Raw genomic sequence first — 57,671 nt, forward strand, 5'->3', positions numbered from 1 at the left:
CCTTACCTTTTCTGGGAGTGCGGAATCCTGGGACAACTCCTTTACCTTGAAGCAGAAGCTCGCGGTTTCAGGGGCTGTGGGATAGGTTGTTTTTTTGATGATCCCCTTCATGAAACTCTGGGACTTAAAGGGTTTGAGTACCAGGATCTCTACCACTTTGCAGTGGGCTCACCACTTCAGGAAATTGGTGTTGTGACCTTCCCTGCATACGGGAAATAACTCTTATGTTTCTTTTTCTGTTTTCTTTTTCTTTTTTCCTTTCTTAAAGCTGTCCTTCCGAAATTCCGGATCATGATGGTCGATTAAGCCATCTTCCCTTCTTGGTATAAAAGTCCATGATTTCTCTGTTTCTCACGTGCTCTCGCAAAGGCGATTATTACTCTAGCAAAGAAAATTGCAACAATAATATGACATCTAATAACAAAGGATGAGATGTACAAAGATGAGATAGGATATGAAAAGGGAGAAGTTCAAAAGAGGAAGATTGTTAAGATTGAAATTTTCTCAGTTGATGAGCGTATAACAACAATTAGTGGAATAACTGCAATTATGAGGAAAAAAAGGAAGGAATTTCCAATTGACTTCTTTTTCCTATTAAAAAACTCTTTAAACCTGCTATTTTTCTTTCTTGCCGCTGCCTGAGAAACTTTCATATCTCGAGCATTTCCAACTATAACAAGCAAATGATCTATCAATGATTCATAAATCGGAACCCGAAGTCACTTGTTGATTCACAGGCAGCTGCATCACATTTTTCTGAGGTTACCAATTTGGTTAGACATTTGTTTCAAGTCTCCGATACTTTTTACATAATTCACTTCACTCTGATTTGTATTTAGAAAAATATTTCCTAAATAAATGGGACTTTATAAGAAAAATACTCAAATAGAAATATTCATAAACAAAAATAGTATCATAAATCTTAATAAATATTTGTTTAACTCTGTTTTTAAAAACAGAGTTAGATATTATGACATGTGTTTGTGAACATATTTTGAAATCTTAGGAATATGATTTAAAACTTGTTTTATTTTGTATACAGCTCGACTCAAGAAGTAGATTCAGTTAAATAAGGAAGGATTAAAAGTGAAAGATGAAAAGGAGTAATTAAATAATGAAGTATCAAAACGTTAATATGTTCAGAATAACTTCAATCTGCTTGACTATCCTTTTTTTTGGATTAATGAGTGCTTCTATTACGCATGCTGGAACATACTTGTTTATTACTGAATTTGGTTCTCAGGGCAGTGGTGATGGACAATTTAGTAATCCAACTGCTGTTACTTTAGATTCTTTTGATAATATTTATGTTGCTGATAGTGGCAATGATCGTATTCTGAAATTTGACAGTAATGGTGTAGTCATTACCCAATTTGGTTCTAAGGGCAGCGATGATGGGCAATTTAATAATCCAACTGGTATTGCTGTAGATTCTTCGGGTAATATTTATGTTGCTGATCAAGGTAATAATCGCATTCAGAAGTTAAGTAGCACAGGTGAATACATTACCCAATGGGGTTCTTATGTTATAGGCGACGGAACGAGTTTAAATCCGTTTAGTGTTGCTGTAGATTCTTCGGGCAATGTTTATGTATCGGATACATACTACGCTAATAATCGTATTTTGAAATTTAACAGCACCGGATATTGTCTGACACAGTGGGGTTCTAACGGAAAAAGCAACGAACAATTTAGAAATCCAACTGGTGTTGCTGTAGATTCTTTTGATAATATTTATGTTGCCGATAAAGATAATAATCGCATTCTGAAATTTGACAGCAACGGTAATTACCTTAAACAAGTAGGTTCTCAGGGCAGCGGCGATGGGGAACTATTTTATCCAGCAAATGTTGCTTTAGATTCTTCGGGCAATATTTATGTTGCCGATACTTATAATGGTCGCATTCAGAAATTTGATAGCAACGGCACTTATCTTAAACAATGGGGTTCTTATGGTAGCAATGCTGGACAATTTAAAAATCCTTTAGGTATAGCTGTGAGTTCTTCGGGTAATGTTTATGTTGCAGATACGGGAAATAATCGCATTCAAGTGTTTGCCTTACCGCCATCCCTAGAAGAGACACCTACCAAGAATTCTAAAAAAGGAGTAACTGAAGAAGGAGTAACTGAAGAAGGAGTAACTGAAGAAGGAGTAACTGAAGAAGGAGCAACTGAAGAAGGAAAAAATATATATGAAAGGTGGATTGTAGAGAGAATAACTGTAAATAAAGAAACACTCGGTATAGTTGGATTAATAGGTTTGGTTGGAAGTATCATTACAATTTACGATTATTTAAAGAAGAAAGGAAAAATGTAAGGAAATTATTTAACTCAAAAAAATATATTTGACCATTTAATTCGAGTTTCAACATAATTCGAGTTTCAACAGGCAACTTTTATGAGATCATTTTTTTCATTAATTGTTGGCTATTGATCTTGTTTTTTATTATTTGGCATGAAAGTACGTAATTATTTATTTCTCATTTACTTCCTTCCTTTTTTCCATAATTGCAATTATTCCATTAATTATTGAGCCTATCCCAAAAGTAATATTATGCTGAAATTATAAATATAGTTATATGTCATTCCATGAAATCGATGACGTTCTATGGGAATCAATAGAGCCTTATCTTCCTCCTCAGAAACCACATACAGGAAGACCACGTGCAAATATGAGGAAGTTAATGAATGGTATTTTGTACGTTGTTATGACAGGTTGTACATGGAAAGATGTTCCTCGCCGCTATGGTTCTAAATCAACCGTTCATAGATTCCACCTCTACCTCTGTGAACATGGAATTTATCAGGAAATCTTTAATGAACTTTTAAACAAAGGTTATGATTTGAAGAAAATAGATCTCTCTCATTGTTTTACTGATACAAAGGATATTCCGACTAAAAAAGGGGGAATATCGGCTACGACGGTCATAAAAAAGTAAAAGGAATAAAATTAAGCGTTTTAGTAGACTTACAGGGTCTACCTCTCTCTATAATTGTTGTTCCCGCAAATGAGAATGATTCAACACTTTATATACCTACACTTAAAAATTTCAAGATAAAAAGACCTGTAGGAAGGCCTGTTAACAGGCCTTCAAAAGTAACAGCTGATGGAATGTATGATACAGCTAAAATTAGAAAATATAACAGAAAAAGAGGAATAAAGTCCAATATACCAGTAAATAAAAGAAATAGGAAGAAAAAGAAGATAGGAAGACCAATAAAGGTAGATCAGAAAGAATACAAAATGAAAAGTATAGTAGAAAGGTTCTTTAGCTGGATAGAGTCATGTAAGAAAGTATTTCCAAGATATGAAATAAAAGAGGAATCATATCTAGGAGTCGTAATGGTAGCAGCAGTAATTAGATTAAATGAAGTTTTGGGATAGGCTCATTGTTATCTTTTTATCAACCGAGAATATCTCTGTCTCCACAATCTTCCTCTTTTTAATTACTCCTTTTTCATATCCTGTTCATCTTCGTACATCTCATCATTTTTGATAAGATTCCATATTATCGTTGCAATTTTCCTTGATACAAAACTGACAGCAAAGTTTTCATTTTTCCTTTATTCTTTTGATAAGCATAATTGAAAATTTCTCTTTTCAGAAGCTCAATTTCATCATCTAACTGTTTTATAAGGTTCAAGCATATCTGAAACCTGATTGCAGTACTCTGGGATATTTCTCCTCCTAGAATTTCTCTTATCTGAACACTTTTTTCCGAAAATTTGGAGAAAGCGACTCTATAATCTAATCAACATTTTTACCTGAAGAGATTTCTGCTATAATTGCTCTCCCATTTTTTTCCAAAAATGTCAGTAAGTACATCACCTAGATATAACTGAATGTCTAAACCACAAGATTTGTTTATTTCTCCTTCCAATTTAGATTACTCCATCATTTCAAGGACAGTAGAATTACCTCAAAGGCAATTTGGCATCCATGATAAAAGTCACACTCAGGTATTCGACGGCAATTTAAAGGTTAGTTTTTTCACGGTTTCGGAGAACCAAAGAAAAGACAACCTTCCTGTCCAATGTAATGATGGAGTGAATTATCAAAAAAGGTAAAGAAAAAAGACTTTCATTTTTTGGGCTTGTTATTTGAAGAATATCATGTACGTTTTTGTACAGATAAGGTGTTTATTTTATAGGAGCCTCAGTAATCTGTTTGACCATCACTTTGTCTATTCGATTGCCGTCCATATCAACCACCTCATAGCGCAGTCCTCTAAGTTCGATATGATCTCCTGTTTTAGGAATCCGCTGCAGGATAAACATGATCAGTCCGGCAATAGTTCTGTAATATCCCTGCTCTTCCCCTGGGAATGAATCCACGGATAAAGCATCCTTCAATTTATCTATAGGCGTATCCCCGTCAATAAGCCAGGAGCCATCCTCCAGACTGACAACCTGCGCTTCTACCGGCTCTCCAAGGGAATGGACATCTCCCACTATGGCCTCAAGTATGTCGTGAAGGGTAATAATGCCCTGAATACTCCCATATTCATCTGTAATCAGGGCAATATGCACGCCGGTTTCCTTGAATGACTCCAGGAGTTTAAGAATCGTCATAGCTTCAGGTGCAAAGAGAGGTTTTGTAATTGAGGCTCTTATATCAACTGTACCGCTTTCCACAAGCTTTGCGAGGATATCTTTTACGGACACCATACCGACAACGTCATTCATATCCCGTTCGTATACCGGAAAATTGGATCTGCCGCTTTCAATCATCTTCCGAAGGTTCTCATCGACCGGTTCGTCCAGGTCGAGCGCTATAATATCAGTGCGATGAGTCATCAAAGATTCAACCCTGCGGTCACCAATATCAAAAACACCTTCTATCATACTCAACTCTGCTCTCTCAAACACTCCGGCCTTGGTTCCTTCCTCAAGCATAATTTTGATTTCCTCTTCTGTTACCGGTGGCCCGGTCATCTTTCTGACCCTCATTAGCCGTAGCACTGTCTCGGTAGAGTGACTTAGAATAAGTACCAGCGGTTTTGCTATGAGAGAAAGAAAGAACATAGGTTTTGCAATATGGGAAGCAATTGCTTCCGCATTATTTAGAGCAAGCCGCTTTGGAACAAGTTCCCCAAAGACTAAGGTGAGATAAGTGATTGCGAGTACTACAAGGGTAATGCTGATCGTATCACTGTATGGAGCAAGAGCAGGAAATTCACGTAGATAAGTGGCGAGTCCTCCTGCCATCGTGGCTCCCCCGAATGCACCGGCAAAAATGCCAACCATGGTGATTCCGATCTGAATCGTAGAGAGGAACGGAGTGGGTTCATTAGCGAGTTTAAGCGCGGTGGCCGCCCGTTTATCTCCTTCTTCCGCTCGCTGCCTGAGACGGGTTTTCTTGGCTGAAACAAGGGCAAATTCCGACAAGGAAAAGATGCCGTTGAGTACTATAAGAATGAGGATAACCATTACTTCAAAGAAAGAAGGCATTTTTCAGGTATTGGACGGACTATAATTTAAACCTATAGTCTTCAGTGACAAACCTGTTTGTATCCAAAGACAATACACTAAGAGCCTATCCGAAAAGTCAGTAATGCATGTTGAAAAGTCACAATCGGCATATAATATCAGAGTGTTTTTTCCGGTTTTGCATATTGCAGATGATAAAAGTTATAGCAGGTAACCACTTTTCGGATAGGCTCTAAATGTTGCCTTTTACCTGGATTTGTTGCCTTTTACCTGGATTTATGTTATCTCTTTTTATTTCTTTCTTTTATTTCTTTCCCTGTTCTATGTTTTCCTTTCTTCTTTCTCTCCTGAAAGTTGGCCTCCTGACAAACCCTGGCTGCCTTGGAGGAGGTACTTCGCACCCTGAGCCCACGTCGCATTCGATAACGATTCCGCGGAGCAGACGTCCCAGAATATCCGATCCTGTTACTATACGCTTTTCTTCGCCCCAGTAAAGAATAAGGTCCTGGTCAATCACATCATCTTCCGGATACTGCGGATATACCTTGAACTGCCGGATTACTTTCTCAAGCCTGGTTTTAGAAGATTTTACCACTACAGGAAAATGGCAGTAAGAGAGCGGAATGAAAGGCCCTTTTTTATAGACCGCATCCCTCAGGAAACCATCGGCATCAAGTACCATTACAGGCTCATCCGCAGGGTTGGTAATAATTACCCATTTTTTTCCGGATGCTTCAATCTTCTGCAGAAAAGGATCGGAAGGTTCCCTTTTAAACAGAGGAAAAACGGGACGGTTATTTTCTACGGGAAGAGAAATGATACTTCTCTGGTCTATTATGGAGCCTTCATCGGAAATGCTGACATCGTCTATGGAAAGAAAGTTCAGTGCTCCTATCCCTTCAAAAGTGCCTATATCGGTCTTCCCGGACTCGATATGTTTTTCGAGCATAATTCTCATTGCCTGTTCTCTGAAGAGCTCAAGTTTTTCCCTGCCCAGCCACCAGTCAAGAATAAGGGCTGTCGGCTTTGCCACCGGATAAAGCAGCATCTGGTAAAAGCGAACGAGAGGAGTCAGCTTTGCCCCAAGAGCAAGTGCGTTCCTCGAAAAATAAGCCTGAGGTGCAATCTCTCCGAAACAGGTAATACCAAAGGTAGAGAAGAGAAAAGCCGAGGTTCCTGCCATTACGGAATCCGTAAGCAGAGCAATAAGGACATTTATTCCTACGTTTCCCCAGAGCATGGTCGTAAGCAGGAAATTTGAGTCACGCCGGATCTGAAGGATTTTAATTGCATTTTTGTTGTTTGCTTCGGCTTCAATCTCAAGCCTCAGCCTACCAAGGCCAAAGATACCGATTGTCAGCCCTGAAAAAATAGCAGATTGCGTCAGGCAAAGTGCAATCAGTATCCAGGTAATGATTTCATTCATTGTGAGTCTATAACCTCTATAATATCTGTATAAACCTAGTCGAATCCCTTTATCAGTTGATCTCTTATAAACTTAATCTCATTACCTCAGACTTATATCTGATTACCCTGCTTTTGTAGGTTAACTTTATCTTTTATTCGTTTTTGTTTTCTTATAAACTATTGATTTCAGAATTATATATTGACTTCAGGATTCTGTTATCTTTCTAGCTTTTTAAAATTCACTCTCCTTTTACAAGAAAAGTTTTAATCTGCCCTTAAAGTAAGTTATTTATTACAATTTATAACTTAACTTGTTTTTCTCACTTTGATCAATTTGTCTGATTTTGCCTTAGGAAGTTTTTGGCCCCTGAAGAAAGGAGAAGATAACTTAGAAAACTACTAATAATTTAAAGAAGCTTAAAAAAAAGGTGCTTTAAATATGCCTTTTCATGTGATGCTGATCCCCACTCTTGGCTGTCCCGCTAATTGTAATTATTGTTGGAGTTCTGAAGAAAAATCTCCGATAATGAGTATTGACACTATCAAAGAAGTGGTCGAATGGCTTAAAATTTTCAGGCAGGACTCGGTTACTTTTACTTTCCATGGTGGAGAGCCACTCCTTGCGGGGGAAGAGTTTTACAGGGAAGCCTTGCCTTTACTGGCTGAAGGATTAAGTTCGAGGCATATTGCTTTTGCCATACAGACAAATCTATGGAAACTTACCCCGGAAATAGCCGAGATTTTTGCCAGGTACAATGTTCCTATTGGCTCGAGTCTTGACGGTCCGCAGGAGCTTAACGACCTGCAAAGGGGAAAAGGCTACTATGAAAAGACCATGAGAGGCTACGAAATTGCGAAAGCTCATGGGCTTACTGTAAGATTTATCACTACTTTTACTTCTCACTCCGTAAAGTTCAGGGAAGATATCTTTAATTTTTACCTGGATAAAGGTCTAACCCTGAAACTGCACCCCTGCCTGCCATCCTTGAAAGGCGACAACCCTGAAAAATGGGCGCTTGATCCTGAAGAGTACGGAGAACTTTTAATTTATCTTCTGGACAAGTATCTGGAAAATATGGGTAAGATTGAGGTCATGAATATCGATCACCTGTGCAAATGCGTGTTTACAGGCAGAGGCACTGTCTGCACCTTTGTGGACTGCATGGGAGATACATTTGCGGTTGGCCCTGACGGAGGCATATACCCCTGCTACCGCTTCGTAGGCATGCCTGAGTATGTCATGGGAAATGTCTATGACCGCCCGACCATGGCAGACCTTGCCCAATCAGATGCCTGGAAACTCATGCACAAATTCAAGGAATTTGTGAATACTGCATGCGGAAACTGCGCCCATATCAAGTACTGCAGAGGCGGGTGCCCCTATAATGCCATAGTGCCCACGAACGGGGAGGTAAGAAGTGTCGACCCGCACTGTGTTGCCTATAAAATGATATTCGATGAAATAACCAGCCGGGTAAACCAGGAAATGTTCGGGTCAGGCGGCATGGATATGTTTATGCCCCAGACAATGAGACCTTCAAAGCCCGGCATAATGTCAATAATGCTTAAGAAAATTTGAAAATAGGATTAAACGCATAGTTTAATCTTTCTTTTCCTTCTTTTCTACCTTTTCCCCTGGGCTTGTCCCTGGCTTTGCCATCAGATTCCAGAGCCGTTCCGCTTCGAGCCTGTCATCTTCAGTCAGGGGTGAGCTTTCGTAAAACCTGACACCATACGCGCCTTCGCACTTTTAGGGAGGGATACAGGTAAATCAAAAAGGACCGAGTTTCGATCATGAAATATAATTTTGAATAGTTGCAATAATTATAGAGGAATGCCAGTTTTGGGATGAGTTTTATAATAGGATGAGTTTTATAATAAAATGTGAATAAGAAGGAAGTAAATACTTAAGGTCTTTTATTATCTTCCGGGATTTTGATTGATTTCAATCACCAAATCCTGAAAATCAAATATAAGTTTTGAAAATCCCGGGAGATATTAAAAAACCTCAGTGTTCTTCATGCAGACTTCTCATGCGAAAATCATTATTGAATCGAGTCTTGCGGTACCTGCTTTTGTCCAGTAACTGCAAATGTCGCAGTATTGGGTCTCGCCATCAGAGCGCAGTTTCAGTTCAGCGTTGCATTTTGGACATGTTTTTAGATGTTTCATGAATAAACCCCTTGATTTTTACTTTTAAACTTACTAAACGAATCTTTAGAATATGTAACTTTTTAAGATATATAGTTTTTTAGGATGTTTAATATATGTTTAATATAAGAAGAAGCTCAGAGGTGCTGTATCTACTGTATCCCCCAATACAGTCTCTTCGAATATCATGCTCCCCCAAGCAAATGATTCGAAGAAAGGATCAGCAACCTCCTGGAGATTCTTTCATGGCACTGGTTTGCAGTTCTCAGTTTACTCCTCTGTCTTATCTCCCAACTCCAGCACATAGTAATAGCATAAATTATATTAAATAAATTATATCAAAAATTGTTTTCAAGCAAAAAATAGCTTGATGTAAAAAGTTTCAAGCCTATTACAGATCTTCTAATGAGCAGGACTTATGCACTTATAGTACAAAATAAAGTGCACTCGGCTTTGTGACTAGTTTAATTTTTTAATGTCCGTGAAATGATATCGATTTTAATTTCTAGAAGATCTTTCTGGAAAATAAAAATTAATAAATAAAACAGTAGATAAGGATAATAAATAGAAGCATAAATAGAAGCATAAATAGAAGCAGCAAATAAAGCAATAAACAAGACCGGATACGATGACAGATAAAGGAAGGGATAGAAGAAAAATAAGTTTACTTTTTCCCGCTGTTTTTGCTATTTTTGTTTTAATCTATGCTGCCGGAAATTATTATGTGGGTTTACGCTTTTTTCAATCAATACAAAGTCTTATTGAGCCTTACTCTCTGTTCTACTGGAGCAGTTATGCGTTTCTTGCAACATCGCTTTTTGCAGCCAGACTGGGAAAGCGGTTTTATCCGGGATACATTAACGATCTTGTTGCTGCAACAGGAAATTACTGGCTGGGTGCTATTTATTATTCGCTCTTGATATGGGCAGGTACGGATACTCTTCATATCTTAACTAGTTTCATCTTTCCCGAAGCCCAGATAATTAAATACCCGTCATTTTACTGGGGTTTTGTAATTTTATCCTTTGTTTCCCTTCTTTTGTTATACGGAACCTGGAATGCGCGTCATCCACTGATTGTGCACTATGATATCACTATCAAAAAAGCAGTACATAATTTGCCAGAACTCCATGTTGTTATGGTGTCCGATATACACCTTGGCTTCGTGGTTGATAGTGACTGCCTCAAAGCAATGGTTAACAGAATTAATGAACTTGATCCGGATATTGTGTTTCTTGCCGGTGATACTATAGATGAGGATGTGAAGCTATTTGTCGATAATAAAATGCCGGAAATATTGAATAAGTTGCGTTCTAAATATGGCGTGTACGCAGTGCTTGGAAACCACGAATACATTGGTGGCAATAGTAAGCTGGCAGTGGAACATCTACAACAGGCTGGTATTAATGTACTGGTTGATAAATGCATAAAAGTAAATAACCAGTTTTATGTAGCTGGTCGGGATGACCGGATGGCAGGTCGAGTGAATGGAAAACAGCGACTGGAGCTGTCCGGGATTTTAGACGGTATAGATCATAGTCTTCCGATTATTTTGCTAGATCACCAGCCCATTAATCTGGAGGAAGGACAGCTGAACGGAATTGATTTACAGTTATCCGGGCATACGCATAACGGACAGTTTTTTCCCAATACCTTAATTTCTAAATGTGTGTTTGAAAACAGCTGGGGCTATTTGAGAAAAGGAGGATGTCAGATAATTGTTTCAGCCGGTTTCGGCACATGGGGCCCACCTATACGAATCGGTAGCAATTCTGAGATTACAGACATAACCATTTCTTTTGTGGAATCAAACGTATAAATGAACCTTACAGAACACTTTTAAGTTTGTCATTTAGTGAAAACTTACTTTTTCTGTTTTTGAGATAGTTTATATAGATCCACTTTCTAAACTAAGCATATGAACGAGGGTAAGATCAAGAACACTATTACCAGAAGCTTTGAACTTCAGGACTACAGGATAGAAGGGGCGGAACTTTCTGGTTTCTGGGCGGACCTGCTCAGCAAAGAAGAACTGACAGTTGAAGTAAATTACAGGCCTGAAAACAAAAAAACCTTCAGTCCCGAAGAAATAGAAACTCTTACTCGCAAATTATGCAAAAAATGTAGTAATTTTGAATCTCAGCTTCCCAAAAACATAAAATGTGAGGTCACCTTTAAAGATTTCGGGGGGAAAGTTTACAAAACCGACCAGTCGAACTTTGAACTGCAGTCAGGGGAGATAGATGAGGTTAAGGTTGCTTACCGCTTCTATGTGGCTTATTACGTTTAATTCATTATTTTTAGTTCTTTATGTTTAATTCATTACGTCTAATTTATATATTTAATTTTTCTATGTTTAATTTAAAATCATAAAGGTATCTCCAGGTAGAATAATTAATCAAAAAACCAGAAGCGTTTATAAGAGCGTGGAACATGTCTCAACCAAGAAAAAACCCGGGTGTTGCTGCTGTACTATCATTCTTCATTCCAGGTCTCGGGCAGATCTATAACGGGCAGATCATGAAAGGAATTATTTTTATCATTCTTGCCTCGATTTTCGGCTTCCTGACAGTAGTTTTAATCGGCTACATTCTCTATCCGCTGTTCTGGATCTATAACCTTTATGACGCTTACAATACTGCTAGAGAGATAAACGAAAGGTATGGTGGATATTACTAAAAATAAGGACATTAGTAAAATAAAACTTCAGGAAGAAATTTTCTTCCGTTTTTCAGAAACTGACAAATAGAACTCCCACCAACTTATTAATGGTGATTGGGAATGAATATCGAAATCACATTTAATATGATAATCACTTTTTTGCTGATTTCACTTGTTGCTCTGGCATTAATGTTCATTTATACGAAGAAAGTCACAAAAAAAATGCGGGAAGAAAAAGAGAGAGCTGAGGCTGAAAGAATTGCCCGGCAAATTGCTGAAAAGAAAAGGCTTAAAGAACTGATGGAGGAAAAATAATAAAAACTGATCGGTTTCCGGAAAAATGGAGAAAAAGAGAGAAACCCTTTAAACCCTTTATTCTGTGAAAAGTATCCTGCTTAAACGGTTAAAACTAATTTCTATTTTCCTTATTCTTTCTGTTTTCCTTATTCTTTCTGTTTTCCTTATTCCTTTCTTCTGCTACTCAAATCACAGTTAAGATAATTATGAAGCTATCTTTTATAGCGACGAATAAATTAAAAAGAGATAAACTTATTTATTTAAATTACTTTTAACAGTATAACTATAAACTAATGGATTCTCAAAAGCTACAGCCATCAAATATTAAACTAATCTTTAAAGATCTTGATATATAAATAACATAAGAGCCGATACGTAATATCAGAAATAACAGGGGAGGAACTATTTTTGGCTTTTGATCCTGAAACTTCACTTGGTACTTATGATCCAATACTCAATATGGTGCTCGTCTTTTTGCTTGCTTCAACTATAGTGCTGATATCCATGTTTGCCTATGCGAAGTACAGTGCGAAAAAATCGCGAGAAACGGAAAGAGTAGATGAAGCCGAAAAAGAGAGAATGAAAATAGAAAAGGAAAGAGAACAGGCAAGGAGGATAGAAGAAACAGGATACTCGGAAAGAGATGAAAAAGAATATGAAGATGACGACTCTGATGATTCTGATGACGGTGAATAACAATAGCGAGCAAGTGAAGTGAGCAAGTGAATTCCCGGAAAGTTGGAAAAGAAGATTAAACTGTAGCAAAAATTTACGTCCTGAGAGTTAGTATCTTAAACTTTTTTCATACTGTTGAAAATGAATAATTCACAAAATTATATTCTTCCGTGCTTCCTGCTATTATTATTTCCACAAAATCTGAGGAAGAATTAAATGCTATCTCATCGACCTCTACTTCATCGATCTCTACTGAGTTTCTGGTAGTCTTATCTCAGCCCGGATATTTACTGTTCTGCTATCTTAATTCGAGTGGATAGCTATAACGATAGCCCATTGAGTCCTAGAACAACTTAAATTGAAGTTTTAATAATCACTGGTCACACCTGTTGATAGAATCAGTAGCACATTAATTTTATAACTCATCGGGTCAGAGCGTGAAGAATTTGCTTCCAATTTATATTCTCTCCGATAACAAATTATGAATTTCAGATAACATAAAGTATTAAATAAACACAGACTAGTAATAATTACAGTTCAAATACAGTTCAAAATTCCAAGGTGAATGCATGAAACTAAAACCAAATAAAAGAGAACAAATCTTCCCCCTGCCTGTTGCCCTAATTTCAACAATTTCAAATCAGGGAGTCCGAAATGCGGCTCCATGGTCCAATATAACTCCAATTCTTCGCCCGCTTGATGAAGTGCTGCTTGCTTCCTGGCTCAAACGCGACACGCTCACAAACATCCGGGAAACAGGAGAGTTTGTTATTAATATCCCTCCTGTAGGGATGGAAGAAGTTGTCATGGTCTGTTCTCGGAATTATCCGCCGGAAGTGGACGAATTTGAAATGGCAGGGCTGAAACCCCGTCTATCTGAGAAGGTAAAGGCTCCTGGCATTGAAGGATGCCTTGCATGGGCTGAATGCACCCTCATAGAGGAGATCCTGAGAGAAAAGTTCTCACTGATCATAGGAAAGGTCGTGAATCTGGAAGTTGATGAGAACTTTTTTGATGAAAAAGGCAGGATGGATTTCAAAAAAGCAAAACCTCTGTCCTGCATTCTTGGTCCAGAGGGCCTTACATTTACCTGCCCCAGAGACACCGGAAGATCGGCAGACTATTCTGAAATGTTTCTTGGAGGAAAAGGGGTTTTAAGCCCGATGCCCTGAGCTTAGGCATTACTGTCGAAAACTCACTGGCTAAAAAGTTCTGGTAAAATATTTTAACTAATAATGTTTTGGGACTAACATTGAGACAAATAAGAAAAATTAATTTCCTTTGCGGGCAGGTGAGATAGCTGACTTCATCCAAGGCTCAGCCATCTCAATCCACTTCATACCGCTTTTACTTCTTTTTCCAGCCTCTTTATTAGCTCTCTGAGCTGGATCGCACGCTCGAAGTCCAGCCTGTCAGCAGCTTCTCTCATCTCTGCATCCAGCTCGACAATCACGTTGGGAATATCGGTCTTCGGGATATGTTTGGTATCTGTGATATCTACGACTTTTTCCCGTATGGGTTTTCGAATGGTTGTCGGAACAATGCCGTGTTCTCTGTTATAGGCGATCTGCATTGCACGGCGACGTTCGGTTTCCTGTACGGCTTTTTTGATTGAATCGGTCATGTTGTCGGCGTAGAGGACAACTCTTGAACTGGAGTTCCGGGCTGCGCGGCCTATGATCTGGATGAGGCTCTTTGAGTCCCTGAGGAAACCTTCCTTGTCTGCGTCGAGGATTCCGATAAAGCCCACTTCGGGAATGTCAAGCCCTTCTCTGAGCAGGTTGATCCCGACAAGAACATCAAATTTGCCAAGGCGCAGTTCACGGATGATTTCTGTCCTTTCTATGGTCTTGATGTCCGAGTGCAGATAGCGAGCTTTGATTTCATTTCTCGCTAAGAATTCAGTCAGCTCTTCTGCGAGCTTTTTGGTAAGGGTGGTCACAAGGGCGCGATCTCCTCTATCCACGATTTTCCGGATCTCCTGCATAACGTCCCTGACCTGACCCTCGAGTGGGCGTACTTCAATCTCTGGATCAACAAGACCTGTCGGGCGGATGATCTGTTCTACAACCTGGGCGGAGTGTTCCCGCTCATAGTCTGAAGGAGTTGCAGAGACAAAGATCACGTTTTTCATGTACTTTTCAAACTCGTCAAACTTAAGCGGCCTGTTGTCAAAAGCGCTGGGTAGTCTGAAACCGTAATCGACCAGGCTCTTTTTCCTGGACCGGTCTCCATTATACATTCCGTGAAGCTGGGGAATAGTCTGATGGCTCTCATCAATAACCAGGAGAAAGTCATCAGGGAAATAGTCAAGCAAGCAGAAAGGCTGCTCTCCGGGCTGCCTGTGGTCAAAGTGTCTCGAATAGTTTTCTATGCCCTTGCAGCTGCCGGTCTCCTGAATCATCTCCATATCATAAAGCGTGCGCTGCTTTAACCTATGGGACTCGAGCAGCCCAAGTTCGGGCAGGCGCTCTTCAAGCTCTTCAAGGATGGACTGGATTGCGCTTTTCTGCTCCTCTTCAGGAATAACATAGTGCCTTGCAGGGTAGACGAAGAAATAGTCCATGTCTTCTTTCCGCTGCCCTGTTTGCTTATCCACTTCGGAAATCCGGTCTACTTCATCCCCGAAAAGTTCTACCCGAATGATATCATCGAAGTAACCGGGGATGATGTCAATCGTATCCCCTTTTACTCGAAAGCGCCCTGGCATGAGTTCAAGGTCATTTCTTTCAAACTGGATATCGATGAGTTTTTCAAGGATTTCCTTTCTCTGAACCTTATCTCCAACCTTAAGTTCAAACCCCATCTTCTGGAAGTTCTCAGGGTTGCCCAGACCATAGATGCAGGATACCGACGCCACCACAATCACGTCCTGCCTGGACATCAGGGAGGCTGTAGCTGCAAGACGCATCTGCTCAATCTTCGGGTTTATCTGGGCATCTTTTTCAATATACTGGTCCTTGGCAGGAAGATAGGACTCAGGCTGGTAATAGTCATAGTATGAGACAAAGTACTCAACGCGGTTTTCAGGGAAGAACTCCCTGAACTCATTGTACAGCTGGGCAGCCAGGGTTTTGTTATGGGCGATAACAAGGGTCGGCTTTCTGACCTGGTTTATAACATTTGCAACTGTATAGGTCTTACCGGATCCTGTAACCCCTAACAGGGTCTGGAACTGCTCCCCTTTCTTCAGCCCCTCCACAAGTTTTTCTATTGCCTGCGGCTGGGACCCTTTAGGCTCAAAATCGGAAACCAGTTTAAACTGAGGGCTGTCCCAGTAATGTGCATCGTGTATTGTTTCGAACTTTTTATCGGATAACGCCTCGGGTGTCCGGCTGGTAACTTTCATGAAATCAAGACCTTCTTAAGCATCTGGAATCGATTACTGCATTATTACTGCATTTATTACTGTATCAGTGATTTTACTGTATTAGTGATTTCTGCCTTAGCAGGCGGTTATAGGTGATTGCAAACCTGTGAGCTTCATCCCTAATTTCCTGGACAAAGAGAGAGGCTTTCTCGTCTTTTTTGATAGGGAGAGGGGACTTAAGCCCTGGCACATAAATTTCTTCTTCACGTTTGGCTATGGAGATAATAGGAATCCTGAGCCTGAGCTTTCGGAGTTCCTGGAAAGCTGAAGAGAGCTGCCCTTTTCCCCCGTCAATAATTATCAGATCAGGCATTTCATGTTTGTCTTCAAGCAGGCGGGAGTAACGCCTCCGCACAACCTCGGCAATGGAAGCGAAGTCGTCAATCCCTTCCACACCTTCTATTTTGAAGCGGCGGTAGTTGTGTTTATCAGGCCTGCCTCCCCTGAACTGGACCATTGAACCGACTGTGGCCGTGCCTGATAGATGGGAAATATCAAAGCACTCGATAACATTCGGAAGCCTGGGAAGGGAGAGTTTGTTCTGCAGGGCTTCAAGCTTTTTTCTGTCCCCGAAAAATCCGATCTCAACATTTTTCAGGACAAGTTCGAGAAGTTCTTTTTTCTCTCCCTGCTTCGGAACCGTTACTCTCACTTTCTTTCCCTTCACATGCGCCAGAAACTCTACAAGAGATTCTTCAAGTGATTCGGGGACAATCAGTTCTTCAGGAGGGTCATTTTTGGAATAATACTGTACAAGAAACTCTTCCAGAAAATCCTCGCCGAAGGCAAAAACATAATCCTGCTTGTCTTCCAGAGTGCCCTTGTAAACCTTGAAAAGCATAAGATAGACGGTATTATCTCTGACAATATAGTTCAGTATATCCTCATCGTGCTTTTTCTGCCTCTCCATATTTTGTTTTTCCTGGAGGTATTCGAGGGCTGCAATCTCGTCTCTGAGAGCCATTGCCTGCTCAAACATTTGCCTGGAAGCCATCTCTTTCATCTCTGCTTCCATGGACTCGATCAGTTCCCTTATATTGCCTTTAAGGACAGAAGTAGCCTTCTTTACCTTTTCTCCGTATTCCTCAGTGGATACACTGCCTATACATGGCCCGCTGCATGCTCCTATGTGGTAGCGGAGGCAGGCACGTGAAGGCATTTTCTTGCAGGTCCTGAGCTGGAAGGTTTTTCTTACGACCTCATAGATATAGTCCCTTTCTTTAGCAGAAACGAAAGGTCCGAAGAATTCCCCTTCTCCGGTATTTTTCCGTGCAATCCTGATCCTGGGGAATTTTTCCCCTGTGAGATGGATGCAGGCATACCGCTTTGAGTCTTTAAGGAGGATATTATACCTGGGCCAATGTTTCTTGATCAGGGTATTTTCAAGGAGAAAGGCTTCTACCTCGGTATTTGTTACAATGAAGTCAAGGCCCCTGGCAGCCTGCATAAGGCTCGCTGTTTTAGGATCGTGGTCCCTTTTCTGGAAATAACTGCTCACCCTTTTTTTAAGGTCCTTTGCCTTCCCCACATAAAGTACAGTCCCTTCCTCATCCTTAAAGAGGTAACAGCCGGGAAGGTGCGGAAGGGCTTCCAGATCAATCATTTTTGAACCACGTCCCGTTCAAATCTGTTTTGTTCAAATATGGTTTCAGGTTTCATTGGATTTTATTTTTTTAGGGGAATCTTTTAAAGTACCTGTCCTTCAAATACTTCGTCTGCTCCGTCCTCAAATTCCTCTTGCTCTTCTTCAAGGTCTTCATCCGGGTCTTCTTCGAGATCTTCAAAATCGATCTCAAATTCTTCCTCTTCTTCAAAAACTGCCTCTACAGGCTGTGCTCCCGACTCCAGGTATGAGTTTACCTTTGCCAGGAGCCTGGGAGCAAGGAAGCGCCCGGTATAGCTTTCCAGAACCATGGCAATCTCTTCAGGCGTACCTGTTGCAATAATCTCCCCACCTGCGTGCCCGCCTTCGGGGCCCAGATCGATTATATGGTCTGCGGATTTGATAACGTCCAGGTTGTGTTCGATTACAACAACAGTGTTTCCTTTTGCAACAAGCCCGTTAAGGACTGAGATCAATTTTTTAACGTCATGGAAATGCAGGCCTGTTGTGGGCTCGTCAAGGAGATATATTGTCTTTCCAGTACCTTTTTTAGATAATTCTCTGGTAAGTTTGATCCTCTGGGCCTCCCCTCCTGAGAGAGTAGTCGAGCTTTGCCCAAGCTTGATATATCCTAGCCCTACGCGTGTAAGAGTATCAAGTTTGTTTTTAATTGCAGGGATATTTTCGAAATGCTCTGCAGCCTCTTCCACAGTCATGTCCAGAACTTCGGCAATTGATTTGCCTCTATACTTTACATCCAGAGTTTCCCGGTTATAGCGCGTACCCTTGCACTCTTCACATTCAATATAAACATCAGGCAGGAAGTTCATCTCGATTTTGATCAGTCCTTCACCCTGACAGGCTTCACAGCGCCCTCCTTTTACATTAAAAGAGAAACGCCCGTTTTTATACCCGCGGATTTTGGCTTCCTTGGTTTCGGCAAAAGCCTGTCTGATCGCATCAAAGACCTTGGTATAGGTCGCAGGATTTGAGCGGGGAGTCCTGCCTATGGGACTCTGGTCGATAACAATTACCTTATCAAGTTCGGAATCGAATATAAGATCATCATAATCTCCGGGTGTTACATTTGATTTATTGATCTTTTTCATCAGGGCTTTGTAAAGGGTATCATAGATGAGGGTGGACTTTCCGGAACCCGAAACTCCTGTAACTACCGTGAGTAGCCCCAAGGGAATATTTACATCCACATCCTTCAGGTTGTTTTCCCTGCAGCCTTTCAACCGGATAAAGGAATCGCTTTGTCGGCGGATAGCAGGAGCCTTTATCTGTTTTTCTCCCGAGAGGTACTTGCCTGTCAGAGACTCCGGATTTCTCTCGATTTCCGCAGGCGTCCCTTCGGCTACCACATACCCTCCGTGTATTCCTGCGCCAGGACCTATATCGAGTACATAATCCGCAGCCCGGATAGTGTCCTCATCATGCTCCACTACAATGAGAGTGTTTCCAAGATCTCGAAGGGTCTGCAGGGTCTGGATAAGCCGCTCGTTGTCCCTCTGGTGTAGCCCTATCGAAGGTTCATCAAGCACGTAAAGTACGCCCATGAGGTTTGAGCCGATCTGAGTTGCCAGCCTGATCCTCTGAGCTTCTCCTCCGGAGAGAGTGCCCGCACTGCGGGAAAGGGTGAGGTAACCAAGCCCCACATGCTCAAGGAAACCCAGGCGGGAACGAATTTCCTTCAGTACCTGCTTTGCAATTTCCTGCTCTTTTTCGGTGAGTTTCAGGTTTTCGAAAAACTGGATGCACTGGATAATGGAAAGGTCTGTAGTATCCACTATTGACTTCCCGGCAAGTTTGACTGCAAGGACCTTTTCTTTCAGGCGTTTTCCCTCACACTTCGGACAGGGGCGGACCTGCATGAATTTTTCAAGTTCTTTTCTCCTGTACTCGGACTTTGTCTGGTTGTAGAGCCTTTCTGACTGCGGAAGAAGCCCCTCCCATGTGCCTTTGTGGGACCACTGGGCGTCCCCGTTTTTCATGCTCATGTTAAAGTGGATGCGTTCATCCGAGCCGTACATAAGTGCATTGTACTGCCTTTCCGAGAGGGCTTCTATAGGGGTAAAGATATCAAAACCAAAGTGTTTTGCAACAGCTGCAAGGTGCTGGCTCCGATAGCCGTCAAGGTAGTTCCTGTAAAGAGCAACAGCTCCGTCGGCAATACACAGGCTTTTGTCCGGAATTATGAGGTCAGGATCGAACTCCATTTTAATCCCAAGCCCGTTACAGGCTTCACATGCGCCGAAGGGGCTGTTGAAGGAGAACATCCTGGGCTGGAGTTCCTCGAAAGCCATGCCACAGACAGGGCATGCCATATTCGAAGAGTACAGGTGATCCTTTCCTTCCGAATCCACAGCAATAAGGAGCCCTTCGGCTTTTTGAAGAGCGTTTTCGCAGGCTTCAACAAGCCTTGATCGGTCTTCGGCAGGGTCCAGACGGTCTATTACCGCTTCAATGTCATGTTTTTTGTAACGGTCAAGGGAGATTTCGTCATCTGTCCTGTGGATCTCCCCGTTTACCCTTACTCTGGTAAACCCTTCGCTGTTCAGGTCCCTGAAGAGCTGCTGGTAGGTCCCTTTTTTCTGGCGGACTATGGGTGCAAGGATTGTGACCGTTCCCTCACACTCCCTGCTGAGGCTGTCCGCAATCCTTTCCGGAGACTGAGACTCGATTTTTATGTCATGGATAGGGCAGTAAGGTGTCCCTACCCTTGCAAAGAGCAGCCTGAGGTAGTCATAGATTTCAGTGACAGTCCCCACCGTACTGCGGGGGTTTTTGGAGGTGGTCTTCTGCTCTATGGAAATTGCCGGAGACAGCCCTTCAATGCTGTCCACGTCCGGCTTATTCATAAGCCCGAGGAACTGCCGCGCATAAGCAGAGAGTGACTCCACGTAACGCCTTTGTCCTTCGGCATAGATAGTGTCAAAAGCAAGAGTGGATTTCCCAGAGCCTGAGACGCCTGTGATAACAATGAGCTTGTCCCGTGGAAGTTCTACGGTAATATCCTTCAGGTTGTGTTCCCGTGCCCCTTTAATGATGATATTTTTCATTTTCTTTCTCTCAGGTTTTTCTTGTATCAGTGAATCGATTAATGAGAATCTTAAGATGAGAATTCAGTGCAGGAGAATTTTAAGGTGAGGATTTAATTTATGGATATTAAAAGTAAGAACTTAATGATGGATATTTGAGGTTAGTGATGGGTATTTGAGGTAAGAATTTAGTGTATGGGAATTATGATCAGGGTCTAAATGTGTGAAAATTAAGCATATATGACAAAAAGTGAGCCTTTCTATTAATAAAGTGATATAGCGGACTGAAAGTATTAGTCAGTAAAATAGATGATTTTCGAATTAAGATGTATCAAACCAGGTCTACCGTAAACGAATCTTTCATTGCTCTCATTTTTAATTTTTATCCTGTTCTTGTTCAATACTTTCAGTTTAGAGAAACTTTTCCTCCTGCAAAGTAGCATTAATGATCCTGTGAAACCGGGGTAGCGCCCCAAAAAATGAGGAGGAAATTAATCGGGAAAATGCAAGAAGAGCAAAATTTTTGGTTTCAGCCATATAATGAGTGGGTAAATTATGTTTATTGTATAAATATGTATCTACTTTGAAATATTTTAATAATAAAATATTAAATTGGTATGAAAGTACAGAGTTGCCAGTATTTCTGCATTTTTACAAAAAATGGGCTGTCTTCAGCCAAACGGCTGATATTCCGGGGTCAGACTTCCCGGTGCGGCTAATGATTTTATTTTTATCTACCGTACGCAGGCGGGTTCAAGCGGAGCGCGGCGGGTGGAAAGAAAAATGCGAGATGCTATTTATGGTCATTCGGAAATAATAACTACTTAACAGAGGACACCCTCAATAACTACTTAACAGAGGACACCCTCTTTTAAACGAATACTACTTTCGAATCGGTGTTTTTAGCATGCAGGTTTCGGAAATTTTTTCCCCCCGGTGTTTCTGAGGTACTCTCGGTTATTTTGAAATATGGCAGCCCCCTTATGGCCAGACGTGCCATAGACTCTTCGATGTTCAGAGTGGGTTCTCTGATCTTTTCCTGACCTGCTATGGCGTTGAGCAGCTCTGCAAGGGCTGGGCTGTTCGACTTCCATGTGCCATTACTCCGGGCTTCTGCTGTAAAGATTTGCCATTCGATTTTTACTGACATAACATTCCCCCTTTAAAAGTGCCCTGTCCATTCGGACTGCACACTCAAAAACAATAGATTGACTACTACCAGGACGTACTTTGAGTACAGGATCAGGTACAAAAGCCCGAAAGAGTTATGTTCCTTCTACCGTGTCCTTCGATACGTTGCTCTGGAAATACGCTTCCCCAGGCATACCGGTTCGAAACATGATCAATTTCTTTAAGGCAATTTTTACTTACATATTCTGCAGTTCCTTTCTCATTCCTGTTGATCTGTTCGCTCAAAGTTACAATAATAAACAATTACCCCATATTTATTTTAAGTTAATGATATCAAAAATAGTTTTCGGAACAAAAATACCTTCACATGAAATGTTTCAAAGTCATACAATAATTTTATATTAATGATGTTTTTTAGTATTTTCTGAGAGGTTGTCTAAAATTCAAATCATTTCCACAACTGGATGATAAGTAATGTTAACTTTAAGTTTAGATAGTGGACTTTTACGAAATTCAGGTACAAATTGACCTTAAAAATAGTACTTTATCTCATAAGACTTACGCGTTCGATGTACAATCAAGTACATTAAACATTATGGCTTAAATTTACATTTTAGACATTAAGTGGTTTGGTTTTACAGTTCTTCAGTTTAAATGCATAATTTCTATCTAGTAGTATCTGGCCGTTCTTTTATTTTTAGAAGTTAAAGAATTCTGCCATTGACTGACAGAAAAAAACCAAATAACTTGATTTTGTTAGCCCTGAATTTGAGGGTTAGAGTGTCGATTCCCATTAAACTCAGGCAAAAGATCCTGAATATTTCTTATTCTGATTGGAAAAAGTTGTGAGTTTTCTAAGGGAAGTTTGTATTACACGAAGAAAAATGCAAAGGCAGATAAGCCATTTACCCTGAATACCAATAAAGTGACAGCTATAATATGCTAATACTAAGAGCTGATCCCAAAACTCAAAAATGCATCTCTGAATCCCTTATTCCTAATAATCATTCGAATTTTAGATTATGGAAAATAGTTCTGGAAATTTACTTATTTTTGAGAACAAAATTGGTTTTGGGATGAGCTCTACTACAACTCACAAAGAGCCTCTTCAATGGATTGAAATTAGCTTCCTTGTTACTTTTTACCCAAGGCATGAACAAGATCTCCACATTTTAGTCCTGAAAGAAAGTATTTCCACGCACCCGAATCAAAACTATCAACCTCACAGACCTTCGGTATTGAAAAGTAAAGTGAAGTTAAAAATAAAGTAAAAAAAGTTAAAGTGAAAAGGAAAAGATTCCAGGAAACTACGTTGCAGACCCTGGAATTTTTTCCTCGATTTTCCAACCCTTGTTCGTTTCTACTTCAAAACCCGTTGAGGTTTTACCCCAATTTCTTAATTTATATGCCCGCTGATTCGGGGCATTTCACTTTTATCGGTATCGTGTACTGGTTCTTTTGCCCAGTGACCTGCAAGGAAAGCTCCGGACAGGTTGTGCCAGATGCTGAAGATTGCACCCGGAAGAGCTGCCGCAGCAGTGAAATGTTTTATCGCAAGAGCAACACTGAGGCCCGAGTTCTGCATTCCTACCTCGATTGCCAGAGTTCTTGCTTCTTTTTCGCTGAGCTTCAGGGCTTTTGCAATCCCGTAACCGCTTGCAAGCCCGAGGCTGTTGTGCAGGATCACTGCAAGCAGGACTAACAGACCACTTTGTTCAAGATTCTCGCTGTTTGTCCCTATAATTATGGCAATTATTATTACTATAGCAGCGGCTGAAATTGCCGGAAAGAGATCCCTGACAGCCCTTATCCGTGCTTCAAAGAAATAATTGATCGCAAGCCCGAGCACTACAGGCACAATTACAATATTTACGACACTTATAAGCATGCCTGTAACGTCAACTTCTACTATCTGCCCTATAAAGAGCCAGGTAAGGAATGGTGTTGCGATAAAGGCAATCATTGTGGAGACAGATGTGAGCACTATTGAGAGTGCAACGTCCCCTTTTGCAAGATAGCAGATAACATTTGAAGCCGTGCCTCCGGGACAGCAGCCAAGCAGGATCACACCCGCCATAAGGTCGGCAGGCAGTTTTAATGCCATGCAGACTATCCACGCAGCCAGAGGCATAAGGGTGTACTGCATCAGTGTGCCCAGAAAGACCACAGAAGGTTTTTTTAGAACTGCAAGGAAACTGTCCACCGACAGTGTGACTCCCATCCCAAGCATAATCAGGCTCAGGAAAGGCACAATAAGATTATTATGAGGGGCAAAATACTCAGGATACGCATATGCTACTACAGATAGGAGTATTGCCCATAGAGGGAATAATGAAGTAAATTTTTTAAGCATTTTTTTGTACACCATCTCTTAAAACGGACGTTTTCTTCAAATGAACGTTCGAGTTATTAAATAAACTGAGATTGTCATTTAAATAAATACCTATTTATTCCCAATAAATAATAAAGCTGCAATTAATTTCGAAATTGTATAAACGTCAGATAAACTTCATTTACTGGCCGAATTAAAAAAGGAAAAATATATGCTTTTGATTATTCTTCCATGAAAAGGCTTCTGAACCTGTAATTTATTAAAGTTTTTCTACATTTCTTGTATTCTGCCTGTTTGTTACTTGCTACTTATATATACAGGCTCTGCCGATACAATGCCCCATGAGACTGGATGCATACCTTGTAGATATGGGACACTTCAAGTCCAGGGGACGAGCCAAGACTGCAATTCTTGACGGAAACGTTAAGGTTAACGGTACTGTAGTAACAAAAGTCTCCAGAGATGTCTCAATAGACGATACAATAGAAGTTGCCGAGGGTCTTGACCAGCCACAGGGCTATTTCAAACTCCGGTTTGTTCAGGAAGAGAGCGGGATCCTTAAACCCGGAGACAGGGTTCTTGACCTCGGGTCAAGCGCAGGTGGTTTTCTCCTTTTTGCTTCAGAGATTGCGGATCATGTAAAAGGCATAGAATTTAGCAGGGATTTCAGGAGCGAGCTCGGAAAAATAGCATATGAGCGGGATAATGTTGAAGTAATTTTCGGGGATGTATTCACCATACCTCTTAAAGAGCTCTCTGAGGAGCCCGTAGATGTTATTCTCTCGGATATGACTCTTGAGCCTGAGGACTCAATCAAAGCTCTTTCCAGAATGCTCCCTCTCCTGAAAGAAGGAGGAAGGCTGCTTCAGGTAATAAAAATTCCAAAAAAGAAAAACCCAAAACCGATCCTGAGCAGGATCGAGAACCTGGGACTTGAAATCCAGCAGGTCATCAGTTCTGAAAAGCAGGAAATTTACGTAGTTGCAAGGAAACCTCTGCCTGAAGAAAAAGAATCACCTGAAGAAAAAGAATAAAAAGGGATTCAAACTGATGACAGCTAATGAAAAATCTTGTTTCTCTTCGGATAGGTATAACTTTACGGATATGTACGCTGATGAAATCGGACTGAAGGTTTACGGACACGGAGAACCTGTTCGTCTATTTGTTGCAGGGCTTCACGGAGATGAGTGGAAAGACACAACGGAAATTTTGATGAAAATAAAGCCTCCTGAAAGAGGTACTCTTGCATTGATCCCTCTAGTCCGAAGAGGAGAATATATCTCCACTCTGGATCCGGCCTACTACCCAGTAATGGGAAAAGGTATACTTGAAGCCATTGAAACCCTCAACCCTGAAATTTACATTGAGCTGCACTCGTACTCCAGAGAAAATCTTGAGAAACTTGCAGGAAGAGACAGGATGGAAAGGATAGGAATCCCCGCCTACAGCATCCTGAAAGCAGGAGTGCTGCTGGGTTCGGTTTCTCCCTGGGTCCGGAAAAAATATTTTCCAAAAGAAGCTCTTTGTCTCTCTTTTGAGATCCAGAAAAAAAATCCGGAGTCAAGGGAGTTTACTGCCAGCATTATCGAAGTTCTCAAAGAGACTGAGTCAAGGGACGAATTCATCGAATATCTGAAAAAAGAATTTCCAGAACAGGCAAGAAAAGCTATAGAGGATTACCGCCGCTTTTACGGGGAAATCTGAGAGCTTGTCTGCTGATTATCGATAAGAAAAAGTAACTTCCCTCCTGAGAAGGAAGTCTTTAAACATGGACAAAAGCATTGAAAGCCATTGTTTAAAAGCAATACTTATCCGTACCTGAGTAAAGCATTCAGTTCCGAATCTGTTTTAAGGAAAGCCTTCTCTTTTTCATGAAGTGTGCGCTGAGCAACTTCAATCCCGCTTTCCATGGAGGTCTTTTCGGACTGGCTTGCGTTGTTGTATGAACTTATAAGCTCGTTATAGTACGACCTCTCGTTCTCATAGTCAAGAGACTTTGCTTTCCAGTCCCTGTAGAGAGCAAGAAAACTTCTGTAGTTCTTCGGGTTACTGAAGGTAAGTCCCTGGTAGTACTTTTCATTTTCATTGCTGTAAACGGTATATCCACCGGTACATTCTATAGCTAACCATGAACCAGGTGAAACCTCAGCCAGAACCCACGCATGATTGAGACTATCAATTGTGCTTGAGTTTGAGAGATTCACAGTTCCATTGATATGATTAGGAACTTTGATTTCTCCGAGATTACCTGAACCAGAGCCTTTATGGACAGTATTTCCGTTTGCGATTCTATTATTGCCTGCAGAATCAAAACTGCCCACTGCTATTCTTGCATTGATGCCTTTTGCCTTTAACATGTTCCAGATATCCTGAGCCATATTGTCGCAGTCATAAATATCATCTTTTGAATAGGTATGGCTGTTGCAGTAATCAGCTGCTATCTGTTCACATAACCGGATATTCTTGTCAGCCTGTACTTTCTCCTGTGAATTCGGGATGCCTGCCTCCGGAGATTTACCAGACTCAAGAGCAAAAGTTGAATACGCAGTCAGTAAAACTCCTAAAACGCAAATTAAGGCTACAGTCCATATACCCTTTAGAACAAAGTTCTGAACATGCATTCTACGGAAATCAAAAAAGGAGGTTAAAGCTTTTGCATAATCGAGTTCTCTGGAAGTAGAGTTTTCGGACTTGAAGTTTCTGATTTCATACTTAGAATTATCTGTGTCCGGTTTATTTTTTATCCTGTTTCCACAGCCTGAACAAAAAAGGTCTTCCGAATCTATTTTTAATCCGCACTTATTGCAGTACACTTTCCACTACCTCTTCAGGGGGTTTTCTTCTACTAAGAGAACTTAAGAGCTTCGAACCTGCAAAATCAAAAATAAAGTTTAACAGGCAGTTAAAACTCTTTTTCAATTGAGTCCTTTCAGGAGCCTATTTATTCTGTGATCCGGTTGATTAAGATTCAATTGACCGGGGTTCACTCATCAGGGCCTTGTTGATTGGTCTAATTAATTTGTCCCCAATTTTCTGGGGATCGGATACTGTATCTTGAAAAATTCCTGTGAATTGAGTTTATGGTCAGCCAAAAGCTGGACACTAAATCATCTCAAGCGGCTTTAATCTGGATATAAAAATATTTACATATATAATTGAGTTAGTTTAATGGTAGTTTAATGATAAAAATAACTGAATAAGTAGTAGAGAAGAAAAGTAAATTTGAAAAGAGACAAAAATAAGAAATATTGAGAAAAATCGAAAATATGAAAGGGTCACGCTTTTGTTCCCTTAAAAGTTTTTCCAGAATAGAGACCGCAAAAAAATTTGCAGCTTTTTTGCAATAAAAAGACCGTTTCCTTTTCAGTTTAACAACTGAAAAGGATCTACTTAATCAGAATATCAGTTTTATCTGCGCATGTTAAGTGCAGGTGCAGACATACCTTCGTAGGTGCTTGCCATATGCTCGGGTTTGACTTCCTGCATATCGGCACGCTGGGCGCGGAGCATACTGTCAACACGAAGCACCATTGCCGCAGCTTCGGAACCTGCCTTGATGGAGTTGACCTTTACCCTGAGAGGATCAACAACGCCTTTCTCAAGCATATCTTCAGCACCGCCTGTAAGGATGTTTAAGCCGGCATTTTTGTCTTCCGCATGCTTTGCACGGAGGGTCAGGATTGAGTTGATAGCGTCAAGACCTGCGTTTCTTGCAATCGTCCTCGGAATCTCTTCAAGAGCCTCGGCAAAAGCTATGATTGCCATCTGTTCACGCCCACCTACACTGGTAGCATAAGAACGGAGTGAGAGTGCAACTTCCATTTCCGAAGCTCCACCGCCAGCGACAATTTTGCCGTCTTCGACGACGCATTTTGCAACCCTGAGAGCGTCATCGATTGCCCTTTCCAGATTGTCCACCACATGCTCGGTTCCGCCGCGAAGAACGATTGAAACCGATTTTGCTCCTTTACAGTCCCTGAGGTAGGTTTTACCCTGGTCGTCGTCCCTGTCCTGCTCAAGAAGCCCGGCATGCCCGAGTTCTTTTTCCGTAAGTTCCTTTATGTTCCGGACAGGTCTGCCTCCAGTAGCATCTGCAAGGTGCTGCATGTCGTCATTTTTCACCCTGCGGGTTGCGTATATGCCTCTGCTCTGGAGGTAAGCTGCGACCTTGTCATCCATACCTTTGGAACAGAAAACAGCGTTTGCACCTGCTCTGATTATGTAATCCGCCATTTCAAAGAGAGCTGCATCTTCCTGCTTTACGAACTTTTCTATATCACTTACAGTGCTTATCTGAAGCTTTGCTTTGTTTGCAGTTTTTGCAGTCTCCATAGGAGTATCAACAAGTGCAATATTGGGGTTTACAATCCTGAGCGGGAAATTTTTATCGAGGGCAACCTTGTCGATCACAATGCCCTCTACGAACTCAGTATCGTCAACAAGCCCACCGATATCTTTTGTGAGGATAATGTTTTTAAGGTCAGCTTTTCCTTCCTCGTGAATAGCAAGCACAGCATCCACACAAATTTCTGCGATCAAATTGCTGTACTTCTCGGAAGCTTTGCCTGTAATGGATGTTCTGGCAGTTTTAATAAGCAGTTCTCTGTCTTTTGCAGGAACTGCCAGGTTCTCAAAGACTTCAACAGCTTTCTCTGCTGCAAGTCTGTAACCTTTAACGAGCACTGTCGGATGCACTCCCTTTTCAATAAGACCTTCTGCTTTTTCCAGCAGGGCGCCCGTGAACACAACAGCACTTGTAGTTCCATCTCCTGCAGAACTTTCCAGAGACTGGGCAACCTCCACAATCATCTTGGCTGTTGGGTGCTCGATAGACATGTCGTGTAAGATAGTGGCACCGTCGTTTGTGATGGTGATATCTCCCAGAGGGTTTACAAGCATCTTGTCCATGCCTCTGGGTCCAAGAGTACTCTTAACTATGTTTGCTACTGCCTTTGCAGCTGCAATATTCATGCTGAGCGCGTCTTTTCCCTTTGTTTGTTCTTTTCTCGGGTCTATTATAAAGATTGGCTGGCCACCTTTATCCATCTGAACAAAACCTCCTGAAAATACATAGTACGAATTGAAGGACAAATAATTGATAATTTGAAGTTGTTTTCTTGCTTGCGGCTGATTTATCCAGTGCCTCGAAACCAGGCACCCTGTTTTGCACAGTCTGTTTGACTTGCAGGTAGTAATTGATCAGGAAATTACTGATAATACTTCTATAAAAATATGCCGGTAAGACCTGTTATTTTACAAAAAGAATACTGTTTCCGCTTCCTGTTATCCTCTAAAGAAGAAAAAGGCAGTTTTCTATCCTGCCTGCTTTTTTGAATTCTTGCTCTTTTGAATTCTCATTCTTTTATATGAGATTTTATTCTTTTACGCGAGATACTTTTATGTGAAATATCCGGTTCTGTGCGATTTTTGAGCGAATTTGTTATGAACCTGTCACGAGCCTGTTTACTTCTGCCTCGGGACAGTTTTTACAGATCCATCTTTCTTTCCTATATAAAGCTCGTCAACATTACAAAAAATTCCGTGCTCAACTACTCCGGGAATTGCAGATAGTTGAAGAGCAAGGGCTTCAGGATCTTTTATAGTACCAAACTCCACATCAAGGATAAAGTTCCCATTATCCGTTATTACGGGCCCGTCTTTTTTTACAGCAGACCTGAGTTTCGGTTCCCCTCCGAGATTTCGGATTTTATTTATTGCAAGTTCTTTTGCAAAGGGCAGAATTTCCACAGGTACGGGTTTAACAAGCTGCGTGCTCGTTTTCGATTCGTCGGCAACAACCACAAACCGTCTTGCAGACATAGAAACTATTTTTTCCCTTGTATGAGCCGCCCCTCCTCCTTTAATGGCACGGAGTTCGGAGTCGATCTGGTCAGCTCCGTCAATGGCGATATCCAGCTCAGGGTTCTGGGAAAGGGTGGTCAGCCTGATTCCGGCATCTATCGCCAGCATTTCGGACTGATAGGATGTAACAACCCCCAGGATATCAAGCCCTTCCTCCTTCACCCTGCGCCCCAGTTCTTTTATTGTATACGCAACTGTTGAGCCTGTACCGAGCCCGACAACCATTCCTGAGCTGACAAGCCCTGCTGCAGCAATTCCTGCCGCCCGTTTTTCAGGAGAATCAGTAGAAGTATTTCTTTCAGTCATTTTATGTTCCACCTTTCAGCTCTAAAGAGATTAACTAAAGAGACTAACTAAAAAGATTAACAAATGCAACAACTTTCAGAACAGGAAGTCCTTTCAAGCTTAAAAGAGAAAAATTTGGGATCAGGGAGAAAGTCTTCTCCTGTCCCTTGGGAAGAGCACGGTATCCCTGATATTGTCAGTTCCGAGCATGGTCATAACAAAACGTTCACAACCCATTCCCCATCCTGCATGTGGAGGCATTCCGTATTCGAAGGCTTTAAGGTAGAACTCAAAGCCGTCAGGGTTCAGGCCCTGTGACTCAATCCTGCTTTTGAGCAGAGCAGGAATGTGAATACGCTGGGCTCCTGAAGAAAGTTCCATTGTGCGGTGCATCATATCAAAAGACTTGCTGAACTCAGGCCTGTCCTCGTAAGGCATGGCATAGAAAGGTTTGATTTCCGTGGGCCAGTCAATAATGAAGTAGTGGGACTCGCCTGTGGTCTCGTAGACATAATCTCCTACTGTGTGCTCTCCAAGAGTGCCCAGGTCATCTCCCCAGTGCATTTTCTCTTCCGAGCGGCTGTTTATGATCTCGATTACTTCATCATAGGTAAGTTTCAGGAAAGGAGTCTTCGGTACCTTCAGTTCAACCCCGAGAGCTTCAAGGGAGGATTTGCAGTTCTCGATTACCTGTGTATAAACATAAGCCACTAGGTTTTCCAGGATCTCCATTACATCGAAGTGGTCTGCAAAGCTGACCTCAACGTCAATGGAAGTGGCTTCGTTTAAGTGTCTGCGGGTATCGTGCTCTTCTGCCCTGAAGATTGGCCCGATTTCAAAGGCTCTGTCAAAGCCGCCTCCCATGAGGATCTGCTTGAAAAGCTGGGGACTCTGGTTGAGGAAAGCTTCCCTGTCAAAATAAGTAATCGGGAAAAGGGCGGTTCCTCCTTCTGTTGCCGTAGCGACGACTTTTGGGGTTGCGGTTTCAATAAAGTTGTTCTTTACAAAGAATTCCCTGATAGCCTGAAGGGATTCGTGCCTGATCTTGAAAACTGCAGTTGTCTCAGCTCTTCTCAGATCAATAAAGCGAGAATCAAGCCTTGTATCGAGTTCGGCTTCCACCTTTCCGGTAGTGTCCATGGGAAGGGGGGAACCTGCCACGTTCAGGATATTGATCTCGTCAGGGAGAAGTTCATAGCCGTTCGGGGCTTTTTCTTCAAACTTGACAGTGCCGGTTACTGAGATTACGGACTCGCGAACAAGCCTTTTTGCGGTCTCAAAGAGCTCTTTGTCTATTTTTTTCTTTACAAGTGTAACCTGAGCCTTTCCTTCCCTGTCCCTGAGCACGACAAAACAGATTCCTCCGAGGTCTCTTACCTCGTGGACCCAGCCTGCAAGGGTAACTTTCTGACCGTTATCAACCTTATCCGGTTTGATATCGGCTGTATAATGCGTTCTGAGATTTGCTAAAGACATAAATTCACCTAATTAGAGGGTAAATTAAACGTAAATATAAGAATGAAGCTGAAACGTAGGTGAATAGTCATAACTCATTATTAATGTATTTGTTCCCCGAATTGCGCCTCGGGAGTACGCCGTCCTTTTCGCTCACTTCGCTCGCTCAAGAGGACTAATTTAGATGTTTATTATTACTTTTGCTTCATCAAGGATCATTTCCGGCATTTTTTGGCAAAGAAAAATAACAACCGGAGAACCTGAAAAAGTTATATATAAATTCTGTACTATTTTCGTACTATCTACTAGTCTAGAAGGGAAGAGAAAAACTAGTGTCGTGTCAACGATTAAATGTCGTATAAAATTGGCTACAACTATTCGAATCATTCGACCCTTTAGGATTGACGCAGCATAGCATTTTTTTACGGATAAACTCATAGAAACTTTACTTCACATTAGCTCAAGATGATTACATGAAAAAAAATTTTGTTAACTTAAAATAGTTGAAAATTGTAGCTTAATAAACATTTAATTGATTTAAAGAATAAAATTTTCCTGAATTTACGATATTAATTTTTTCCTCATATTCTTTCAATAGTTTGTGATCATTTTCACGTGATGCATAAATAAAAATATTATTTAAAACAATCATCAAATTACTTATATTTTTTAATTGAACAAATATTTTTTCAGCCTCTTTAAGACAACTTAACTCGATTTCAACTTGATTCAAAAAGCCGTATGGTGCACTTAAATTTGAATAGCAGATACCAACTTCATTATACATGCCTAATTCTTTGAAACATTCCATTGCTTTTTTGAAATATTCAATAGATTCTAAAGGTTGTTTTTCTTTATGTAAATTTCCTAAACTTACATAACACCGTGCAATTCCAATTAATTCTCCATTTTTTGTCCTGATATCTAATGATATTTTTAAGTTTCTTAAAGCATTATCAAAATCTCCTAGTTCCTTGTAGTAGTTTCCAATTGCCATGAGAATGTTAGCTTCCACTCCAAGGTTAGAATCCTCCTGTGAATTATACATTTTTATAGCTAAATTGAAATTTTCAAAAGCTTTTACGTAATCCTTAAGCTCGGTGTATATGGTTCCAATGCCTACGTAACAGTTAATCCTCTGAGCTTTAAGTTGATAACCATTATCATAGATATTAAGTTCTTCTAAGGCTTTATTGTAGTGAAAAAGTGCCTCATTTAGTTTATGTAACATATGAAAAATAAATCCTAAAGATAAATGACAGTCATGCGGACCAAATGAGTTCTTACGCCTTTTACTAATCTTTATAGATTTCTTGAAATATTTTTCAGCTTTTTGATAATTAGAAATCGAAGTAAACATTTTTCCGGCGAAAATTTCCCTTACTCCGTTATTATTAATTTGTCTTGTCCAAGCTTTCAGATGAGTTTCCCAATTCACAGTCCTTTTCAAATAAATAAAGTTTCCAATATCTTTCTCATACATCTTCCACAAATTCTTTATAAAAACATCAGTATTGCATTTTATACATATTCCATCAAAGTTATAGAAAGGATTGTTAACATCTATTTTTGTTAACTCTTTTGGGGATATAATTTCATCAAGACTTTTATGCTTAACAAAAATAACTTCCTTATTTTTACTTAATAAATTGTTTAGATATGGATTTATATCAAATTTATCTGAACAGCTATAACCTAAAACTAGAATTTTGCTGTGAGATCCACCCAAAAAAACGTAATCCATAATCTTTTTTTGGTTTTTAGTTAATCCTTGACCAACCTTATTCACAGTGTTTAACAAGGAATCATATCTCTCTACACTTCCGTGAATTTTAAACAAATTAAGTTTGCCTTTTTTGTTTTTGAAGTCGATTTTTGAAAAATCATCGTCATCATAGTGAATTACAAACTCAAGTCCTTCTTTTATTAATGCTTTTTCAAAGAGAAGATCAAAATTTGTAGTTAATATTGTTTTAACGATGCCTAATTTTGCTAATTTTGCAATTAGTACATGATTTGTGTTTGGCTCTCCATATCTAAAAATTTGAAAAATTTTCTCATCCGCATCTGAAGCTAAATTATGTACAAAATATTCAAAAGGCATTTTAGAGCTAATTATCTCTTCGACGTCTTCTTTCTCCAACATTATTTTATTTAAAATAGATATTTCCAAATCATGTGCTAAAGGCAATCCAGAGTTTTTTGAAATCCCAGCACCTGCGAAAATCGCTAATTCATTATCTTTAAGTGTATTTAAATTAAACACGTTCTCGCTGTCTCTCTAGAATTATAATTCTATTTATTGTCTATCTATGTAAGCGTAATAGAAAACCTTATTAGAAAATTAAAAAACTTTAACAGACCATTAATTCATTTTAGAATTTAAACATATTATATTTTACTAATTACAGATTTTATGTTAACCACAGGCCCTTAGCCAAGTTTAAGCATTTAGTCTCTACAATTAAAAAAATCTCAGTCAAAAGCCCTGATCGTTATGTGAAAGCCAGTCTTTACGCATAGCAGGCAGATAGGCTTCGCCACGCCAGAATGACATCATTCCAGAGTGTTCGGGTTCGATTGTTTGCAGTTCCAAGCTTGTGTCCGGGATACCTCTATAAAAATAGCATAGAAGGGAGAAAAAATAAAGAAAAAAAGGAGATCAAATTATTATTTTTCAACAAGCCATAGCAATTTGACCAGCTTGCAAGTTCATATTGTTAATTCCACGCGAAACGCTTACTTTTTCAACATTAGCATTTCTAAATTTAGCGAACACAGTTATTGTCACTTCTATATCTGTTTTCGAAATCGTAACAAGGGATTTAAAACTGGTAGTGCCACTCAATAAAAGTTTTGACACACCAAAGTTTTTAGAGGCATTAAGTAATTCTACACCAATAGGAGATCCATCTATCCCAAGGTCTAATACCAAATCTCCCATTTCTACAGAAGAATGATATTTTTGACTTTTATCACGGAAAAAGAAAATATCCGTTTCAAAATCATAATTCCAAAAATCAATATATCGATGATCCTTATCCATTCTCACCCGATCTCCTTTTTGATTCCTGTTGGTGAACAGTTATTAACCTAACTTTACTGGGACTGGCAATTATACAAACTATTACTATGATCAAATCATATTTGTCATCTATGCTGTAGAAGAGCTTAAATTTACCGTCTGTTTGTTCTTCTATTTTTACAGGACCTTGAGTTGCCATTAAAACACAAATTCCATCAAAATCTGGGACTATACCGTTCTGGCGTAGTTCCAGCATTTCGAGAAAATGATTAGTCGTAATAAGATCACGGTTTTTTGCATGATGCATTACGGTTTCAATAATGTTCAAAAAGTGCCCTCAAAAGTTCCAGTTTATCTAAGGAAACATAGATTATACATCTTAAAAATATTTCGTTTCATGGTGTTTTCCTGAACATAAATATCCAAAAAATATTCACAGGTATGGAGAAAAACACAGTGGAGATACCCCGCACTCCGTAAAAGTCTTCATTTCCAGGCTTCGTCCCCAAACCTTTATACGCGGAAAACCTGTACGTGTGACAGGCAGATAGCCGCGAACTGCGCGGCATGCCAGAGCGTCCGGGTTCGGCTTTCCGCAGGTTGGGACCCCCTTTCCGGGATGTCCGCTCTCAGAATGGAACAAAGAAAGAGCTGTAAAGTTTTTTATGATAATTTTCTCTGGATAATCACGCCGCTTTGCGAGCATATCTAAACCGAGTTAATGTCTTTGGCCCCCATAAGAACACCACGATCACAGCCGTGATAGCAATGAGCCCATAGCCGATAGCCCCGTCGTACAGCTGGAAGGCTGAACGACTACCGGGAAATATGCTCCTTCCAGTATTGGTCACGGCATGAAAGAGTATGGCTGCAAAGACGCTTTTTCCAGTGTTGTTATAAAGCCAGATAGTCAGAATCCGGAAACTAACGGCCAGTACAAATCCTCCCCATATAAACAATCCCGGAGTCATGCCCATTGAAAGCATCGACGGGAAATGCCATACCGCATGGATCAAACCAATGATGAGACTGGCTGTCAGTGCGGTGTACCGGACTTGCATAGGATCGGTGACGTATCCCGAGTAGCCAAGCTCTTCACCTGCAGCGGCTAAAAAGAACGCAATAAAGAGGAGCGGTGTCAGAAGGGGCGGGTTCCAAACAGCTGGGACCGGTAGCCCGACGAGACGCATTATCACGTAGGTCAGCACGTAGATAAACGGCATCAAGAAAATGATGGGAACATACCAGACTTTTTTCGTGATCCTCTTATAATCGAAGGCTCTTTTCAACAGATTCTTTACCCCTAAAAGTTTCTCTTCCCGGTACACAAGGATGGATGCCGCTACCATTGGGGAAAAGGTGGCCACAATGTCTGTCATGGGAAGATTATCCACTGGAAGCTTCATCGGATAAATTGCATTAAGCACCCAAAGTGGAATAGAAAGAGCGTAAACCAATACAAAGAATAGAAGTGGTGACCTTTTTGATGTGCTGTTATTCACGACTTGCAGTCTCCTTGAAGGATTAAATTATAGTTATTCGCTCAACTAATTACACTTTTTATAAATCCATTAATTTTAGCGTTATGTGTGGACTGCAACATAGTCATCCTATCTTTATAGGACATTTTTTATTTAATAATGTCAGTTAAAGGATTTCTTATTTCCCATCAAAGAACAAAATCAGAGTGATGACATAGCAGGGACACCCCGCACTTCATAGCAGTCTTCATCTCTGAGCTTCGCCCCCCAAACTTAAAACTGTACGTGTTGCAGGCAGATAACTGCGAACTACACGGCATGTCAGAGCGTCCGGGTTCGGCTTTCCGCAGGTTGGGATCCCCCTTCTAAGACACCGTCTCCTCAGGGTGGAAATCAATATGTACATGAATTTCGAAAAAGTTACGGTCTGAATTTAAAGTTAACACTACCAGTTATCCAAGTGCAGAAATGATTTGAATTTTAGGACAGCCTCCAAGTTTCTATATTAGTACTAAGAGAGATAAAAGTCAAATAAAAAGATAAACAAAGTGTAAAAATGGAATATAGGCGTAAAAACTGAGGTTTAGAGGAGGAAAAATAGCGTGAGAAGAGAAATAATAATTTTTCTGATAGTTCTTGGTGTGTTTTTTGCTGCTGGTTGTGCTGAGAATGGGAATTCGGATGAGCCTGCACCTTCCACACCTGCTGAGGAAGTAGATAACGGAGAAGTTGCAGGAACCGAAGAGGCTGCTACTGGAGCAGAATCTGAGATTTTTGATGTCGAGATACGGGACTACAAATATATACCTCAGAATGTTACTGTTAAAGTCGGACAGACCGTCAGGTGGACCAATAATGATACCGTTCTCCATGATGTAGTGGGATCGGGTATTGAATCCGAGTACCTTCAAAAGGGAGAGAGATTTACCTATACTTTTGAAGAGGAAGGAACTTACCAGTATATCTGTACGATACACCCGTGGATGGAAGGGGAGGTAGTTGTAGAGGCCTGAATAACGAAGGAGCTCCTTAAATAGGCTCAGTAAAATCAAGTTGAGGCACATCCAGAAACATCCTGCGTGGAGTTCCATTTTTCTACTTTTCAAAAACAAAATTAGGGAACTTTTGTTCCCATTCATACTCTTTTGTTTATCCTTTTCCGCAGCCGCTAAAATATCCTCTGAATCTGGCAGTAAATAAAAACACATAAGCTCACAGCTTCCTTCTTCTTTCTCTCCTCTTGTCTGGTTTCTTAACTCCTGATCTAACAATACGCTCTAAACTTGTTTGATGGCTCTAAGATGCTTATATATGGATAGAATGTAAAGCTTTTATAGGGCTGTAGATAACCCTAAAATAAAGGAGTGGGACTGACAATGGGTGAAACAGATATTAGTGAAATCGATCCAGCGTGTAGAAGTGCACCAACTAAGACGATGAAAGAGGGTGGAGTAACAAAAATACTTCATAATATTGATTCCTTTGTAGCAACCGGGATAGTACCAAAGGACTGGAAGCCAAATCTCATTTTTGAAGATGAAATAGTCTGGAAAGGATGGCTCTATACCCTCCAGTACGAGGAAAACAAAAAGGGTGAGATAACTAAACACTATGTTTGTCTGTATCCTAATGACTGAGGCTCTTAGAGCCTCTGAAAAACATGGTGTAAGGGAAATAAACACGCCAAAAATACAGTCAAATATGGAAACGTCCAGAGTTGAGATCCATTTTATTACTTTTCGGAAAACAGTTTGATGTTTCTTTATTTATCTAATTCATCCTCTTGCTATCGAATCATGTGTTATGAAAAACTCTCTCTATGTGGAGACAACTCTCGCCATGTGAGAACAATGTTCTACCTTTAAGGCGAACTTGACGAATAAATCTCGGTTTTCGGCACTCTTGAAACAAGGCTTTGATATGCCGGAAAGGGTACTCTGGAAGGTAAGATGAATGTGAATCTTTTGTAGACATTTCTCTCACAAACTCTTTTTTTTATAAACTCTATAGTCTGAAAGAAGGTATCAAATTTGATTTATTCAAAGTCCAAAAATGTCTTTTTTGAAAAAAAATCTCTTCTGCAAGCCCGGATATGACGCGCCCGGGACTGAATAAAAAATAAGGCTGAATATGCTTGAAAATCTTATTCTATGCATTTTGGAGGAATATTCTACACGAATGAAAGTTAAATAAATACTTATACTGCTCAAAAGGAATTGAAATTTAACTTTAGCTTTTTTAATGAATTATAATTAGATTTCCAAAAATATGTATTTTTGCTAGATAACTATATGTACTGGAACTGAAATCTAATGATTTAAACATAAAACTATAAAATTTCAGAGAAAGAGGGAGTCAAAAATTATACGAATTGTACACCTTTCAGATATTCATTATTCAGAAACATATTTTGTCCCGGAAATTGCAGAATCCATGCTGCAAAGTATTAATCAGTTGAACCCGGATATAGTGGTAATTACCGGCGACCTGACAGAAAACGGGTTTTCAGCCGAATATAATGGAGTTAAGAGGTTTATTGACAGGATTACGTGTAAAGACAAGGTTCTTGTCCCTGGAAACCACGACTCTAAAAATGCCGGTTACCTGCACTTTGAGGATCTTTTCGAAAACCGGTTCTCAACTAAAAATATCGGGAACCTGACTATTGTGGGGGCCGACTCATCACAGCCTGACCTTGATGAAGGGCATCTCGGAAGGGAAAATTACGGCTGGATTAAAGAAGCCTTTTCCGGAGAAACTTTCAAGGTATTTGCCCTGCACCACCACCTTGTTCCGATTCCTCTTGCAGGCAGAGAAAACACAGTCCTTGTCGATGCAGGAGACGTTCTTGATCTCCTGAACCGCTGTAAAGTAAACCTTGTGCTGTGCGGACACTGCCATATTCCTCATGTCTGGAACCTGAACAACATGCTAGTTGTAAATGCAGGCACCTTCTGTTCTTCCAAGACAAGAGGCAAAACCACGCAGTGCTTTAATTTGATCCAGGCTGAAAGCAACAAGGAAACCGGAAGAAGGGACGTTGAAAAAATTGAAAACGGCGGCTGGAAAGTCCGGGTTTCAAGGGTTTTTCCTCACGGGAACATTGAACTTATCACGGAAACCGTAATGTGAGAATTTTTAAGAATTATCTTTTTTCCTTTTCCGCCACTCAACCAGCTTGTCTATTTCAACTCTCTCAATTTCTTTCCTCTCAGCCAGATCCTGCAGAATTTCAAGAAGCTCTTTTTCCCCGACCTCGAGACTATACCTGTCCTTAAATTCGGATCTTATCCGGGAGACATCAAAGGTTTCATTTCCAAGAATCTTTTCAGTAAAACCTGCAAGATCTTCATAACGAGCCCAGGGATAAATGATCCAGCGCCACCTGATGATTTTTTGTCCATAAAAATCAGGAACGAAAGAAGAGCAGGTCTTGTGCTGGAGAACTGCGGTTCTGATCTCTGCAGGTTTAAGGCTCTGCACATAATCAACCGAGAGTCGTAGAGTTTCTCCGGTATCGGTAATGTCGTCCACAATAAGCACTTTCTTCCCACTAATATCCGTGGAAATAGGGAATTTAATCCCGGCTTCAGCCTTCATGCCAGCTCCCCATCCATAGTGTTCGACTTTCATTGAGGTAAGCTCGTTAAAAAGCAGGAAATCCGAAACCAGCCGACCTGGAACATAGCCTCCCCTTCCTATAGCAATTATCAGATCGGGCTGGTAGCCTGAAGCTTTGATTTTCCGGGCAAGAAGTTTTGAGAGGCGAGAAACCTCTCCAAAGCTTACAAGCTCACACCTGAAGGATCTGTTTTCTACCGGAGAGCACCCGGACTGCTGAGTTACTTTTTCTTTTCCTGCGTTCAGATAGATCGCCTTCTGCCTGATGCTTTAATATCCTCGCTTCCGAATATAAATTATTGGAAGCTGTCGTCTTGCGAACTGTCTATCCAGGAGCATGATAGTACGCCTTCAATATTGATATGAAGTGCGGATTCCGATCACCTTTTCCTCTGAAATTACTTCAATTCCGTCCACCACAGCATAGACCCTGAAATAGAGGTTTCCTGCAGCAGGTGCTATTATACTGCCTTCAAACTCCTGGGGACTTGTTCCGCTCTGTGAAAAGCTCCTTGCAGGATATGCATCAATACTCGGACCTGCGTGAGTAGAACTGCTCAAAATACGGGTATCACTGATATATCCCGGAGACCCGCCCGAAACCTTCCACCGAATATTAAAGGTCTCTCCTCCCCGGACTCTTTCCGGTGACTCAAGAACCTCAATAATAATTTCTTCGCCTTCCGTACCGTGTGGTTCCGTAATTTCAGGTGTCTCTGTAACTTCAGGTGTCTCTGTAACTTCAGACGTCTCTGTAACTTCAGGCGTTTCACTCTCTGTAATCGGCTCCACCTGCCCGCCTTCGGTGCAGCCTGCTGCAAAGACGAACGATATACAGACAAGTATAGAGAAAAAATGAATCACGTTCCCCATTTATACAACCCCTTGAAATAATCTGGAAAAATCCATTGACAGCCATATAGATCCAGACTCAACTGTATTCTTTTTACTGTATATTTCTTCGTGACAGTATTGCTTTAAACAGGTAAACAGGCAGGAAAAAGAATATTCGAAAAATCCTCCGATTTTGATCCCCCAATTATAAGTTTACCGGGAAATATATAAAATTATTTTCAAAAAAAAATGAAAAGTGTCTTCCTGTTTCTACCAAAAATAATTTTCCATTGGTTCTTTTAGGTCGTGAAATCTCAAAAGTTAAGGTAAATGAGCAAATAAGTCAGCAGGTAGAAAGGCAGATAAACAGGCAGGTAAAAAACAAAAAACACTCGATCGAAAAACCAGAAAGGGTTCTAAAAGCGTTAAAAAGCGGCATTTTTATATACCTGCGCCTCACTACTAATTTTACCCACAAAACGGATTTTTCTTGATAGTTTTAAAAGGAGGATAACAATTATGGATTTCAAAGCAATTCTTACAGTACTTGTACTCTGTACTCTTTACTTTATCTATCACTTTTCATCCGGTGCCATAGCCTGAAAAAATAGCTAAAAAGGAGTAGAACAATGGACTTCAAAGCAATTCTTGCAGTACTTGTATTCTGTACTCTTTACTATATCTATCATTTTTCCGGTGGAGCTATAGCCTGAAAAAGAAGAACAAGAGCGAGATAAAACGTTTGCTTTATCCATTCGAACCCAGGGTTTCCATAAAGGATATGACAGCATTTTGCGTGGGTGCCGTATCCGGACATAAAAATTATTTTAACTCAATACTAAAATAAATAGTTCTTTAAAATTAGATAGTTCTGCCTGAAATTCGGAATAATAACCTGATATGGTAAATAACGTTGCACAGATCAGAAATATCTATAAATTAGCCCTTTTGAGCGAAGACCATCGCTAGAGCTCATAAGAGCGGCGCGAAACAGACCTCGCGATATTGCACTTTCAGTGCAACTTCCAGAAAATCTCCATTTCCTGCGATCCCGAAACGAAACTAGGGTGCTGAAGCAAAATTTGGGTGGCACAATTATAGGGAAACCATTTTTTCGATTTTACTCAAAAATGTCTAGAAGATCAGAGTGGACGGCTAACTTCTGGACTATATAAAACATTTTTTACCTAAAACATTTTTTTTACCTGGTTTTTTTACTGTTCCAGAATAAGTGCTAAGGGTTGCATTAACATACTTGAAAATTCATCTTATTACCTGAAAATATTTGAACCTGGGAAATCATAATATAAAGCGAATCCGGGGAAGGAATAGATAGTTGGGGGATTGATGAAATTAAAGATTTATTAAAAAAAATAGACTTTAAAGCTCTACTTGCAATTCTCGTTTTTTTGACACTTTATTATATATACCATTACTCTGGCGGAGCTATTGATTAAAAACAAATCGAAAGATCAAAAAACAAATTCGAGAGAAGTGGAATCTTGAAATAACCACAAAAAGCCGAACCTGGCTTTGGATAAAAAGCGTAACTGATGAAAAGGAGCTTCAAGCTATGCTTTCAAGAGAAAACGATCAAGCAGTGCGCAAAGGGCTAGCTTCTATAGATGAGGAATTTGACGAAGGGGTCAACCAAGCTCTTGCCTCCCTGACAGAGATAGGTAAAAGGTATCTTAGCGAAAGAAAAGAACTGGAAGCTGAAAGGACGATATCCTCCATAAAAGAAATAGGAAAGGCTGCTGCCCTTCAAGGCATGGAGAATGCAGCAATCAATGCTATCCGGTCTCTGGAACAGATTCTTCAGTGCTCGATGAAGCAGAACATGGAAAGCATAACTGTCAGGATTCTGCTTTCCTTCGGGAGTATCGGAAAAGTCGCTGCCGAACAACAACTTGAGACGGTAGCCAAACTTGCAGCCTCAATGCTCGGGAAAAGCGGAAATACGGCAACTCTACTTAACAGAGAAAGAGAAACAATTGCAGTTACAATCGGGCTTGGTGAAATTGGAAAATCGGTTGCCAGGATGAAAATCCCTGATATTTCGGAAAATGCTGCTATGTGTGTCACCTGCCTTGGAGAAACCGGGAAACTGGCTGCTCAGAAAACTCTTGAAGAAGCTGCAATAGGAGCCGAACTTATGTTAGAAGAGATGGCTGCAGCCGCGATGGAAGAAAACCTCCAAGGTGCAGCTGGAAACATCGCAGCTTCTATTGAGGAAATAGGAAAAAGCGCTGAGGAAGAAGAGATGGAAAATGCCGTTTTTCAGGCTGCATCCGCCCTTCAGACAATTATGAGCAGTGCAGGAAGTAAATACCTGAATGATGCCTCAATTGCGGCAAAGATTGCTCTTGAATCTTTTAACGAATTTGATATAATAAACAATGAAGCCAGCATCAAAAAAATAGAAGAAATCAGGGAAATGATGAGAGCGCTGTGGGCAGATTCGAAGTAAAAAAGAAGAAAAAACAAAGATAGTGAAAAATGGTACAAAAAAATCCGGAAAAATAATTCCGGAAAAGTTCCGGAATCCTCAGTTTGTAAGCGACTGGATAGGAGCCGGAATTCTTCCACCCCTATTCACGAAAGTCTCGGAACTGAAACTGCTTACCGGCATGATAGGCGCACTTCCTAGCAGCCCGCCGAACTCTACGGAATCCCCTACGACTTTTCCCGGAGCCGGAATGATACGGACGGCTGTTGTCTTTTTGTTGATCACTCCAATTGCCATTTCGTCCGCAATGATTGCGGAAAGAGTAGTAGCAGGGGTATCGCCCGGGACTGCTATCATATCAAGCCCTACGGAACAGACGCTGGTCATTGCTTCGAGTTTTTCAAGCGTAAGGGCTCCGGCTTTAACTGCTTCGATCATGCCTGCGTCTTCACTGACAGGGATAAACGCTCCGCTCAACCCCCCTACGGAAGAAGAAGCCATTGCCCCTCCTTTTTTTACGGCATCATTCAGAAGGGCAAGGGCTGCCGTTGTGCCGTGGGTTCCGCAGCGTTCAAGCCCCATAGCTTCCAGAATAGCGGCAACACTATCCCCGATTGCCGGAGTTGGAGCAAGCGAGAGGTCAAGAATCCCGAATTCCACACCAAGCCTTCTAGAGACTTCTCTTCCTACCATCTCTCCCATGCGTGTAATTTTGAAGGCTGTCCTTTTGATTGTCTCAGAAATCTCGGTAAGGTTCGGATTTTCAAGTTCGCAAACAGCTGCATTAACCACGCCAGGGCCGCTTACGCCTACATTAATAACACACTCGGGCTCACCTATCCCGTGAAAAGCTCCTGCCATGAAAGGATTATCTTCAGGGGCATTTGCAAAAACAACGAGTTTGGCACAGCCTATCCCATCCCTGTCGGCGGTCAATTCAGCAGTATTTTTAATTACTTTTCCCATAAGGCTTACTGCATCCATGTTAATGCCTGCTTTTGTGGTTGCAACATTTACTGAAGAACAGACCTTCTCAGTTGACGCAAGGGCTTCAGGAATGGAATTTATTAACTTAAGGTCGCCCCCGGTTTCTCCTTTATGGACAAGGGCGCTGAATCCACCTATAAAATCAACACCTGCTTCTTTTGCAGCTTCGTCCATTGTTTTTGCAACGGAAACAAAGTCCTTAGTCCTGCAGCTTTCTGCTGCTATGGCTATGGGGGTTACGGAAATCCGCCTGTTGATGATTGGAATTCCATACAGGTTCTGGATTTCATTCGTTGTCCGGACAAGGTCCTTTGCACGAGAAGTTATTTTTTCGTAGATATTCTCGTTAAAGACCTCGATATCAGGGTGGCTGCAGTCCCTCAGGCTGATCCCCATGGTAACGGTCCTGATATCCAGGTGTTCCATTCTGACCATCCGGATTGTTTCCATGATTTCGTTAGGGTTTATAAGCATGAAAAATCCTCCGACTTTCTTACTGATCAGATCCTGTGCATGAAACGGAAAGCATCTTCGTGCTGTACCTTGACCTCGACTCCAAGGCTCTTGCCTTCGGCGTCCATAGCCTGCTGGAAAGCTGCAAGGTCAAAGTTTTCCTTCGGAGCTTCTGCAAGCATGATCATTGTAAAGATGCCCTGCATGATAGTCTGGCTGATATCGACAATGTTTACATTGTAACTTGCCATAACCGTGGTTATCCTGGCAACAATTCCTACTCTGTCGCTACCAATAACCGTGATAATGAAACGGCTTGATGTCATGAAATATCTCCTTTTGAACCTGCTTTATCTGCAGGTTAGTACATGAAAACTTAAACAGGAAATTTTGTCCAGATTGAAGACCTGATATCTACAATTATCTCTGGAAACCTTCTTTATATGCCTAAACTGGTTTTAATAGTTAAGCTTTTTTGCTACAACGAGAAAAATAACTATTAACACATGCAGTTAGTGAAGTTAACAATTGGCTTCAAAAACGATGTTTGGACGTAGGATTGACTGCAAAGATCCCAGTTATTCAACGTTGGAACTGTCTAAGATTCTACGAAGCATTGCATTATTTCATAACAAAGTTAGACTACTATCAAAGACTATTAGGGAGACATCATGAGAATCAAAATTTGTGGTATTAAAAGGGTTGAAGATGTTTTTATGGCTGCATATTGCGGTGCTGATGCTATTGGTTTACTGATGGGACAAAAATATCCATCAGACGACTTTATTAACATAGATTTAGCCCAAAAGATCGTAAAAGAATGTCCGCCATATATTTCGCCGGTGCTAGTTACACATCTGGATGACCCTGAAAAAATTTCTTATCTTGCATCCCAGATAGGTTTTACTGCTATTCAACTGCACTCGGATTGTACTGTTGAAAGTATCAGATCACTGCGTGAAACCCACCCTCATATAAAAATAATCAAAAACTTTCATGTTGACGGGTTAGAGATGATTCACGCTATGAAACCCTTCGAATCTGTGGTAGATGCATTCATTCTAGATACTCTAGATTTAGCAAACAATAAAGTAGGTGGAACAGGTCTCACACATGATTGGAATATTAGTAGAGATATTGTTAGAAAAGTTTCGCGCCCAGTTATCTTAGCAGGAGGTTTGACTCCTGAAAATGTTGCGGATGCTATAAAGATTGTGAAACCCTTTGGGGTAGATGCTAATACCGGACTTAAAGACTCTAGTGGTTTCAAAGATAATACGAAAATGTTTAATTTTGTGTATCGTGCGAAACAAGAATTTTTCCAGGTCAGAAACTTGTCTACTAAACCGAGAGATAAAGAAGTTTTATGGATTCGCTCTTAAAACAATTTTTAGACATTAAGTACCTGTAAAAATGCCTGCAAATATCCCTCGAATATTAATGAGAAGGAAGGCCTCCGCTTTTGAGATAAATTGAAAAAATCTTTTAGTTAAATTCTCTTAAGGGTTCTTTGACTGCCAGGAGTAAAATTATGCAAAGACTTTTATTATTATATACAAATTATAAAAGGGGATTGTATTGAAGTATCAATTTAGGGGATCACACTATGGGGAGAGATTCATCAACCAAAGAAAAGGGTTCTGTAACACATGGAAATAAAAACATAACTTCTGAAAAATGTACGGATTTTACAGTTCCTTATGTAGGGGAAAACATCAGTAGATGTAAATGTCCGGAGTGTCCGGTCCAGGCCGACAGTCCGTGTGCACAGGATAAAATTAAAAGTTCAAGGGAAGCAATGGAATATATGCCCGCAGGGGATATCCCATATCCGGAGTATATCCCCGGGGTGTACTGTGCAAAAGGTAAGTCCCAATGCAAGGACCTTAACTTTGACAGACAATGCATTTGTGATTCATGTGATGTCTGGAAAGAGTATGGTCTCAAAGATGCAGATCCGAATAATCACTTCTGCCAGCATGGCAGAGCAACTTAATTATTAAGGGTAATGTTTTTACTCAATATTTTACTACTCAAATGATGTTAATATACTGATATTTAATATACTGATATTTTTGCAAAGGGGGCAGAGTTATAATTTTGGTCGTTATTCCTCTTTATAATAAAAAGCCACATGTTAAAAGAGCGTTAAGTTCTGTTCTAAATCAAACAACTCAGGATTTTGAAATAATTGTCATCGATGACGGGTCAACTGATAAAAGTGGATAAAAATCGATACCCTTGATTTTGCAGCTTATTTGAGAAAGCTGACTACTGATGTTTTCAGTTCACATAATCTTCAAAATAAGGATATTAGTTTCAAACTTGACCTTGAACAGGTTGACCTTGGCATGGATATAGCAATACCTCTTGGAATCGTTGTAAACGAGCTGGTCTCAAACTCTTTCAAATATCCTTTTCCTGCTGGAAGAAAAGGAGAGATCCAGATCAATCTTCTATGAATAAGAAGAGGTTATATCATATAACCCAGAACAGTAGAGAAATTGTGCCTTTTTACTAATTCTCCTTTTATTCTACGCTGAATCCTATGACAAATTGAGTACCTTTATCTCTTTTAGGTTCAATTTCGCCGTCTATCTGCTCAACAAGAAGGTTTACAAGCTGAAACCCGAGGAAATCTGAGTTTTCAAAATCTATCTCTTTAGGGATGCCTTTTCCGTTATCCGATACTTCGAGTTTGTACTCGAAGCCATTTTTTTCCTTGCAATGTTTATCAGGACCGAAAATATCCTTTTCAGCAGCAATGGTTTCAGTTCTGAGTATATAATATATAAGAAAAGTGATTAAAAGCATTAAATCTTTTTATGCTAAATTAGTTTTTGTTTAGAAATGATTTTTGATACAATTTATTTAATATAATTTATGCTATTACTATGTACTGGAGTTGGGAAGTCGAATTGGGAAGTGGGGTGTGGGGTATCATCCGCACCAAATGAATCACCCGGAGGGCGCTGATCCTTTCTTCGAATCGATATGCTTGGGGGAGCATAAAATCCGAAGAGACTGTATTGGGGGATACAGTAAAACAGCGCCTTTGGGTCTCTTCTTACATTACTCTTTTTACTGCTTTTTTCGCTACTTCTTATAATACTTCCATGTAAATTGCTTAGGGGTGGCTTATATGGAGTTCGGAGGAAACCAAGTTACTAGACTAACTGTATATCTGCTGAGTATAAAGAGAATATTAAGAGATAGTCTTGGAACTCTACTTTTAAAGGGATGGAAGCAGTTAGATAAAGAAAAAACTACGCTTGTAGATGATCAAGCAATTCCTGAAATCCTTAGAATCCAGTCTGAAGAGTTTCAGAGCAAAAATGAAAAAGATATAATAAAATATTCAAAATATTCTAGAGAAACATTCTATGTAATCAAGAGCCAGAATAAAGTCATCGGCTATTGCATATACTATCTTAAACCAACAGTTTCCTTTAAAGGTTTTAAGAAACAAGCCGTAATTCATTTGATTGTAATCGACAGAAACTTTAGAGGCAAAGATTTTGCTGAGAGGCTATTAATTGAAAGTATTAAAGAGATGAAACTAAACAAAATATCCTCAATTCTTTTGTATGTAAACGTAAATAATGTTCCTGCCATAAGATTATATGAAAAAACTGGTTTTGTAGTAGTAGAACAAACTGAAAACATATGTGGGCAGAAGGAGAAGTGCTACAAAATGGAACTAAAGTTACAGTATTAAGAAGTTCAAGTAGAAGTGATAAAGTTTAGAAAAGTTTGCAGGAAAGTGATTGAGCCTACTAATTTGCAATCCTTTACAGGCTCTTTGAGCCTATCCAGACCCGTCCCAATACAAACACCACATAAAGAGCCTGGTCACCAAGCAATGCGCCTGCAAATAACTGCTAAAAACCTGGTCTGGGCAGGATTGTCCGGGCTGTCGAGCTGGCGCAGGCATACCGCTGAAAAAGAGAATTCTATCTTTTTGTTCAATTATTACTTGTTTTAATGATTTTTGGTATACAGAAAATAATGTAAAACTTATACATAAGTTGTATAAACGTAGATTTATTATATTGTCTTTATGAACTCGTAATTACATAAACTCCATAAAATAAAATTTATTTTTCCAAAAATTCATTTATATGTAGACAAAACAAAACATGTGATTTTAAATAAAATAAGGATGTTAAACAATAAGAAATTTTTGACTTTATGCCAGAATATTGGAGAAAAATATGGATAATATTCGAGCCTCTGGCAATGATATTGTCGGAGATATTCCCTGCGGAACACATTTCTGCCTTTTCTACAGGACAAAAGAAGATCTGATAGATGTCCTTGTTCCTTATTTCAAAGCCGGACTAGACAATAACGAGTTTTGTATATGGATCATACCAGAATCTCTTAGTTTGGAAGAGACAAAAAAAGCCTTGAGAAAGGACATTCCCGGTTTTGATTACTACATGGAAAAAAGGCAAATCGAGTTTATTTCTTATGCTAATTGGTTCTTAAAAGAAGGTACTTTCGATTCGAAAAGAACCTTAAACTGCTGGATTGAAAAGCTCAATCAGGCTCTAACCAGTGGCTACGATGGACTGAGGGTGGCAGAGGACACTAACTGGTTGGAAAAAGAAAGCTGGGATGATTTCGTTGATTATGAGGAAAAACTGGATTCCCTCACCAACGGATGCCAGATGCTAATTCTTTGTACTTATTGTCAGGATATATGTAGCGTAACAGAGACTATTGATGTGATTTCCAATCATCAAATGTCTCTTATCAAAAAGAAAGGAAAATGGGAAAAAACAGAGAATCTCACGCGAAAGAATATTACAGACCTGAAACAGGCAGAAAATATAATCTGTGAGAGCGAAGCACGTCGTAAAGTTGCTGAAGCTATTGAGGTTGAGCGGCAAAGGTTTTTTGACATGCTGGATTCACTCCCGGCAATGATATTGCTACTGACATCTGACTAGCATGTTGCCTTTGCTAACCGCAGCTTCCGTGAAAAATTCGGCGAGCCAAATGGTCGGCAATGCTATGAATACTGTTTTGCGAACACCAAGCCCTGTGAGTTTTGCAAGGCATATAAGGTACTTGAAACCGGTAAACCACACGGTTGGGAATTTACCATGCCGGACGGAAGTATATTCGATGTTTATAATGTCCCGTTTACTGATACTGACGGTTCACCCATGATCCTCAAGATGGAAGTTGACATTACCGAGCGAAAAAAGATGGAAGGAGCTCTTAAAAAAGCACGTGATACTTTAGAAGAAAAGATTAGACAGCGTACAGCAGAGCTTGAAAAGGCTTATAACTCTTTGAAAGAAAGCGAGAAAGGTCTAGCTGAAGCTCAAAAAATGGCTCACCTGGGCAATTGGGATTGGGATGTTGTAACTGATAAGATACATGGATCTGATGAAACTTATCGTATTTTTGGGTTAAATCCTCAAGAATGCACTGCAACTTAGAAGGAATTTTTGAACTTTGTCCATCCAGAAGATCGGGATTACGTTGATAAGGCAGTTAAAGAGGCATTAAATGGAAAGCCTTTTGACATCGACTATAGGATAATTTCAGTTTCTGGAGAAGAACATATAGTCCATATGCAATTCAAAGTCATTTTTAGTGAACAAAATGTTCCTATTCGAATAAAAGGAATTATTCAGGATATTACCGAACATAAGCATCTGGAGGAGCAAATTCGCCAGCGAGTTGAAGAACTGGAATTGATGATGGATGTTGTGCCTGTTGCCATCTTTATGGGACACGATTCACAAGGTCAAAACATTACAGGTAATAAAAAGGCAAATGAATACTCTGAAGCTGAAATTGGAGAGAATATCTCGGCAAGTATCACACATACGCGGCGCTTCTTTCATAAAGGTCGCGAGTTGCTTGCAGAAGAATTACCCGTGCAACAAGCCGCTTTAAAGGATATTGATGTGCGTGATGTAGAAATTGATTATCTGTTACCGAGTGGACAACGTAAAGTTGTTCTTGGGTCAGCTAGTCCACTACATGATTCAGAGGGGCATGTGCGTGGTAGTGTCGGCGCGTTTGTTGATATAACTGAGAGAATAGAAACCGAAGAAGCTCTGGAAAAGATGCAGGGAACCCATATAAAAGAAATTCACCACAGGATCAAAAATAATTTGCAGATAATATCATCTCTTTTAAGTCTTGAAGCTGAAAAATATAGCGATACAAAGGTTCTTGAATCCTTCAAAAACAGCCAGAACCGCGTAACCTCAATGGCTTTGATCCATGAAGAATTATACAAAGGTAAAGATATAGATACTATCGATTTTGCTGCCTACCTCAGGAAATTGACTGCAGACCTGCTGGATTCATACCTTGTGGGCAGTGATAATATAACCCTCATTCTTGATCTTGAACAATCTCATTTTAATATGGATACGGCAATCCCTCTTGGAATTATTGTCAATGAATTGGTCTCAAATGCCCTGAAGCACGCTTTTCCAGACCGAAGGAAAGGAGAAATACTTGTAGCCCTGAAGAGAACGGAAAACTTTACCATATACGAGGACGAATGCAGAGAGAAGGGTAATTTCCAACATGTACTTACAGTGGCAGATAACGGAATAGGCTTTCCTGATGAGATAGATCTCCAAGCTGCTGAATCTCTTGGACTTCAACTCATATATGTTCTTATTGAACAGATAGACGGCTGCATCGAACTTAAAACGGATCACGGGACTAACTTTACGATCTGGTTTAACAATTTAGAAAAATGATTCGTTATGAGGTATTTGCTCACTTTCTAAATACTATTTTTGCAAATCATTTGCAACCCCACGAGCCGTCCACCATCCAGTCCAATACAAATCCTATCCTCAGTCCTGAACTCCCTGCAATGCGCCTGCAAATAACTTCTCTGCACTGTATCCGGGTAGATTGTTCCGGGGCTTCGCAATATGGAGAGAAAACTAAATGCAAGCCAGTAACATTGAATTTCGGAATATGCTAAAAAATTTGCACTTTCCTCTTACAAAGAGGGAGCTTATTCAGCAAGCCATGAAGCGTGGAGCTAATCTAACCTTTAAAGGTTAATTCTATTTTTCTGTGAGTAAGATAATTTCAGTCACCGATGAGAAAATTCCATATATCGTATCAGGTATGAAATCATTAATCACCTAAAGTCCAGCAATGGTCATTAGAAGCGTACTCTGGATGACCTGATATAGTTTCAAGATATCTGAGTTACAAAACAAGAGTTTAAGTAATCGCAAAAGTAGTATTATCATTAAAATCAGCCAAGAAGCAGATGGTAGTGGTTGAGTCCCTATTCTCAACCCTACCTGCGATCCAACCCATTGGATTAAGAGGAAACCCTATTGCCCTTAATCTAGACATATATAATAACAGGGTTCTATATATCATATTTGACGCAAAATGTTGTTTCTGATTTGAAATTTCAATATAATTAAAAAAATATATAATAGCAAATATTTTAATGTTATTAAAATAAGCTATGTTAAATTATTCTTTGCTTGAAAACAATTTTTGATATAATTTATTTTATATAATTTATGTTATTAGTATATGCCGGAGTTGGGAAGTTGAATTGGAAAGTAGGGATGGAGTATCACCAGATAAAGAATCTCCTGGGGGTTGCTGATCCTTCTTCGAATAACTTGCTTGGGGGAGCATAGTGTTCAAAGACTGTATTGGGGGATACAATAGGACAGCGCCTCTGGGTTTCTTCTTACATCATTCTTTTAGTTGCTTTTTTCGCTACTTTTACAGGCTCACTAAGCCTCTCTTTCCATGCCCCAAATAAACTCTTAGCTGCCAGCCTTAACTTAAAGCCTTCGGGCTATGGCTTACTGCTGCATCGAAAAGGTGTTTCTTGGTGAGATTCAATCATCTGGAATCTGGCGGAAATGCGTAAGATATCAGAGACAATCGATGTGATATCCAGCCATCAAATGTCTTTGATCAAAAGGAAAGGAAAATGGAAACGGATAGAAGAAGCGGTTATGGAAGAAAAAAGCCTGATTGGTATGTCATCCAGAGAATGTTATGCTTAAATCAGGACTCTGTTTTAAAACAGAGACTTACCACTCTGTCTACAAGTCGCTGAACATTTTCCCCTCCCCTTATTTTTATAGAGAAGTCAGCATATCTGTTATATAGAACGAGCCTTTCCTCAAAGAGCTCTTTGAGGCTTCTGTCCCTGAGCCCGACTATACCCCTTTTTCTCGCATTAGGTATTCTTTTTACTATGCTCCTGAAGGGTGCATCCAGAAAGACTATTTTTGAGATCTCTCTAAGGTGCTTCATGGATTTTTCGGAGTAAATTACACTCCCTCCGGGAGATATGATACAGTTGTCAACCTGCTCAAGCCCCAGAATTGCTTCTTCTTCAAATCTGATAAGCGCAGAGTCCCCCTGTTTATCAATGAGAGCCTGAAGGGGCATTCCTATTTTCTGTGTTATCAGGCTATCAACATCAATAAATGTATAATTCAGACGTTTTGCAAGTGCCTTGCCTATAGTACTCTTTCCCGCTCCTGCCATACCGATTAATGTTATGTTCATTGCCGCTTACTTCCTGCTGTCAAAAATCAAGGAACTTACTCATTAAAATCCCTTATGTGAGAGGTCTGCAGTCGATAAGTTACCAGGACAAAATATAATCTTCTGCTATATAAAATGTACAACATGAGCGCTTTAAAGAAAAAGAAAAAAATTATAGTGAGTCTCTAGAGTTTTTCAGATATACCAGGAATTTTTTAGTCGACATTTACAATAATTTGAGAAGAGAATAAAACACCGGATCTGAGAAACTGTTATCAGATTCAGAGATTTATTTTTTCGTAGTTTGTTCTTTCCTGTCTAATGGCTGAGAGCTAAGACTGCAAATATGTTTTTCAACTTCTTTAGAGGAATACATGAAAGCAGATATATACTCCAGAAGGACAAGTCTGCTGCCTGAGATATAATGCCTTAACAGATTTCGGGTCGTAAGTTTATCCACCTGTTCGAGTGAAATAATTGCAAGGTACATAAGAAGCCGGATGAAAAACACAAGATGAAGCACGAGCATTTTGACCCAGGGACTGTCCGAACTGATAGCCATCCCGCAAATCCAGTTGCAGAGCTTGAGAGAATGAGAGAGCAGCCTGATCTTATAATAGTGCAAAAACAGAGCCAGAATCACAAAAAGAAACGCAGATCCCGCTAATAAATTCATTTCCTGCGCTGCTAAGTCCATATGAGTCATTAATCTTACTTTCTATTATTATTTGAATTTATCCATTTTTCAGAAAAAGAGTAAAGAAGAGGAGTAAAGAAAACCGGAAGGGATGCCCGACAAATAAAGTGTCTGACCAGAAAAGTTTGTCTGCATGCACCCCTATAACCGGACCATGCCTTAATTTTCCGGAACCGTTGTATAAATCATACCTGTCAGCCCCTTCTGGCGGGAACGAAAACGGAAATCCGGATTCTGCTGTTAGCAGGAGGAATGGTCTGCCTGTAGACATTTACTTTAGGTTGAACTTCTATTTAACACTTTTCTAAAAATTCGTAATAATATATAAGCTACGTCTAATTAAAAACCTGGGAGCCTGAAGAATAAACCTATTTTCAAAAAAATATAAGGGACGAAAAAATATAATCTGCCATTATAGCCTGTTTATGCAGCCTAGCTTTATTCTCTGGTATTTTCGATTACGTGTTTGCCTCTTTCAGCCGGGACAATTGTCAGTTCAGCGCCTGGAAACTCTTTTTTAAGTGGCTCACCTTCGGCGATTCTGTCCATTGTGATTGCAACTGCTGCAACTTCGGAATGTGGCTGGCTTCCCACAGCTACGTTCCAGTCAGCAAGCTGGTAAATTTCCGGCGGAACTTTTTCTGCGCCTACAACAATCATGAGCTTGTCACATATTTTGAGTTCTTGAGTAACATCTGGCAGATTAACCCCGTACATGGAAAGATGGCAGACTTTTCCGCCTTCTTCTTTCCATTTTCTGATTTCTTGCTTAAAGTTGACGTTATTTTTAATGTAAAAGTTACCACCCCAGCGCCTGACCACATCTTCAAGGCTCTGCATAATCCCTGGGTCGTCAGAAGCAAGAAGCATGCCTTCAGCTCCGAGCATTCTGGCAGTTAAGCCAACATGTGTAGTGATCCTTTTGTCCCTCTCAGGACGGTGTCCAAGGCGCAGTAATACAATTCTCTTCATGTTCGGCTAAAACCCTTACAAGGTATTAAAGGGTTTCAGTGAAACTTCACTGACAAAAAGGAAAAAGGAAAAAAGGAAAAAGGAAAAAAGGAAAAAGGAAAAAAGGAAAAAGGAAAAAGAAAAGAAAGGAAAATACGAATTACTGGAACCCGTAAATTCCGGGGATTCTTTTCAGAAGCATGCCTTCGACTATTATCGGGTTTGTCCTCTGGGCCGTTGTTAATGCGGTATCAAGCTTGAATTCCTTTTCAGCGTAGATTGTAAGGATGGAATCTCCTTTTTTGACCTGCTCTCCCATTTTCTTGTGGATTGCAACCCCGGCTCCTTTGTCGTTAGGAGCTCCTGCAAGTCTGGCAATCTCGATTATCCACTTGTTGTCAAATTCGATAACATACCCATCTGTAGAAGCGAAGATGTCAGCAGTGTACTGTCCTACCTGTATATCATCGGATTTAATGCCCGGGTCTCCTCCCTGGGCTTCAATGATCTGTTTCATCTTTTCATGGGCTTTCCCACTCCTTAGCGTTTCAAGTGCAACCTCTTTTCCTCTGTCCCTTGGAGCCGCCCCTCCCATCTCAAGAAGAATTCCGGCAAGGGCAGCGCTCTTTTCAATTAGACTGTTAGGACCTTCCATGCTCTCCAGAACATTCAGGGCTTCTCTAACCTCCAGCGAGGGCCCGACTTTTCTTCCTATTGGAGAAGAACCATAGGTAATAGCGCACTCGACGTTCATTCCAAGCCTGTGTCCCAGGTTAATCAGGTCTCTTGCCAGTTTTTGACCAGCCTGGACAGTGGGAACCTTCGTACTCGGACCTACCGGAATATCCATTACTACATTATCCGCCCCTATAGCTCCTTTTTTTGCCATGATTGAGGCAAGCATCTGGTAGTAAGGATCAATGGACAAAGGATACTCGACTCGGATAAGCTTGTCGTCGGCAGGTGCAATATTGGTAGCTCCGCCCCAGACGAGTGCACCTCCCACTTTTTCTGCTATCTCCTTGACTTCCTGAGAACTGAACTCTACAGGAGAGAGCACTTCCATCAGATCTGCGGTTCCACCTGCACCTGTGATTGCTCTCGAACTTGTTTTCGGTATAAGTAGCCCGTTTGCAGCAACTATGGGGACAACAAGGAGTGAGATCTTGTTTCCAGGCACTCCTCCTATCGAGTGCTTGTCCATAACAGGATGATTGTCAAATTCAATCCTGTCTCCGGTATCGATCATAGCTCTTGTCAGCCATTCAACTTCGTCATCAGTCATCCCGTGGATATAAGAAGCTGTTATAAAGGCGGAAAGCTCGATATCGCTCAGGTTTTCTTCCACTATATCGTTTACAAGCAGTTTGATCTCCTCCTGGACAACAGGTCTCTTGTCCATCATTTTCTTAATAACGCTTGCAGCTTTTGAGCGAAATGCCGGGATAACATCGACTGGTTTATCCCAGTCCTCAAAGTGTTCGTAGACTTCAGAAAAGACCCCAAGAGTGCCCGGAGGAACCATATCGTCAGTTGTGTCCACAATGGCAGAAAGGCTTTGATGTCCACGAATGCGGACCCTATCTCCAGGGTTGACTCCAAGTTCCTTGGCATCGGCAATATTGAGCAACACTTTGTGTTGTCCTATTTTTATATTAAAATGTTCCAGCTTCAACTGCATCGAACAAACACCATCCTTTTCATCCTCAATATAATTGTGGTTTTGTCATTGTAATTAATTTCGCCTGAACCTGACATTCTGCTGGCTTTCCGGTGCTAAAAGCCGCCAGAAAGTCTGAAAAAGTATATGAGATTGAGAGCAGACATAATACATCTAAGGTATGGTATCAGGCTGGATTCTCGGTTATCTGATAAGAAATGAGATACTCAGATTATCTGATAAGATATCAGACTATATACTGAACTGACCTTATATACTGAACTGACCTTATATACTGAACTTACCCGGCATATTAATCTTTTTATTATTTTAAGCAGTGACGTGAAAAACTCTTCTGGAAACTCTTATTTTCGTTCCTGTATTAGTACAACGCCTGTGAGTACGAGAAGAATCCCTACTAACTGCCAGCCTGAAAGCATTTCCCTGAAAATGAAATAACTTACAAGGGTGCCCACAACAGGCTCTATTGTAACTACTATAGCTGCCCTACTCGCTTCAACTTCTTCGAGCCCTTTTGTGTATAACAGATAGGCAAGCGTACTGGGAAAGATGCCCATGCCTGCAAGGTAGATCCAGAAACTTCCGGTAGAGAAAGCTCCTCCGGAATTTTCAAAGTTGACCAGAGGCAGAAGGGCAAGGCTTGCAAAAATGAAAGTATAGGTTATTATTGTAAGTGTATGGTACTTTTTAAGGGCAGCCTTTCCGAATATAGTGTAAAGGGCATACCCGAAACCTGCCCCTAACCCTGTAAGAAGCCATGGCAGAGGGATAAAAGGAGAACTCCCGAGTTTCGGAAGGTAACCGGTTACAAATGCGCACCCTGCAAGAGTCAGACCCAGAGAAAAAAGTTTTTTTGCTCTAAGGCTTTCCCTGAAAAACACTCTGGAAAGAACCGCAACAAATGCAGGGGCTGTATAAAGCAGAGTAACGGCAATTGCGATTGAAGTTTCCCTTATGGTGATGAAATAGCAGAGGTTAAAGAAAGCAAGGCTGAGGATACCCGTCCCCACAAAATAAAGAGAATCGCGAAATCTGAATTTCAGCAACTCCGGCCTCGTAAAAAGAAGGTAGATCAGCATTATAACAGCTGCTGAAAAAACCCTGAGGGTTACGACCTGCAGAGAAGAAAAACCTAACCCGTACAGCCCTCGAACAAAAATCCCTATCGTACCCCACAGGACGCCGCTCGCAATAATCAGTAAATATGCCCGTTTTTGCATTTCTTAACCTTCTTTCCCCATATCTTCAGTTTAGTATATCTAT

56 protein-coding genes and 3 pseudogenes (1 of these 59 cut by a window edge) are annotated in these 57,671 nt (G+C 40.4%); 28 read left to right on the plus strand and 31 right to left on the minus strand.

Going from position 1 to position 57,671, the window contains the following annotated elements:
- Positions 1–219 carry the 3' end of a SagB/ThcOx family dehydrogenase gene (locus MSHOH_RS10845; RefSeq protein WP_048139579.1) on the plus strand. The gene continues 1,458 nt to the left of window position 1, outside the view, so only the last 219 of its 1,677 coding nucleotides appear in the window; its start codon lies off the left edge, out of view; the stop codon is at positions 217–219.
- A 144-nt stretch (positions 220–363) separates the two neighbouring features.
- Positions 364–570 (plus strand): annotated as a pseudogene (locus MSHOH_RS22800) (IS110 family transposase); the annotation flags it as partial.
- A 74-nt stretch (positions 571–644) separates the two neighbouring features.
- Here MSHOH_RS22800 and MSHOH_RS26025 read toward each other — a convergent pair.
- Positions 645–778, minus strand: a pseudogene (locus MSHOH_RS26025) (IS110 family transposase); the annotation flags it as partial.
- A 336-nt stretch (positions 779–1,114) separates the two neighbouring features.
- Here MSHOH_RS26025 and MSHOH_RS10855 point away from each other — a divergent pair.
- The 3 genes from MSHOH_RS10855 to MSHOH_RS10865 all read left to right on the plus strand — a co-directional run bounded on the left by MSHOH_RS10855 (position 1,115) and on the right by MSHOH_RS10865 (position 3,385).
- Entirely contained in the window at positions 1,115–2,317 is a 1,203-nt protein-coding gene (locus MSHOH_RS10855) for an SBBP repeat-containing protein (protein ID WP_082089322.1), read from the plus strand.
- A 262-nt stretch (positions 2,318–2,579) separates the two neighbouring features.
- The gene (locus tag MSHOH_RS10860) at positions 2,580–2,939 is read left to right on the plus strand and encodes a transposase (RefSeq protein ID WP_048136859.1); all 360 of its coding nucleotides are present in this window, start codon (positions 2,580–2,582) and stop codon (positions 2,937–2,939) included.
- 5 nt (positions 2,940–2,944) lie between these two features.
- Complete coding sequence (locus MSHOH_RS10865) at positions 2,945–3,385, plus strand: IS5/IS1182 family transposase (RefSeq protein WP_052730774.1); 441 nt, start codon at positions 2,945–2,947, stop codon at positions 3,383–3,385.
- On the opposite strand, the pseudogene MSHOH_RS22805 reads toward MSHOH_RS10865, so the two are convergent.
- The 3 genes and pseudogenes from MSHOH_RS22805 to MSHOH_RS10875 all read right to left on the minus strand — a co-directional run.
- Positions 3,365–3,839, minus strand: a pseudogene (locus tag MSHOH_RS22805) (IS110 family transposase); the annotation flags it as partial. The gene MSHOH_RS10865 and the pseudogene MSHOH_RS22805 sit on opposite strands and share 21 nt — an antisense overlap.
- Positions 3,840–4,140: 301 nt before the next feature.
- Complete coding sequence (locus tag MSHOH_RS10870) at positions 4,141–5,451, minus strand: hemolysin family protein (protein ID WP_048139584.1); 1,311 nt, start codon at positions 5,449–5,451, stop codon at positions 4,141–4,143.
- 283 nt (positions 5,452–5,734) lie between these two features.
- Complete coding sequence (locus MSHOH_RS10875; protein ID WP_048139586.1) at positions 5,735–6,856, minus strand: DUF21 domain-containing protein; 1,122 nt, start codon at positions 6,854–6,856, stop codon at positions 5,735–5,737.
- Positions 6,857–7,276: 420 nt separating this feature from the next.
- Between MSHOH_RS10875 and MSHOH_RS10880 the strand changes: the two genes are divergently transcribed.
- The gene (locus tag MSHOH_RS10880) at positions 7,277–8,416 is read left to right on the plus strand and encodes a TIGR04083 family peptide-modifying radical SAM enzyme (RefSeq protein WP_048139587.1); all 1,140 of its coding nucleotides are present in this window, start codon (positions 7,277–7,279) and stop codon (positions 8,414–8,416) included.
- A gap of 452 nt (positions 8,417–8,868) precedes the next feature.
- Here the strand turns inward: MSHOH_RS10880 and MSHOH_RS24665 are convergent, their stop codons facing one another.
- A complete protein-coding gene (locus MSHOH_RS24665) occupies positions 8,869–9,009 on the minus strand; it encodes a hypothetical protein (protein WP_204245417.1) in 141 nt (46 codons plus the stop codon).
- Positions 9,010–9,616: 607 nt separating this feature from the next.
- On the opposite strand from MSHOH_RS24665, the gene MSHOH_RS10885 reads away from it, so the two are divergent.
- From MSHOH_RS10885 to MSHOH_RS10910, 6 genes are all read left to right on the plus strand, one after another.
- Positions 9,617–10,807 (plus strand): metallophosphoesterase, encoded by a 1,191-nt coding sequence (locus MSHOH_RS10885; RefSeq protein WP_048139589.1) that lies wholly within the window; start codon positions 9,617–9,619, stop codon positions 10,805–10,807.
- A 99-nt stretch (positions 10,808–10,906) separates the two neighbouring features.
- Positions 10,907–11,278: a hypothetical protein gene (locus tag MSHOH_RS10890; protein WP_048139591.1), complete on the plus strand. Its 372-nt coding sequence runs from the start codon at positions 10,907–10,909 to the stop codon at positions 11,276–11,278.
- A gap of 143 nt (positions 11,279–11,421) precedes the next feature.
- Complete coding sequence (locus tag MSHOH_RS10895; RefSeq protein WP_048139593.1) at positions 11,422–11,667, plus strand: DUF5683 domain-containing protein; 246 nt, start codon at positions 11,422–11,424, stop codon at positions 11,665–11,667.
- 102 nt (positions 11,668–11,769) lie between these two features.
- A complete protein-coding gene (locus tag MSHOH_RS10900) occupies positions 11,770–11,964 on the plus strand; it encodes a hypothetical protein (protein WP_048139595.1) in 195 nt (64 codons plus the stop codon).
- A gap of 390 nt (positions 11,965–12,354) precedes the next feature.
- Positions 12,355–12,642 carry a hypothetical protein gene (locus tag MSHOH_RS10905; protein WP_048139597.1) on the plus strand — a complete coding sequence of 96 codons (288 nt, stop codon included), beginning with the start codon at positions 12,355–12,357 and terminating at the stop codon, positions 12,640–12,642.
- 548 nt (positions 12,643–13,190) lie between these two features.
- Positions 13,191–13,793 carry a flavin reductase family protein gene (locus MSHOH_RS10910; RefSeq protein ID WP_048139599.1) on the plus strand — a complete coding sequence of 201 codons (603 nt, stop codon included), beginning with the start codon at positions 13,191–13,193 and terminating at the stop codon, positions 13,791–13,793.
- 164 nt (positions 13,794–13,957) lie between these two features.
- On the opposite strand, the gene uvrB is transcribed toward MSHOH_RS10910, so the two are convergent.
- The 5 genes from uvrB to MSHOH_RS23735 all read right to left on the minus strand — a co-directional run bounded on the left by uvrB (position 13,958) and on the right by MSHOH_RS23735 (position 22,054).
- The gene (gene uvrB / locus MSHOH_RS10915; protein ID WP_048139601.1) at positions 13,958–15,970 is read right to left on the minus strand and encodes an excinuclease ABC subunit UvrB; all 2,013 of its coding nucleotides are present in this window, start codon (positions 15,968–15,970) and stop codon (positions 13,958–13,960) included.
- 73 nt (positions 15,971–16,043) lie between these two features.
- On the minus strand, positions 16,044–17,594 hold the full coding sequence (gene uvrC, locus MSHOH_RS10920; protein ID WP_048139603.1) for an excinuclease ABC subunit UvrC: 1,551 nt from the start codon (positions 17,592–17,594) through the stop codon (positions 16,044–16,046).
- Positions 17,595–17,677: 83 nt separating this feature from the next.
- Positions 17,678–20,659: an excinuclease ABC subunit UvrA gene (gene uvrA / locus MSHOH_RS10925; RefSeq protein WP_048139604.1), complete on the minus strand. Its 2,982-nt coding sequence runs from the start codon at positions 20,657–20,659 to the stop codon at positions 17,678–17,680.
- Between the two features lie 850 nt (positions 20,660–21,509).
- Positions 21,510–21,788: a hypothetical protein gene (locus MSHOH_RS10935; protein WP_239451340.1), complete on the minus strand. Its 279-nt coding sequence runs from the start codon at positions 21,786–21,788 to the stop codon at positions 21,510–21,512.
- Positions 21,789–21,880: 92 nt separating this feature from the next.
- Complete coding sequence (locus MSHOH_RS23735) at positions 21,881–22,054, minus strand: hypothetical protein (RefSeq protein WP_162197627.1); 174 nt, start codon at positions 22,052–22,054, stop codon at positions 21,881–21,883.
- Positions 22,055–22,791: 737 nt separating this feature from the next.
- Between MSHOH_RS23735 and MSHOH_RS24330 the strand changes: the two genes are divergently transcribed.
- Positions 22,792–23,040, plus strand: a complete 249-nt coding sequence (locus tag MSHOH_RS24330) for a hypothetical protein (RefSeq protein ID WP_162197628.1) — start codon at positions 22,792–22,794, stop codon at positions 23,038–23,040.
- A gap of 125 nt (positions 23,041–23,165) precedes the next feature.
- Here MSHOH_RS24330 and MSHOH_RS10940 read toward each other — a convergent pair whose 3' ends face one another.
- Positions 23,166–24,122, minus strand: a complete 957-nt coding sequence (locus MSHOH_RS10940) for a bile acid:sodium symporter family protein (RefSeq protein ID WP_048143390.1) — start codon at positions 24,120–24,122, stop codon at positions 23,166–23,168.
- A gap of 320 nt (positions 24,123–24,442) precedes the next feature.
- Here MSHOH_RS10940 and MSHOH_RS10945 point away from each other — a divergent pair, with 320 nt between their 5' ends.
- The gene (locus MSHOH_RS10945; protein ID WP_048139609.1) at positions 24,443–25,135 is read left to right on the plus strand and encodes a S4 domain-containing protein; all 693 of its coding nucleotides are present in this window, start codon (positions 24,443–24,445) and stop codon (positions 25,133–25,135) included.
- Between the two features lie 16 nt (positions 25,136–25,151).
- Entirely contained in the window at positions 25,152–25,805 is a 654-nt protein-coding gene (locus tag MSHOH_RS10950; RefSeq protein WP_239451341.1) for a DUF2119 domain-containing protein, read from the plus strand.
- A 104-nt stretch (positions 25,806–25,909) separates the two neighbouring features.
- On the opposite strand, the gene MSHOH_RS10955 is transcribed toward MSHOH_RS10950, so the two are convergent.
- From MSHOH_RS10955 to MSHOH_RS11000, 9 genes are all read right to left on the minus strand, one after another.
- Complete coding sequence (locus MSHOH_RS10955; protein WP_048139611.1) at positions 25,910–26,914, minus strand: zinc ribbon domain-containing protein; 1,005 nt, start codon at positions 26,912–26,914, stop codon at positions 25,910–25,912.
- Between the two features lie 595 nt (positions 26,915–27,509).
- The gene (gene thsA / locus MSHOH_RS10960; RefSeq protein ID WP_048139613.1) at positions 27,510–29,147 is read right to left on the minus strand and encodes a thermosome subunit alpha; all 1,638 of its coding nucleotides are present in this window, start codon (positions 29,145–29,147) and stop codon (positions 27,510–27,512) included.
- A 417-nt stretch (positions 29,148–29,564) separates the two neighbouring features.
- Positions 29,565–30,269: a ribose 5-phosphate isomerase A gene (gene rpiA / locus MSHOH_RS10965; RefSeq protein WP_048139615.1), complete on the minus strand. Its 705-nt coding sequence runs from the start codon at positions 30,267–30,269 to the stop codon at positions 29,565–29,567.
- 120 nt (positions 30,270–30,389) lie between these two features.
- A complete protein-coding gene (gene aspS, locus MSHOH_RS10970; RefSeq protein ID WP_048139617.1) occupies positions 30,390–31,724 on the minus strand; it encodes an aspartate--tRNA(Asn) ligase in 1,335 nt (444 codons plus the stop codon).
- A 496-nt stretch (positions 31,725–32,220) separates the two neighbouring features.
- The gene (locus MSHOH_RS10980; protein WP_048139621.1) at positions 32,221–33,969 is read right to left on the minus strand and encodes a tetratricopeptide repeat protein; all 1,749 of its coding nucleotides are present in this window, start codon (positions 33,967–33,969) and stop codon (positions 32,221–32,223) included.
- A 411-nt stretch (positions 33,970–34,380) separates the two neighbouring features.
- On the minus strand, positions 34,381–34,749 hold the full coding sequence (locus MSHOH_RS22160; protein WP_052730822.1) for a DUF2283 domain-containing protein: 369 nt from the start codon (positions 34,747–34,749) through the stop codon (positions 34,381–34,383).
- The gene (locus MSHOH_RS10990; protein WP_048139623.1) at positions 34,742–35,056 is read right to left on the minus strand and encodes a hypothetical protein; all 315 of its coding nucleotides are present in this window, start codon (positions 35,054–35,056) and stop codon (positions 34,742–34,744) included. Before MSHOH_RS10990 ends, MSHOH_RS22160 begins: the two co-directional genes overlap by 8 nt.
- Positions 35,057–35,161: 105 nt before the next feature.
- Positions 35,162–35,371, minus strand: a complete 210-nt coding sequence (locus tag MSHOH_RS10995) for a hypothetical protein (RefSeq protein WP_158024123.1) — start codon at positions 35,369–35,371, stop codon at positions 35,162–35,164.
- A gap of 43 nt (positions 35,372–35,414) precedes the next feature.
- Positions 35,415–36,230, minus strand: coding sequence for a CPBP family intramembrane glutamic endopeptidase (locus tag MSHOH_RS11000; protein WP_048139627.1), 816 nt, complete (start codon positions 36,228–36,230; stop codon positions 35,415–35,417).
- A gap of 581 nt (positions 36,231–36,811) precedes the next feature.
- On the opposite strand from MSHOH_RS11000, the gene MSHOH_RS11005 reads away from it, so the two are divergent.
- The 3 genes from MSHOH_RS11005 to MSHOH_RS11015 all read left to right on the plus strand — a co-directional run bounded on the left by MSHOH_RS11005 (position 36,812) and on the right by MSHOH_RS11015 (position 39,341).
- Complete coding sequence (locus MSHOH_RS11005) at positions 36,812–37,222, plus strand: cupredoxin domain-containing protein (protein ID WP_048139629.1); 411 nt, start codon at positions 36,812–36,814, stop codon at positions 37,220–37,222.
- Between the two features lie 363 nt (positions 37,223–37,585).
- The gene (locus MSHOH_RS11010) at positions 37,586–37,846 is read left to right on the plus strand and encodes a hypothetical protein (RefSeq protein ID WP_048139631.1); all 261 of its coding nucleotides are present in this window, start codon (positions 37,586–37,588) and stop codon (positions 37,844–37,846) included.
- A 751-nt stretch (positions 37,847–38,597) separates the two neighbouring features.
- Positions 38,598–39,341: a metallophosphoesterase family protein gene (locus MSHOH_RS11015; RefSeq protein WP_239451376.1), complete on the plus strand. Its 744-nt coding sequence runs from the start codon at positions 38,598–38,600 to the stop codon at positions 39,339–39,341.
- A gap of 6 nt (positions 39,342–39,347) precedes the next feature.
- On the opposite strand, the gene MSHOH_RS22810 is transcribed toward MSHOH_RS11015, so the two are convergent.
- Both MSHOH_RS22810 and MSHOH_RS11025 read right to left on the minus strand, forming a co-directional pair.
- On the minus strand, positions 39,348–40,097 hold the full coding sequence (locus MSHOH_RS22810; RefSeq protein WP_338037941.1) for a phosphoribosyltransferase: 750 nt from the start codon (positions 40,095–40,097) through the stop codon (positions 39,348–39,350).
- An 84-nt stretch (positions 40,098–40,181) separates the two neighbouring features.
- Positions 40,182–40,703 (minus strand): hypothetical protein, encoded by a 522-nt coding sequence (locus tag MSHOH_RS11025; protein ID WP_048139635.1) that lies wholly within the window; start codon positions 40,701–40,703, stop codon positions 40,182–40,184.
- A gap of 1,534 nt (positions 40,704–42,237) precedes the next feature.
- Between MSHOH_RS11025 and MSHOH_RS11030 the strand changes: the two genes are divergently transcribed.
- A complete protein-coding gene (locus MSHOH_RS11030) occupies positions 42,238–43,134 on the plus strand; it encodes a hypothetical protein (protein ID WP_048139637.1) in 897 nt (298 codons plus the stop codon).
- Positions 43,135–43,212: 78 nt separating this feature from the next.
- Here MSHOH_RS11030 and MSHOH_RS11035 read toward each other — a convergent pair whose 3' ends face one another.
- Positions 43,213–44,574 carry a PFL family protein gene (locus tag MSHOH_RS11035; protein WP_048139640.1) on the minus strand — a complete coding sequence of 454 codons (1,362 nt, stop codon included), beginning with the start codon at positions 44,572–44,574 and terminating at the stop codon, positions 43,213–43,215.
- A gap of 26 nt (positions 44,575–44,600) precedes the next feature.
- Positions 44,601–44,879 (minus strand): ACT domain-containing protein, encoded by a 279-nt coding sequence (locus MSHOH_RS11040; protein WP_011032036.1) that lies wholly within the window; start codon positions 44,877–44,879, stop codon positions 44,601–44,603.
- A 345-nt stretch (positions 44,880–45,224) separates the two neighbouring features.
- Between MSHOH_RS11040 and MSHOH_RS11045 the strand changes: the two genes are divergently transcribed.
- From MSHOH_RS11045 to MSHOH_RS11055, 4 genes are all read left to right on the plus strand, one after another.
- Positions 45,225–45,935 carry a phosphoribosylanthranilate isomerase gene (locus MSHOH_RS11045; protein ID WP_048139643.1) on the plus strand — a complete coding sequence of 237 codons (711 nt, stop codon included), beginning with the start codon at positions 45,225–45,227 and terminating at the stop codon, positions 45,933–45,935.
- 224 nt (positions 45,936–46,159) lie between these two features.
- Positions 46,160–46,549 carry a DUF2769 domain-containing protein gene (locus tag MSHOH_RS11050; protein ID WP_048139645.1) on the plus strand — a complete coding sequence of 130 codons (390 nt, stop codon included), beginning with the start codon at positions 46,160–46,162 and terminating at the stop codon, positions 46,547–46,549.
- 104 nt (positions 46,550–46,653) lie between these two features.
- Positions 46,654–46,782 (plus strand): glycosyltransferase family A protein, encoded by a 129-nt coding sequence (locus MSHOH_RS22815; protein WP_239450931.1) that lies wholly within the window; start codon positions 46,654–46,656, stop codon positions 46,780–46,782.
- A 29-nt stretch (positions 46,783–46,811) separates the two neighbouring features.
- Positions 46,812–47,015, plus strand: a complete 204-nt coding sequence (locus tag MSHOH_RS11055) for a sensor histidine kinase (RefSeq protein ID WP_048139646.1) — start codon at positions 46,812–46,814, stop codon at positions 47,013–47,015.
- 67 nt (positions 47,016–47,082) lie between these two features.
- Here the strand turns inward: MSHOH_RS11055 and MSHOH_RS11060 are convergent, their stop codons facing one another.
- Positions 47,083–47,367: an ATP-binding protein gene (locus MSHOH_RS11060; protein ID WP_048139647.1), complete on the minus strand. Its 285-nt coding sequence runs from the start codon at positions 47,365–47,367 to the stop codon at positions 47,083–47,085.
- A gap of 328 nt (positions 47,368–47,695) precedes the next feature.
- Between MSHOH_RS11060 and MSHOH_RS11065 the strand changes: the two genes are divergently transcribed.
- The 5 genes from MSHOH_RS11065 to MSHOH_RS25650 all read left to right on the plus strand — a co-directional run bounded on the left by MSHOH_RS11065 (position 47,696) and on the right by MSHOH_RS25650 (position 52,211).
- On the plus strand, positions 47,696–48,271 hold the full coding sequence (locus MSHOH_RS11065; RefSeq protein WP_239450932.1) for a GNAT family N-acetyltransferase: 576 nt from the start codon (positions 47,696–47,698) through the stop codon (positions 48,269–48,271).
- Positions 48,272–48,767: 496 nt separating this feature from the next.
- Positions 48,768–49,508, plus strand: a complete 741-nt coding sequence (locus MSHOH_RS11070; protein WP_052730823.1) for an MEDS domain-containing protein — start codon at positions 48,768–48,770, stop codon at positions 49,506–49,508.
- Positions 49,509–49,664: 156 nt separating this feature from the next.
- A complete protein-coding gene (locus MSHOH_RS25195; protein WP_052730824.1) occupies positions 49,665–50,006 on the plus strand; it encodes a hypothetical protein in 342 nt (113 codons plus the stop codon).
- Positions 50,007–50,015: 9 nt separating this feature from the next.
- Positions 50,016–51,293 (plus strand): sensor histidine kinase, encoded by a 1,278-nt coding sequence (locus tag MSHOH_RS11075; RefSeq protein WP_052730825.1) that lies wholly within the window; start codon positions 50,016–50,018, stop codon positions 51,291–51,293.
- Positions 51,294–52,088: 795 nt separating this feature from the next.
- Positions 52,089–52,211: a hypothetical protein gene (locus MSHOH_RS25650; RefSeq protein WP_275425524.1), complete on the plus strand. Its 123-nt coding sequence runs from the start codon at positions 52,089–52,091 to the stop codon at positions 52,209–52,211.
- 379 nt (positions 52,212–52,590) lie between these two features.
- Here MSHOH_RS25650 and MSHOH_RS11080 read toward each other — a convergent pair whose 3' ends face one another.
- The 6 genes from MSHOH_RS11080 to MSHOH_RS11105 all read right to left on the minus strand — a co-directional run bounded on the left by MSHOH_RS11080 (position 52,591) and on the right by MSHOH_RS11105 (position 57,628).
- Positions 52,591–53,100, minus strand: coding sequence for a shikimate kinase (locus MSHOH_RS11080; protein WP_048139648.1), 510 nt, complete (start codon positions 53,098–53,100; stop codon positions 52,591–52,593).
- A 268-nt stretch (positions 53,101–53,368) separates the two neighbouring features.
- Positions 53,369–53,785 carry a hypothetical protein gene (locus tag MSHOH_RS11085; RefSeq protein WP_239450933.1) on the minus strand — a complete coding sequence of 139 codons (417 nt, stop codon included), beginning with the start codon at positions 53,783–53,785 and terminating at the stop codon, positions 53,369–53,371.
- A 28-nt stretch (positions 53,786–53,813) separates the two neighbouring features.
- A complete protein-coding gene (locus tag MSHOH_RS24335; RefSeq protein WP_048139650.1) occupies positions 53,814–54,047 on the minus strand; it encodes a hypothetical protein in 234 nt (77 codons plus the stop codon).
- A gap of 167 nt (positions 54,048–54,214) precedes the next feature.
- Positions 54,215–54,748 carry a tRNA (cytidine(56)-2'-O)-methyltransferase gene (locus MSHOH_RS11095; protein ID WP_048139652.1) on the minus strand — a complete coding sequence of 178 codons (534 nt, stop codon included), beginning with the start codon at positions 54,746–54,748 and terminating at the stop codon, positions 54,215–54,217.
- 139 nt (positions 54,749–54,887) lie between these two features.
- On the minus strand, positions 54,888–56,408 hold the full coding sequence (locus MSHOH_RS11100; RefSeq protein WP_048139654.1) for an AMP phosphorylase: 1,521 nt from the start codon (positions 56,406–56,408) through the stop codon (positions 54,888–54,890).
- Between the two features lie 344 nt (positions 56,409–56,752).
- Positions 56,753–57,628 carry a DMT family transporter gene (locus MSHOH_RS11105; RefSeq protein WP_048139656.1) on the minus strand — a complete coding sequence of 292 codons (876 nt, stop codon included), beginning with the start codon at positions 57,626–57,628 and terminating at the stop codon, positions 56,753–56,755.
- Positions 57,629–57,671: the final 43 nt, after the last annotated feature.

It is taken from the genome of Methanosarcina horonobensis HB-1 = JCM 15518 (assembly GCF_000970285.1).
Taxonomy (GTDB): domain Archaea; phylum Halobacteriota; class Methanosarcinia; order Methanosarcinales; family Methanosarcinaceae; genus Methanosarcina; species Methanosarcina horonobensis.

Excerpts from the sequence above, each read along its gene's own strand:
- MSHOH_RS25650 (WP_275425524.1), top strand. The coding sequence starts at position 52,089 with ATGTTATTAGTATATGCCGGAGTTGGGAAGTTGAATTGGAAAGTAGGG.
- uvrA (WP_048139604.1), bottom strand. The coding sequence starts at position 20,659 with ATGAAAAATATCATCATTAAAGGGGCACGGGAACACAACCTGAAGGAT.
- MSHOH_RS10875 (WP_048139586.1), bottom strand. The coding sequence starts at position 6,856 with ATGAATGAAATCATTACCTGGATACTGATTGCACTTTGCCTGACGCAA.
- uvrB (WP_048139601.1), bottom strand. The coding sequence starts at position 15,970 with ATGAAAGTTACCAGCCGGACACCCGAGGCGTTATCCGATAAAAAGTTC.
- MSHOH_RS11025 (WP_048139635.1), bottom strand. The coding sequence starts at position 40,703 with ATGGGGAACGTGATTCATTTTTTCTCTATACTTGTCTGTATATCGTTC.
- MSHOH_RS10895 (WP_048139593.1), top strand. The coding sequence starts at position 11,422 with ATGTCTCAACCAAGAAAAAACCCGGGTGTTGCTGCTGTACTATCATTC.
- MSHOH_RS11080 (WP_048139648.1), bottom strand. The coding sequence starts at position 53,100 with ATGAACATAACATTAATCGGTATGGCAGGAGCGGGAAAGAGTACTATA.
- MSHOH_RS11065 (WP_239450932.1), top strand. The coding sequence starts at position 47,696 with ATGGAGTTCGGAGGAAACCAAGTTACTAGACTAACTGTATATCTGCTG.
- MSHOH_RS24330 (WP_162197628.1), top strand. The coding sequence starts at position 22,792 with ATGGAAAATAGTTCTGGAAATTTACTTATTTTTGAGAACAAAATTGGT.
- MSHOH_RS11070 (WP_052730823.1), top strand. The coding sequence starts at position 48,768 with ATGGATAATATTCGAGCCTCTGGCAATGATATTGTCGGAGATATTCCC.
- uvrC (WP_048139603.1), bottom strand. The coding sequence starts at position 17,594 with ATGATTGATCTGGAAGCCCTTCCGCACCTTCCCGGCTGTTACCTCTTT.
- MSHOH_RS11045 (WP_048139643.1), top strand. The coding sequence starts at position 45,225 with ATGAGAATCAAAATTTGTGGTATTAAAAGGGTTGAAGATGTTTTTATG.
- MSHOH_RS24665 (WP_204245417.1), bottom strand. The coding sequence starts at position 9,009 with ATGAAACATCTAAAAACATGTCCAAAATGCAACGCTGAACTGAAACTG.
- MSHOH_RS10910 (WP_048139599.1), top strand. The coding sequence starts at position 13,191 with ATGAAACTAAAACCAAATAAAAGAGAACAAATCTTCCCCCTGCCTGTT.
- MSHOH_RS10945 (WP_048139609.1), top strand. The coding sequence starts at position 24,443 with ATGAGACTGGATGCATACCTTGTAGATATGGGACACTTCAAGTCCAGG.
- MSHOH_RS10900 (WP_048139595.1), top strand. The coding sequence starts at position 11,770 with ATGAATATCGAAATCACATTTAATATGATAATCACTTTTTTGCTGATT.
- rpiA (WP_048139615.1), bottom strand. The coding sequence starts at position 30,269 with ATGACTGAAAGAAATACTTCTACTGATTCTCCTGAAAAACGGGCGGCA.
- aspS (WP_048139617.1), bottom strand. The coding sequence starts at position 31,724 with ATGTCTTTAGCAAATCTCAGAACGCATTATACAGCCGATATCAAACCG.
- MSHOH_RS11050 (WP_048139645.1), top strand. The coding sequence starts at position 46,160 with ATGGGGAGAGATTCATCAACCAAAGAAAAGGGTTCTGTAACACATGGA.
- MSHOH_RS25195 (WP_052730824.1), top strand. The coding sequence starts at position 49,665 with ATGCCGGACGGAAGTATATTCGATGTTTATAATGTCCCGTTTACTGAT.
- MSHOH_RS11095 (WP_048139652.1), bottom strand. The coding sequence starts at position 54,748 with ATGAAGAGAATTGTATTACTGCGCCTTGGACACCGTCCTGAGAGGGAC.
- MSHOH_RS11040 (WP_011032036.1), bottom strand. The coding sequence starts at position 44,879 with ATGACATCAAGCCGTTTCATTATCACGGTTATTGGTAGCGACAGAGTA.
- thsA (WP_048139613.1), bottom strand. The coding sequence starts at position 29,147 with ATGGATAAAGGTGGCCAGCCAATCTTTATAATAGACCCGAGAAAAGAA.
- MSHOH_RS22160 (WP_052730822.1), bottom strand. The coding sequence starts at position 34,749 with ATGGATAAGGATCATCGATATATTGATTTTTGGAATTATGATTTTGAA.
- MSHOH_RS10880 (WP_048139587.1), top strand. The coding sequence starts at position 7,277 with ATGCCTTTTCATGTGATGCTGATCCCCACTCTTGGCTGTCCCGCTAAT.
- MSHOH_RS11085 (WP_239450933.1), bottom strand. The coding sequence starts at position 53,785 with ATGACTCATATGGACTTAGCAGCGCAGGAAATGAATTTATTAGCGGGA.
- MSHOH_RS10890 (WP_048139591.1), top strand. The coding sequence starts at position 10,907 with ATGAACGAGGGTAAGATCAAGAACACTATTACCAGAAGCTTTGAACTT.
- MSHOH_RS10885 (WP_048139589.1), top strand. The coding sequence starts at position 9,617 with ATGACAGATAAAGGAAGGGATAGAAGAAAAATAAGTTTACTTTTTCCC.
- MSHOH_RS11030 (WP_048139637.1), top strand. The coding sequence starts at position 42,238 with ATGCTTTCAAGAGAAAACGATCAAGCAGTGCGCAAAGGGCTAGCTTCT.
- MSHOH_RS11100 (WP_048139654.1), bottom strand. The coding sequence starts at position 56,408 with ATGCAGTTGAAGCTGGAACATTTTAATATAAAAATAGGACAACACAAA.
- MSHOH_RS11035 (WP_048139640.1), bottom strand. The coding sequence starts at position 44,574 with ATGCTTATAAACCCTAACGAAATCATGGAAACAATCCGGATGGTCAGA.
- MSHOH_RS10860 (WP_048136859.1), top strand. The coding sequence starts at position 2,580 with ATGTCATTCCATGAAATCGATGACGTTCTATGGGAATCAATAGAGCCT.
- MSHOH_RS11010 (WP_048139631.1), top strand. The coding sequence starts at position 37,586 with ATGGGTGAAACAGATATTAGTGAAATCGATCCAGCGTGTAGAAGTGCA.
- MSHOH_RS10855 (WP_082089322.1), top strand. The coding sequence starts at position 1,115 with ATGAAGTATCAAAACGTTAATATGTTCAGAATAACTTCAATCTGCTTG.
- MSHOH_RS10935 (WP_239451340.1), bottom strand. The coding sequence starts at position 21,788 with ATGTCAGTAAAAATCGAATGGCAAATCTTTACAGCAGAAGCCCGGAGT.
- MSHOH_RS24335 (WP_048139650.1), bottom strand. The coding sequence starts at position 54,047 with ATGTCTACAGGCAGACCATTCCTCCTGCTAACAGCAGAATCCGGATTT.
- MSHOH_RS10940 (WP_048143390.1), bottom strand. The coding sequence starts at position 24,122 with ATGCTTAAAAAATTTACTTCATTATTCCCTCTATGGGCAATACTCCTA.
- MSHOH_RS10950 (WP_239451341.1), top strand. The coding sequence starts at position 25,152 with ATGACAGCTAATGAAAAATCTTGTTTCTCTTCGGATAGGTATAACTTT.
- MSHOH_RS11060 (WP_048139647.1), bottom strand. The coding sequence starts at position 47,367 with ATGCTTTTAATCACTTTTCTTATATATTATATACTCAGAACTGAAACC.
- MSHOH_RS10870 (WP_048139584.1), bottom strand. The coding sequence starts at position 5,451 with ATGCCTTCTTTCTTTGAAGTAATGGTTATCCTCATTCTTATAGTACTC.
- MSHOH_RS11105 (WP_048139656.1), bottom strand. The coding sequence starts at position 57,628 with ATGCAAAAACGGGCATATTTACTGATTATTGCGAGCGGCGTCCTGTGG.